The organism is Lysobacter sp. MMG2 (assembly GCF_016735495.2).
Taxonomy (GTDB): domain Bacteria; phylum Pseudomonadota; class Gammaproteobacteria; order Xanthomonadales; family Xanthomonadaceae; genus Lysobacter_J.
Window position 1 is genome coordinate 1 of the sequence record NZ_JAERQY020000005.1, and the last position, 57,671, is coordinate 57,671.

Here is a 57,671-nt window from a genome sequence, read left to right on the forward strand (position 1 = left end):
CCGGCTTCAACCTCTTTCAGGATCCGGACGATCTGTTCCTCGGTGAATTTCGACTTCTTCATGCAGAGCTCCTTCTGGGGAAACTCTACTTCCAACTGGATCGAATTTTCGAGGACGCTACACTCCGAGTTGCGTCGGGTGAAGGAGCTGGAAGCGGAGAACGCCCGGCTCAAGCGGATGTATGCCGAGCTGGCGCTGGACAACGCCGCGATGAAGGATCTGATCGCAAAAAAACTGTAGGGCCGGCGCGCAAGCGCGAGGCGGTGCGGTACCTGGTGGAGGTGCATGCACGGCCGGTGCGTCGGTCCTGTGTCCACGTGGGCCTGTCGGAGACGGCTTGGTACCGGCCACCGTTGGAGTGGACTGTGCGCGACGCCGAGCTGATTGCGGCACTGGCTCGGCTGGTCGACGAGCGGCCCAGTCGTGGCTTCTGGAAGTGCCGCGCCTTCCTGCGGCGCAGCCATCCGCAGTGGAACCACAAGCGGATCTACCGTGTGTACAGGGCGATGCGATTGAACCTGAGGCGAGCCGCGCGCAAGCGCCTGCCCAAGCGCGAACGGGCGGCACTGTACGTGCCAAGGTTGCCCGACACCGTCTGGTCGATGGACTTCATGAGCGATGCGCTGGCCTGTGGCCGGCGTTTCAGGACATTCAACGTGGTCGACGACTTCAACCGCGAGGCGCTGCACATCGAGGTGGACACATCGATCAACTCTGGCCGACTGGTGCGCGTGTTCGAGCAACTCAAGCGCGACCACGGTCTGCCGCAGGTGCTGCGCTCGGACAACGGGCCTGAGTTCCTGGGCGAGTCGTTCACCGCCTGGGCAAAGACCAATGGCGTGGCCCTCCAGTACATCCAGCCCGGAAAACCCAACCAGAATGCCTATATCGAGCGCTTCAACCGCACCTTCCGCGAGGAAGTGCTGGATCAGCACCTGTTCGCCCGCCTGGACGACATTCGCGAGGCGGCGTACTGGTGGATGATCGAATACAACGAACTACGACCGCACGATTCGTTGGGCGATCAAACGCCCAGTGAGGTGCGCAAACAATCCGCCAGAAGTTCTACTTCTGAACTGTGTGCTTGACGGGGGAGCTTACGGAGTCGCCTCGCCCGCCGACTGGGCGGAGTTCTCGCAACTCTGGATTGCGTTCAATGCGATTACAGCGGAGAGCATGATGCTCGGGAACGCTCACGAGTAATGTCGTGCATTCGACGCAATTTCTCCGAGAGTGCCGCACTCCGCGTCCTTCGGTCGATTCGCGGATCGACGGATCGAATCCTGGAGGTTCCGCCAGGGAACATGCAGTTGGACCGAGATGCCCCGAGTTTCCGGGCCGCTACTCAGCGCTGCGCTGCCCTCTACCGCAACCGAGGAGAGACATCTAGGAACCGCCTCGCAGCAGTGGGCGGCGTCATCTACCAGGTGAGGTGCAACCTCATCCATGGTGACAAGGATCCGGATGACGCGCGAGACCGGATGCTAGTCAGCGAGAGCGTGGCAGTGCTGCGCTCGCTTGTGCCCGCCCTGGAAGGGCAGCTCGCATGAGCGCGGACTCGACCGATACCGTGGAACGGGAACGCGTCGACCTCATGCGCCGTGGCATTTCTTGTACTTCTTACCCGAGCCGCATGGGCAAGGATCGTAGCGGCCGATTTTCATCGCCCGCTTGCCGGCCACCGCAGCATCTTCAGGCGGAACGAATTGCGTCAAATGTATGTTGAACTGCTGCATCTGATCAGTACCAAAGAACTGCCAAGGTCCATTCAGTTCCTCGTAGTGCGAGCGCAGCTGCTCCGTCCAAGTGCCACATTCCATCAGGCTGAAGTCCTCTCCATCCCTACCGTTCGAGTGCTTCGGGGCATCTATAGCGATCCCGACGACCTTCATCAGTTCCGGGAACTTGTTCTTTGCCGCTCCGCACGCGATTTCAAGCAATGCCTGCCGCTTCTCGCGGTAGTCGGCCTGAGCCTTGAATTCGTCCGGTGCATGGAGCTGCAACAGGACATACCCCACGTTGGGCTGGGATGACGGAACGTACGTAACCTGTCGGGCGAACCGGCCTGCATCATCGGGAAAGCGTTCGACTGCTGTCAGCATCTTGTCCGCAAGACCACGACGCACGAAGCGCGGTTCCTTCACCATCTCGTAGATCGCGCTCTTGCCGCGGAGCAAGTCCGCGTTGCCCCCAACCGTGCCATCTAACGTGTTCTGGCAAGTTCGCTGAATTAGGTCGTCCCAGAAGTAGGAAATCCGGTCCTCGCTCTTGGTGTTCTTGTAGAGATCGGTCTGGACGAAGTCGTGCCATTCGCCTTCTCCGATCATCACCCCGTTGAAGCCGCCACCTCCCTCCTTCAGGCCAATTGCGTGCCTTTTCTCCTTTTCGTTGTAGTTCAGGAGATAGTGCCCGAGCAAGTCCTCCTCACCGCAGTAGCTCAAATAGTCGAGTTTGGCGACTGCGCTACACTTCACTTCAAGATACGCCGAGAGGTCCGTTACCGTATCGAGTTCGGACAGCACGATCGACAGGTTGTGGCTGTCAAGAACATGGACAGGATTGTTCTTGTCGATCTGGATATGGAAGGGATGCTCGAAGTCGGCGTGCGAATCCAGTTCGCTGTACGTGATCGCCAAGCTTCCGTAGATATTCTGCTCCGACGCGTTCTTGCAGGCCTCCTTCGCGCCATGCGCCACAATGATCTTGTGAATCACCGTATTCGCCGGGTCGATGGCAAGCGGAAATGGGATGGAATTCTTGCTATCCAGGAAGATTGCTCGTCCACTGCGGATGTACCGTTCGGCGCCATGAGCCGTCTTCACTTGGCGATCAATCACGTTGCGCTTCCAGCGCCCCCAAAGTACTTCGGGATCTTTGTCGGATGTCTCAGGCATCGCATTCTCGCGATCGAAGAAGACAAAGACCTGGTCTCCAAAGACGGCCAACAGATCGCAGAGCTCATCGCCGTCATCCTTGTATGGATTGGCATAGGCCCACAACCTCAGAAACGTACGATCGCAGAACTCCGCGAGCAGCCGTTCGGTATCGGTGACGCCACTTGATTTTATGATCTTCGTACTATCCAAACAGCCCCCTGGCTGGACACCGTTGGCCCTTTGCTCCCGGCGTATCGGAATCGATTAGCGCTTCACAGGAGTTAAGCCGCGCGGCTTCAAGAAGATTGTCTCGGGGTCGCTAGGGCCCACGTCGGCGGCCAATTTCACGCTGAGCGTCCGCTTTAGCACGGGCAAGTCCTTGAGGAGCAGTGGCTGGGTCTGTCCCTCCGGCAACACCATCGCCATCAGCAGGTACGCACCGAAGCGTTGGTAATCGGCCAAGAATCGACTCAGGTTCATGTCATCGGCCGGCTCCATCGACAGCGACCGGGACACGACCATGGAAAGATCTGTCTGCGTGTCGAGATCAGTTTCGGGAAGGCGAGACGTCACGATCATGCCGTAGTGCGCCTTATGAGCGCTTGAGTACTCGCGAATGATGCCGATATAGATCTCTTCGGCCTCGTCATGCTCGCCAAAGCGCTCGCGCCATCGTTCGAAGATGCGCGTGGCAGCATCCGCATTCTTGAACATCAGCGCTATGAAAGGAGGTGCCGACGGGCCGAAGCTCCCGTACGCCGTTCCGGTCCAGCCGGCCTGGTCCCAGTGGTGCACGTCGATCACCGAGCGCACCTGGACAGCGAGATGGTCCGTTACTTTCCACGGATCCGACACTTCGTCTCGCTCCCGCGCTGGCGACGCAGCTGACCGCGTGGGCGCTTGCGGAGCCACCGTCGGTCGATCGGCTCGCAGTTCGTGCACCCGAGGCAAATGCTTGTCCCATTTGGAGAGCCGGGCCACGCCACCGAAGATGCGCAGCCGGCTCAAGCACAGCGATCCGACCATGGCCAAGCGCTCGGCCGCCGCGTCGCCTTTCAGAATGCGTGACGCCGCCTCTCCATGGCTGCTCGTATGGCACGTGGCCCAGAACACGGTCGTCGCGACTTCGAACAGCATCCGCTGGAATTCTGGGTAGACCGCCGGCGAACCGGGAAACACTCCCGCGGGGCATCGCACCGTCACCCGCATGCGATCCAGGTCCGCTTTAACCTGGAAGTTGTCGACCGAGTCCTCGAGCACCTGGACGCTGAAACGTTCGACATGTCCAAAAGCGCCCAGTTCGAACGCCGTGACGAAGAATGCCTCCACGGCGCCGGCGACGGCCTCGGCCACGATGATCGCCGTGTCGGTGGGCTCGTGCACGATATCCACGCGTACGCCTAGTACCGTCGTCGCGCACACCTGCGTCTGGCCGGCGTTGAGAACGGCTGGCCGCCAGCGCGCCACGCCGGTGGGTTGCCCTGCCATCTTGGCAAACAGGGCCGCGACGTCGTCGCGCGATTCGCCATGCGGAATCCAGCCTTCCGTCCGCAGGTGGTCTTCGTATCCTAGGCGGTACATCAACGCCGACCAGCTGTGGTGCAGCCCCATCCCACGCAATACATCGGGAATTGACTTGAGCTGCGCGAGTTCGAGCTCGGTCAGGTTGACCAGCTGGCAAGCCAGCACCATGTCGAACGACTCGAGCTGCTTGTTCGCGCGCTCGGCAGATTCGTCGTCAAACGGCAATACCGTCAGGCAGCCACGCGCGACTTGGATGGCATCGAGTACGTCTGGTAGATACTTCAGGGACAACGCCATCCAAGCAACGTTCATCAGTATCGGGAAGGCGCTTGCGGGCAACTCGCTGCCGTCGTTGGCGTCGATGAACATAGTCGCTGCGGCGGACATCGCGCTCGCGCGTGCGGCCCAGCCCAAGCCGGCGCTTTTGTAGGCCACGGCCAATTCGGCCAGCGCGCTCACCTGCTCCTGCGCGTGTTCCTTCTTCGTGAGCAGCCGCGCCGCGCGTCCGAGCAGGCGGATCATCTCCATGTTTTGTTCGAGCGAGATCTGCCTGGCGCGCCGCAGCAGAATCAAGGCGCCCTGGCTCTCCCCGGTGCGCTTGGCCGTGAAGTCGGCCAGCTGGTCCAGGAGGTCGCGATAACCGCGGTCGTCCCCGGCCACCTCACCGAACCGCTCGATCAGCTGTGACAGGCGCGAGGCATCAAACTCACCGAGTCCCTCGGCCTGCGTGAGTACGTCGGCGAAGTTCGGCCAGAGCGCGGCCAGTGACTCGGGGGCCTGCGCCAACACCGCGCGATTGACCTCGATGGTCAGCCATGACGTCCGGGCCTCCAGCGCGTTGTTGGGCCGCTCGGTATCCTCCGACAAGGCCGCCAACCGCGCGGTCAGACGTCCGATCCGAGGCTCCAATTGCACGTGCTCGGGCGAGTGCTGGCCGGAGATGACGGCATTGAAGAGCAGTTGTCCCAGATTGCACAGCATCTCCAGATTCGACGCTTGCGAGTCCTCGAGCACCTGGGCCTCGAAGCTGTCGTATCCCGCCAGCACGGCGCGCAGGTCGTCGAACCACCAGAACGCGGTCCACAGCGTCTCGTAGCGTGCTTCCAACTGCTGCCGATACGTGCCGCCGTCGTCCGCGAGCCGAATCGCGCGCAGGAACCGCCCCTCGACCTCGACCCGAGGCAGTTCCAAGCTCCGCGCCAACTTGGCGGCGACCAGAGCTTCGGTCGCGCGGTGCATTTCCATCGCGCCAAACGCAGACGGATCCGCCAGCTCACGTTCGACTTCGGCCAGTTGCCTGGTGCGTGAGTAGTCTCCAGGACCCACATCACGGTCGCGGGATTCCTCCCCGATGCCCAAGTAATTGAACGCCAGGTCGTGTCGATCCTTTTCTATGACTTCGTCGACGATCCAGCTGCGGTCGAGAATCGTCACCGGAACGCCCGCCTCGGCGGTGAGTTCGTCCTCCAGCCGCGCCCGGTCCTTGGCGCGGGCAGCGCGGGACGTCACGAAGAAGATGCGCTGGTAACCGCGCTTGGTCGCTACGATGCCGGCCACGTCGGACCTGGCCTTGCCAGCCCAAGTTCGCTTTGCACTGAACGCAAAGGCCCACCGCTCGCTGCCGTGGTTGGCGACGCCGACGTAGGTGAGCTTGCTGATTTCGTCAGCGGCCGGTGTTGTCTCGGTATCGGCCTTGCTGTCGCCCCCCCCTTCCGGACCGGTCGCCGGTCGCAAGTTGGGGCAAATCGTCCGCTCGCACAGCTTCCGGCAGAACAGCTCGAAGTCGTGGGTCTGGTTCCGCTCGGTAAGAGTGTCTAGGTAATGCGAGAGGATCTCTGAGCCGAGCCGGTACTTAGCTCGGGACGTGGAATCCGAGTAGAGCTCGGGCCGCAATTGGCGCATGAACTGCGATGGCGAAGGGCGGCTGGCGGGGTGCTTCGGATCCATCATGGGTGTCCTGCAACATTGGCAACGACACGTCTAGCCTGCCGTCGTGGGCGCCCGGACCGGCTAACCGTCCGACGATGATAGCCCGCCGCCCATCGTCGGATAATCCCGCCTCGCCAGCGTCCTCATCCCCGTGGCCTCATCGGCAGCGCGGTTGCGGCACCGACGCAAGCGCGCAAGATGTCTGCGTGCAGCGCGTCGAGCGGCGCCGATCCTACTCCAACCGTGCCGACGCGTCAGCCCGTTTCGCTTGGACAGCCACCGACCCGCGAAGCGGGTTCGGCTTGAATGAATTATTAGGCCCTGATCGAGCCCAACTGCTTCTTCAACGCCTTGATTGCAGAGGCCCTACCCGGGCTCTCAGGCATGGCTTCGAGTCGCCTAATTTCCTGCTCTAGATCGTGACGGTGCCGCACAGACTCTTTCTCAAGACTCAGTGCGCGCTCACGCTGAAGTCGAAAATAACTTTCCTTGAGCAGTTCCCAATCTTTGACCTTGGACTTGGGAGGAACTGGAGTCTGCCAGCCGATGCATTCGCAGGGCCGAGCGCAACTTGGGCACCGCACGTCCTTCGACGTGCCATGCCGACGTACTGTGGCGCGACATTGAAAGCAGACCCATGCGTAATTGCTCATGGAAGGGCCTAACGTCTGAATTAGGCCGCGCCGCGAAGCGGCGTCGGCTTGAATGAGTTGTTAGGTGGCACCGCCGGAGCAGCAGGGCTACTCATCGATGTCGCTCCAGCGCTGGGTTGATGCCTTGTGCGAAAGACAACGATGCTGCGACTACTGGCTTCCGCGTGTTCTTCGCTCGGTCAGCAGGCCGCGCGCGTCATAGTCGAGATCCGTGATTACGCCATTGGCGTCTTTGATCGACAGGGCGCGACCTGCGCCGTCATACCGAAGCGTCTCGGTCACCTGCCCCGACGCATTGGTCACCTTCCACAAGTCGCCCTTACGCCAGGCGCACGTCGTGGGCGCCGTTGCGCAGTCCGGATGGTCCGAGCCGTAGTAGGCATACGTGGTGAGGTCGCCAACATCAGTTCGTGGCCCATCGGTTGTCAGGACGAGGCCCACCAACGGGCACGTCCCAGTATCGACTCCTGTCTGCTCGCAATAGGTGGTCGTCGCCGTTCGCGCTGCTCCCGACACGGTGTCGTGCTGACTGCTCGTCAGCTCCTGTCCGCGATCGTTGTACGTCCACGTGGTCCGCTGCACAACAGTCCCGCTCGCGTCCAGCACCTTGCGTTCAAGCGGGACCGGAAACACCGCATCCCACGACGTCTGTTCCGTACGCTTGGTTGCTGCCTGATTTGCAGCCTCGATCTTCTGAACAAGCAACCCTCGACCGTTGTAGTCGAAGTCTGTCACCGTCCCGTCGCTGCTGGTTTCCGTATTGACATACGAGTTCTTGTCGTACTTGTACGTAGTGCGGAAGGAGCTGCAGCCGGGGCAATAGCTTGAGTACACATAGTCGGGCATCGCGGCCCCTTGCTTCAGCCGGACCGGACCGGACCGCGTGCCACCGCCGGGCTCCTTGACCTCGAAGAAGGTCGGCACCGCAGTCGTGCCGCTGTACTTGAAGTCATATCGGTCAACTCCGCTACCGAGCCAGGTGCTGGCAGCTCGCCCGTATGTGTCGTATTTTGTCGACGAGTATCGCTGACCGTCATGGATGACCGCCGTCAATAGGCCGGAGTTTGCCGCTGCTTCCGAGAATCCGCTTTCGTCATAGCGATACTCCGTTCTTGAGCCTCCCGGATAGACAACCTCGACCAGGTCCCCTGTTGGAGAGTAGGAGAAGGCAGTGATCCCGCCGTCAGGCTGGTGCAGCCGAGAGACCCGACCATCTTGATACTCGAATACGAGCGCTCGCCCGTAGCGATCAACCACGCGCTCAAGCCGACCTTCCAGATCGTATGACAGGGTTTGCTCCTCCCCTTGCGGGCTGCGAAGGCTGAGGAGTCGGCCGTCGAGACCGTAGAACTCAGATCCACCCTTGCCGTCGTCGAACCGATACTTCGACGACCCGTCCGGCATCGTGACCATGGCGAGCGCGCCCGGATCATCACCATTGGACGACCAGCCTGCGTCTCCGCCCTTGTAGAAGCGGATTGTGTTGCCGTCGGGGCGTGCTACGAGCGATACGATGAGCCCGCTCTCCGTGCCATTCAGTACGCGTCGGCCATAAAAGTGGGACCTGTTCCTTCCGAAAATCAGATCCTCAGCCGTGAGCGCGGCAGACGTGCCGCTGGCGTTGTATGTCCACTCTGCCCGGAGTGGAAACGACCCGGCGCCAACGAACTCCGTGTGGGTCTCAAACTTGTTTCCGGTCAACGCGTTGACCGGATCCCCGAAGCACCCCTTCTCGCAAGGTGGATTTCCGCGATTTCGTTCGACGTCGGGCGTATTGCTTGCGTAGTCGTAGTAGTACCGAACCCAGCCGACCCAGCCCGCCCGAATATCCGTGTTAATGCAAGCATCGAAATGACCAAGCGGCACGCTATCGTTTCCGACATGCTCGGTGGCCGGACAGGTGTAGTGACCCCATGTCGTCCCGCAGGCGTGAGTCGTCTCGCGCTTCGCCTGGCACAATTGCAGTGCCTTTGCTCTGGGACACAGATCTTCGTATCGGTCGCACTCCTCGGCCAATACAGGCATCGCTAAGCCGAGTAGCACGATACAAGCCACCAGCTTGCACACGGACAGCCCCGCATGAGCGACTCGCTCTGCGCTTCCTTGCAGCATAAAAAGATCCCCTTGGTTCAGTGCTGAGCGAATATGTGCGCGTCGCTCCGCCACTTGCGGAGGCGCTTGCCGTGCGTTTGCGTGCGTTCGCTGAGTACGCTTCTCGAAACGCGCGCTGTTAGCGCCTATCCGGAACCGCTCGCGTTAGAAGTGCATTCCGGCACAACATAGGTACGTCCCCAATCTACACGCTGACTGCGAATCCTGTTAAGCAATTCGGGGTCACGCTTCTTGAGCATTCCGACGAAGACGCCATCCGGATAATCTCGCACATGCTCTGCAAGGAGCATCATGTTTAACTCTATTTGTTCGGCTACTAGCCTCGTCGCGCTGAGACTGCACCCCTTCTCCAGATAGTCTTGAACCTCACGAAACGTCGCAATGCTCTGAACTGCTCGATCGGCCTGAACGAACTGAACTTGCTCGCCCAAACGACTGGATTTGCCGGGAGGCGCGGCGACGAAGCCGAGCGCGAATGCTCCGATCATGAGAACGACAACTCCGAGGAACTTCGCGAATGTCTTCATGGCTTGTCGAAAGTCAGCCCAGGGCAGTTTGGATTTCCTTCTGCACACCACAACTCGCATTTGCAGTTGCCGTCTGAGTTCGGGTCGTATCCAGGACCAGAATTATAGGGATAGCCACGACCAATGTAATAGCGCTCTGGCTTCTTGCAGCGATCCTCTCTGAGGCAGGACCAAACCACACACACCAAACTCCAGCACTCCGGTCGATTGGGGTACCAGTCGCACCTTTTGCTTTCGAGGAGATCTTTAACGGCGTCGATCGCCCCACTTCTCCCGCCGTTTTGCGACACTTCTTTGGGGACTCGTGCGCGATTCGTGGTTGAGCGATGACCAGTGTTAGGGTGTCGCGTGAAGCCGCTAAGCCCGTCGGGATCAAGAGCAACCAATGGCATCGATGCAACGTAAGAGTAAGTCGACACCCCCCCGCTCAGCCCGACGGGATCGCTCTGGGAATACCTGCCCGTCGTAGAGTCGTATTCTCGAAAGTGGTTTTGACTTAAGCCGCTAGCGTTATCAAAGCGCTGACCAGGGAACCGCATGTTGAACACAAACGGGAACCCATCGCCATCACTGTCCTGATTGGGAATGCTATTGCCGAAGGCCTCGCCTGCCAAATCCCACGTCCAGACTGCTGAATCATTCGTGGCATCGAGTACTGCTCTAGGCGTGCCCAAGTGGTCCGCCTCTACATAGATGACGCGCCCTCCTGAGATACCCCCTACGGGCAAGTCATCCAGCCAGAACACTTGCTGGGCAGGGGCGTCACTCGCAGTGTAACTGCCCAACCAGCGCCCTGATTCGTCGTACTGATCGTGCACGCGCGTCGCGCCCAGAGTACGGCACACCTGCTGCCCCCGCCCGTTATACGAGTATTCCATCACCAACGCATTGTTGCGTTCGACCCGGCTCATCCTGCCGGCGGCGTTATAGGCGAACTCACGCTCGACACCGCCGATCGACGTGGTGTTGCCGATTGCATCGTAGGTACGCGGTAGCCCGTTGACCGCATCGAGGCGGTGACTGTTCGCCGGATAGTCGTAGGCCTGCGTGCCGCCGGCATTGCTGAAGCTGGTGCGGTTGCCGGTCGCGTCGTAGGTATAGCCTTCGATCGTCGCGCCGGTCGGACCGTCCTTGAACGCGGTCAGCCGGTTCAACGCGTCATAGCCAAAGGTGATGCGTGGTGGCTGTTCCAGGCCACTCGTATGCAGGCTGCTCAGGTTGCCCACGGCGTCCCAGCCGAAGCCCAGGTTCAGGCCGCCCGGGCCGGTGCCCGTGCTCAGGATCGTCTTGGGCCGGTAGTCCAGGTCCAGCGTCCGGCTCATCGTGCGGCCGTTGCCGAACGTCCAACCGGCCACCGGGCCAAGGGGGTGGTAGGTCGCGCCGGTCAGGAGGATCTGGCGCGGCTCACCGGGTTGGGTCACCCCGACCTCTGTGGCGCGGCCGAGGCCGTCGCGCACGTAGTCCACCTGAAGGCCGTTCGGGTACTGGATGGCGGAGATCGCGCCCGCCTTGGTGTAGGCATAGCGCAGGATGAAGGCTTGCCCGTCCGTCACCTGTACCCTGCGCGTCAGGTTGCCGAAGCGATCAAAGCAGTACCGCGTCTCGCCGCTGCCGTCGGTCATCCGGGTGAGACGCCCGACCCCGAAGGACTCAAAAGGCTCGCAGTCGGGCTGCACCGCGTCGTAGGTGTACGTGACGCTGAGGGTCGTGTCGCTGTAGGCAATGCCGGTGAGCCGGTTCAGGACATCGTAGGTGTAGGTGCTCGGCTCGCCACGGGCATCCAGCGCGCTGGTGCGATTGCCCGCGCTGTCATAGCCATAGGTGGTCACCCCCGTGTCCGGGCTCTCCAGTCGCACTAGGTCGCCGAAGGCGTTGTACTGGTACTTCGTACTCAGGCCCTTCGGGTCGATCACCTCGGTGAGGTTGTCCTGGGCGTCGTACTTGAACTGGGTGGTTGCGGCGATGCCGCCCACGTTCTGGATCGTCTTGACCAGACGCCCCAGCGCATCGTAATCCTCGTCGGTGCGGCGATTGAGCGGATCGGTCGTGACGTCGCGATTTCCCACGACGTCATACGTAAATGCCGTCGCCCGGTTCGCAGAGTCCTTCTGGGCCGTGAGCTGCCCCAGCTCGTTGTACACACGGGACAGCGTCCGCCGCAGTGCCCCGTCCTCGCCCTTGACCTCTTCCTTGGTCCGGTTGCCGGCATTGTCCAGGGTGTAATGGATCGAGTTGCCTTCGGCGTCGACGATGTCCGTCAGCCGCTGGGCGGCGTCATAGATGTAGGACGTGAAGCTGCCGTCGGGCAAGGTCGTGCTGCTGACCAGTCCGTTGGGGTAGTACTCGATCCGCGTGACCTGATCGTCAGCGGACTGCGCGAAAGCGGTAACCGGCGCCACCGTCGCCGCGATCGCCAGTGCGAGTGTCGAAAGGATGACGGCCCCGTTGCCCCTTGCGTCCCTGATCACATTCCTTCCCCCGTTACATGTCCGTGTCATGCCGAGCTCCCAGGCTCAATTCGTTGCGCGCGTCGTACGGCCCGTGAGCCGTCCCCGCGCGTCGTAGCCGAGATCAGTGATGACCCCGTTGGCATCCTTGATCGAAAGGGCGCGCCCCGCGCCGTCGTACCGGAGCGTCTCGGTCACCTGCCCCGAAGCATTGGTCACTTTCCACAGATCACCTTTGCGCCAGGCACACGTCGTAGGCGACGTTGCGCAGTCCACGTGATCTGCAGCGTAGTAGGCATACGTGGTGACGTCGCTGACGTCGGTCCGAGGGCCATCCACTGACAGAACGAGGCCCACCAACGGGCAAGTCCCCGCATCGACTCCGGCCTGGTCGCAATAGGTGGTCGTCGTCGTTCGCACAGCCCCCGACACGGTGTCGTGCTCACTGCTCGTCAGTTCCTGACCCCGATCGTTGTACGTCCACGTGGTCCGCTGCACGACAGCTCCGCTCGCGTCCAGCACCTTGCGTTCTGTCGGAAGCGGAAGAGTTGCATGCCACGTCGTCCGTTCCGATCGCCTCGTCGAAGGATCATTGGCAGCCTCGATAACTCCCGTCAGCCGGCCCTGCTGGTTGTAGTCGTAGTCCGTGGCAATGCCATTCCGGGTGACCACATCCACGTGACCGTTTGCGTCGTACGTAAAGCTGAGGTCTTCAACCGCACAGCCGGTGCACGATGTCGTCGACGTCGCCGGCACGGCGATACCGTTCACTGTCCTGAACTTCACCACGCGCCGCTCACCGTTCTCCAGGGAAATCGTCGACGTCATCGGTCGGTCGGCCCGCGAGTACGTGGCGGAGGTCACCGCCGCACCACCGCCTAGTGCTGTGCCCTTTGCACGACCATTTCCGTCGTACCACGTTGATGACGAACGGATACCTGCTTCGTCAATGACGCCCGTCAGAAGACTGGCCGGCAAGCTGTTGGCGTAGTTGCTCTCGTTGTAGAGGTAGCGGACCCGCGACTCGTCAGGATAGATCACCTCCGACAGGTCCCCAGCTGAAGCGTACAGAAACGAGATCCGCGTGCCTTCGGGCGTCATTACGCGGGCGACACCCGCGGCCGAGTACTCAAACGTCAGGATGCGCCCCTGGTCATCGGTCACGGACGTCAGCTGGCTTGCCGCGTTGTAGGCAAGGGTATGCGTTCTGCCACTCCGGTCCCGAAGCTGAGTCAGCAATCCGTCCCGGTCATACCATTCGACCAGCCCATCGTCGGCTTCAAGCACCCAGCCCGTGAGCGTCTCGCCTGCCCTCAGTTCGCTAATGCGCTCGCTGACACCGGACTCGCCAATCCAGGTTCCGTCCTGCGGGGTGTATCGCAGCGCACCACCATCGGGACGATAGGCCCAAAGATTGGTGATTGATGACACGCTCAAGACACGGAGGCTTCTGCCGTAGTAGTGAGTCCGCTTCGTGCCAAATATCTGGGTTCGCTTGTCGATGTAGCCACGATCGAGCATGGAGTTGTACGTCCACGTGACGGATAGCGGAAACGCGCTGGCCGTCTGGTACTCAGTGTGCCTCTCGAACTTGTTGCCTGTGCCCGCGTTGATCGGGTCGCCAAAGAGTTTCACCTTGCATGTGGCAGCGTCACAATTATCCACTGCCATGTTCTTGGACGGATTGATGCGAGAGTAACCGTAGTTCGCTCTCCAGTAATGCTGGGGAGTTACTTTCACGTCCTTCTGTTCCGTGAAGTAGCCCCCCCACGAATATCCGTAGACCGTGCCTTCTTCCCACAGCTCCGACCAGCCACAACGTTCGGCCTCATGACCGTGCGCCGTCGCGATGGCACCACACCCCGCAAGGGCTGCTGCGCGGCTGGGGCATTCTGCCTCGTACAGATAGCTCAACCCACTACCTTGGTCGATCACTTCCACCGAGCATCCAAACGCTTCGATCGGAACCGACGACACGGCCAATCCCACCGCAAGAAGCAGCACGCTCTTCATCATTGAAGCGAATTCCCTCTTCGTTCTGCGCTTGTGCTGCGCGTAGGCACAGCGTAGCCATGATCACGGCTACGCGGTTCACCATCCACAATATCGGGCTCTGTACCAGGACGACCCCGCACAAAGGGCGCCCTATTTCGCGCCGCCTCTGGTGTGACTGATAAGACATCCGGGTACGCAGTAGCGGACATCCGCCGAGATGATTTCGGCATCTCGAATCATGGCGATCAGAACCAGACCCTGGGCGAGCACCGGCAACCACTCGGTACGCCGCACGCGATGTATACCCTTCGCTGCGTTGTCCAGCGAGAAAAAGACTTTCGCGCATGCTAAACCCAGAACTCCGTATGTCACGGCCACGTCCGGGTCATGCCTGGGTTCGGGTGCTCGCTCCTGCGACACACAGACCCCTGATGACCTTCCATAGCCACAGCCCCGCATCAGACTCCATTGCGGAGCACTGGCAAGTCAAGTCGGTGTAAGCCCGACAACACGGATTGCAATCGCCGTCACAGCTGCGCAGCCCACCGCCCCCGTGGCGGCGGCATCGGACTGCCGAGGCAGCGCCGCTTGGCCAGTATGATGGCCGGGTGCTTGGTGGCTGCAATCCCCTCGCCGGTGATGAGGATCGCGGTGTCCGACAGCCTCAGGTCGATCCCGATCCCGATCCCGATCGCGGCTCGCGTGGCCATCCCATGACCGGCACCGCCACGCCATCGGCGGTGAACGTGGCAAACCGGCGCCCGGCCGCGTCGCGGCACACCGTCAGCGAACGCAGGGGGCCGTGAAGCTGACCCGAGAACGGAGCTTACCGATGCCGTCGCGATGCGTTCCGCACTGATCGGTAGGGTCGTGAGCCTCCTGCCTCCTTCACCGCATTCCCGCCCGACACGGTGCGTGCGACCTGGGCCCCATTGGATCGTACCCCGATGGCCGCGCCGATCGCGGTTACTCGTGTACTTGGCGACATGACCGCCAGAACCGGGTCAAACCCGCGATGGATGGGCGACCTACCCTTGATAACCTGGCCTAATCGCCAGAAAGGCGTGTCTCGCTAGCGGCAGGGAACGCTGGCCTGTAGGCACCGCTTACGCGCGTTCTATGACCAGGCCTGGACCATGCCGCTCACGCCAACGGCGCGAGGGTTGGTAGTAGTTGTAGGTCCCAAACCTATGGAAGCCAGAACTGCGCAGGAACTGGGCCAGTCGCGGGTTATGCACCGCTTCAACCAGGGTGGCGTCCCACGGGTTGGTAGCGTCAACCAGCCCCAGCAGGCACTGGAACCAGCCGCGCCCCCGAAGGGCTGGGGTCAAGAAGACATTGGCCAGATCGAGGGTGATGGCGGCCTCGCCCATTCCCGGCAGCGACCAGGTCGAGCGGCGTACGTACAGGCGGAAGCCGCCCCGTCGCAACGTCAGGCAGCGGCTGACCAGGTGCGTCTCCACCAGTTGCATCCATGCCAGCAACTGCGCTTCGACCGACGGCAGCCGCAGCAGCGCGGCGTCATTGCGCACCAGGCTGTCGGATAACTTGATCACGAACGCTCCCCACCCGTCACCGGAGCGGGCTCCGACGGTCATCGTTGCGAGCGCTGCGCCTCGACATCCTTGACCAGCTTGCGGCGCTCGCTAGCACTCATTTCACTCCACAGCAGGAGCAGCTTGGCCAGCTGATCGTCCTCGGCGTACAGGAACGCGGCGGGCACCCCGAGCGCTTTGGCCAGCTGACGGGCCGTCTCCAAAGGGGGCTCGTGGACGCCTCGCTCGTACTGGTTGATGCGCGGACTGGCCACGTGAGGCTCCAAACCGGCGAGCACGCCCAATTGTTTCTGCGACACGCCCATGCGCTGGCGCGCCTGCGCCAGGCGTTTGGCAAATACCGATAGCCGCGTCGCCGTTTCCGCCACTTCCGTCCCCATCCAGATGGCGGTAAGGATGTCGGAAGTGGCGCGTGCCGCATACTAAGCGATCCTTAGTATCGCGGCAACCACAGTGACCGACCTGCACCCATGCGGCGCCGTGGGAGACATCCCACCGCGCACCTGCCTGCTGTTGCAGGCCCTTCTGGCCAGTCGAGACGGGCCACTCCCGCTCGCGCCCACCCTGGCGCTGACGATCGCGCTATTGGATGAACTGGAGGGCGACGGTGTGATCGCCGTTGACTGGCGCGTCCGGCCCCAGACGCGAGAGGGACCATGGGCGCTGCGCTGGCGATTGTCCCCTGACGTGGCGGCGATCGACGCCCTGCCCGACTGGTTGGGCGCGCGCCTACATAGCGCCCCCCTGATGCCGATGCTGCCGGCGTTGTGCCTGCCACTGTGGCAGGCGCTGATAGTGGCCGAGGCCACGGCCTTTCACGCCCGCCGACTGCGCCGGTGCGGTTGGGACCCGGACGCGGCGGCGGACGTCGCTGACGTGGCGGACCGCCTGCCCACGCCGCTGGCAGTGATGCAATGGCGCCGGTGCAGCCGGGCGGCCCTTATGCAGGCCTCAGCGATCGGGCCAACGCGCTGGCCACACGAGGCACGGCGTGAGGTCGCCTATCAGGCCCTGCTGCGCCATGCCTCTGTCGTCATCGTGTCCCCGCCCCCTCGCCGGCGTCCGGCCGCGACGCCACCGCCAACCACGGCGCTGGCACGCCTGCTGGTCGCGCTGTTGGGACTTGAGGACCGCTATTTCCGGGCGCCGCCTACGCCCGAAGCGCTGGGCCCACCATTTCACCTGGACCGCGCTTTGCGGCGGTGCTCGACGCATAGCCGAACGTGACGTCCCTAATCCGGCGGAAGCGGAAGCGATGACCACCGCGCTTTCGCATACCGGCACTCGCGCTTGAACGGCTCGCCCAGATACCAGGGCTCCTCACGCGGCAACGCGATGGGATGTGGATGCAGAAACACCCAGTCATGGCCCATCGGTGTAAAGGGCAACGGGTCCCCGGGCAGATCGGTCGGCGGCGCCGGGTCTTCTTCGCGGCGAAGCCCCCGCCGTCCGGTGACCTCGCCCCGGCACAACGGGTCGTCCATCAGCCCCGCGCCGTCGATCACGTCGAGCCGCCAGCGGGTCGGCAGTCCCTCGGGGGTGACGGCGATCGACACGTCGGAAGGAACCGCACACGCCGGGTCCCAGGCGTCATCAAACAGTCCGCGCAACGACTGCAGCGAGATCGCGGCCGGCTGGCCCTCGCGGTGGCAACGCGTCGTGTGCCGGGCCACCGCCAGGCAGACGTGTAAATGGGAGCGCACGATGTTGGGCAGCCAACCGCGGTAATCCCGAGCCAGGTCGGTATGCTTCAGAAAGCCCGGCGCGCGCAACAGCGCGCTGTGCGCGGTCCCCCACCGCAACCGCCATAACCAGAAGCCGAGTGCGATCGGGCACGTGTCCAGCACGGCGGCGTCAGCGGCGGTCAGCCGTGGCCACATCCCGAGCAGCTGATAGGGTCGGTTCCAACAGCGTCGATGCTCCACGCCGTAGCAAACCAGGAACTCCTTGGCGCTGAGGCGCAACGCGCGACCCAGGCGCTGCAAACAGTGAAGAACCTCCCCCCGGTCCTCCAGCGCTGCGCGGCGCCGCGCCGCGCCGATGGGCGGCGCGCTGTCCGGGTCGGGAGGCGGGCGCACACGCAATGCCAGCCGCGCGGGCACGTCCACGCGATTTGCCCACGACGGCACCCGCGAGCACGTGCGAAGCATCGCTTCCAACGCCAATTGCGCACGGAAGGGAACGTAGTGGCAAACATTGAAACCGTATTCTTGAACGTTCAGCGGGTACCGTGCGTGTAACTCGTCCAACCAACGCTGGGCACCGTGCACCCGGCGCAGGGAACGCGCCTGCGCGGCGGCCGATGGAATGAGATTGCGCGGCTCCTCGGCAATGAGACTATGGTTGTTTAGACAGCACGCGAAGGGCGACCGGTCGTGGCGCAACCGAAGGCTGAGCGTGTTGCCACATCTGGGACACTCGTGCATCAGGCGCTGCCATGGGTGGATGGGACAGCATGCCAGGGCCGCATGCTGGTGCAGCCGCAGGTGAACGCCCTGAGCAATGCAGCGCGGGCACACGGTGAGCGATCGGCGGCGCCAAGGCGTCGGCACCTCGCGGCGCGCCTGCTCCGCTAGTTGCACCAGTAATGCCCCCACCACCTGCCCGTGCACACACGGCAAGCCCGGCGTTTCGATCAGCCGATCGATCCAGGATTCGGGTTCGTCGTAACGCCATCGGGTGCGGCCCCGGCTACCGCGCAGGAGCGAAACCGGTCTGCAGCATAAGAACCAGCTCACCTTGTTCAACAAGGCAAAGGATGACTCGACCTCAGAAAACGCGTCGTCGCGCCACGGGATGAAAGGGGCGTTGCTCATCGCGACACATCTGCACGCCACCGACGGCTGCGCCATCGGTGGCCCGTAGCTTCGATGACGCACACCACCCGTCGCACCGCAGACCAGCCAGGCATCTGAATCACCTTTGAAGCGGGCCAACGTTGCGCCGACGTAGTGCTTGGCCTCAAAGGGTCACGCACGGCAGCTTCGTTTCGTCGCATCGGGTCACGACCCTCATGCGCCCTCCAGCGAACGCTTTACGATAGGCGCGATGTCTTCGCTCGGCCACGCCAGCTCGGCGGCATCGTGCGCGCGCACGTGTTCCATCAGCGCTGCCAGGATCTTGGCGACCACCTTCATGGCGAGGCCGCGGAGCCGCTGCTTGCGTGGCAGCTGCTTGGCAATCTCGGTCCACAGGCCGTCGCACAAGGGCGTCAAGCGCAATCCGGCCGCGTAGGCCCGTGGGAACAACGTCTGCAGGTATGGGCAGCCGCTGCCGGCCGGGTACTCCGATTTGCGATCGACGGCATCGCAGATCACCCGCAGATCGTCTACCCCGCGGCAGCCCTTGTACTCATGCAACACGTCCATGAAACGGGAGACCAGATCGTCGCGCCCCGTATCCTCCAGGCGCTGGCGCAGCTTTTTGAGCTGGCTTTGCCCGAACAGCACCGTGCACACCTTGACGCGAATCCGAATCAAGCGGTTGATCACGGCCTTGAACCAGCCTAGTTCGGCTTCGCTGAATTCCTGCGCCTCGTCAATCAGGATAAACAGGTGGCGCCGAGGCCCGGCCAGCGCCAGCAGAGCGCGGTTGACCTGGTCGCGCTTGCCGGCCAATGTATGTTCGATGCGGTGCGCATAATTGATGCTGCGCAAGATTTCTTCCAGCAGGCGCCCTTCGGCCTGCTGCCGGTCTTCCACCGGCTCCAGCCACAGCGTCCCGCAGCCCGGAAAGCGTGCCAGCACGGTGTTCTGAATCAGTAGCAGACAGGAGGTCTTGCCCACATCCGGGTCGGCCCAGAATGCGATGGACCCACGCATCTTTCTGCCTTCGCCCAACACGCGCGCAGCCGCGTCCTGCGCCGGGCGCGTGGGCAGGATCGCGCACTGCATGTTCAGCGGATGGTCGTCCCACAAACTCTCGCGCTGGGCGATCAAGGTATGAAGACTGGTCACAGGTCACCCCCATTGAGGGCGGATAGGCCGTCCAGGCGCAGCAGCGGCTCCTCAATCGGCTCCTCGTCCGCTGTCTCGTCTTCCTGGGCTTGCGCCATCACGCCCTGCAAGAACTCGTGGGCCACGCGTGAGCTGGCGCGTTTCTGCTGGATCGCCTCCTCCACTGCGCGGTTGACGACGGACGCGGACTTCGTCGCTTTGGACCTGCGCGATTCGTCCAGCATTTCGTCCATCAGCCGGTGGACCGGGTCTTCGTCGTAGCCGACCTTGAGTTGCCCATCGCGAACCAGCTTGTTGATCAGCGTGCGCATCATCAAGGAGTGCGGGCTGTGCCGCCACCGACCCGCCACGCTAACGGTGCCAAGCGCCACTCCCTTGACCGTATACAAATGCAGTTTGCGGATGTCGAGCCGGTCGACATACGCGGTCAACCAGTCGCCGATGCTGACCTCGTCGCGATTGGCCAGCGCTTCACCGACATAGGTCTCATCGCCGTAATGCGTGTAGGCTCGCTTGCCTTGAGTCAGATCACCGCACACTCGCACGCGCACCAGGCTTGTATGCAATCCGGGTTCACCTGCAGACAGCGGCGGCAGTTGCGGAAAGATGGTGCCGAAGCCGTCGACGTCCTCGACCAGATTCTGCAAATGTGTGAGCGCGCTGATGCCAAAGCAGCGTTTGCGGATGGCGTTGTTGTGCGTTCGGACCACATCATCGATAAGCTCCAAGACCCGCTGCGCCGTCATTCGCGTCGCTTGGGCGGCTTTGTCGGGTTTCTGCCGCAACGGATCATTCGGATGGCTGCCGGTCGTACTGGGAACCCGTTGAAAGCCATTGCGCTCGAAGACGCCAAAGATCGACTCGGCCATCGGGCGGCGTTCGGGATGCCCGACCGGCCCGAAGTTCACATCACAGCCAATCAGATCGCGGGCACGCCCCAGCACCGGCGCCGCCAAGTGGATGAGGGCGTTGTCGACCAGCAGTTGATTGAAGGCGCACCATGTGAACGGCGCGCCGAGCTCACTGGGGAAGCCGGCGGTCTCTGCAGGCGCCATCGTCTCACCCCACAGATAACTGCGATCACCCCCACACATCGCATGCAGCACATCCAGCACGTCATCGGCGTCAGCTTCGACCCGAAAGATGGCCTTGTACGCGAGCACGGTGCCGTAAGCGCGGTCTGCGGCCATGATGATCGTGACGCGCTGAAGCGGCATCCATCGGATCCCCTCCGGAGATGCGATGCCAATCGTGCCAAGGAAGTGGCACTTGTGCTCATCCAGCTCCACCACGTCAAGCGTGCGCTCAGCGTTGATGCGGCTGAACTCCCCCGTGCCGGAGTGCCACTTGGCCGCCGCTTTGGCGCCGTACTGCGTGGCAATGATGTCGTCGTGACGGGCGCGCAGAAAGGCAATGATGTACTTCCGGATCGCCCCGCGCCCCAGCTTCTCGGTATTGAGCGGCCATTCGTTCTCGGGCACGCCCTCGGTTCGGCACAGGTCCACGAACTTCTGGTGCGCCGACTTCGGCCGGAGCCGACTCTCACCGCCAACCAAGCGTTTGGCATTGCGCATCAAATAGAGGTCGAACTCCCGTCGGATGTTGGGGTTAAGCCGCAGGCGGACTTGCAACGCCCCCGACAACCCGCCGCGTCCATTCCGGCCACACGGGATGAGCGGCTTCCGACGGGTGGCCCGCCGCACCCGCACATAGGGGAGCAGCCCGCGCCATCCCATCTGCCGACCGGTGGGATCCAAGGCCAGGCACCGATTGAAAGCGTGCAGGAAGGCGCTCCAGCTGATCCGGTTGTCTTCAAGGGAACCTGAGATCGCCTCGCCGTTGACGTACGCCCGAATCGCGACCTGCAAGACTTCGGCCTTTCGCCGGCGCGACCCCAGCGCTGCGGTGTCGATGTCACACCATTCGTCAAGACGGACCCGATCAGGGGGCATATTGGTCCGGGTGAACCACGCCACGGCGCTCATGCTGCCCCCCACACCAGCGTGTTCAAAGACCATGGCCGAGTGTCGCAGTCGCCTTCCAGCAGCCGCCTCCTAAGCAGGGCGGCGAGCGCGCCGTAGAAGAGCCCGGCGGGCGCCTCGACCAACCCCATCAGCTGGCGCACGCTGCGCTGTTTACCCGTACAGACAGCCAGGATCTGGCGCTCAATCCCATGAGTGTCGTGAAAATGCACGCGGCGGATGTGCGGAACGATGCGGCGCCAGTTCGCGATCCGAGTCGGGGCTGCGCTGAGCTCCCGCAAGGAAACCATCCAGCGCGTTGCGGTCGAGGTACTGGGACCGTCGCTCTCCAGCAGGGCGAGGAAGACCTCGATGCGTTCACCCTGAGCCATGCACGCGCTGGCGAAGTGGTACGGAACAACGCTTTGCGGCAGAGGATCTTCAAGACCAAGACGCAAAGGGGAGTAGTCTATTTGCGTGAAGCGCGCGTCGCCCTCCAGGAAGTAGAATAGTTCCATGGCAGGATCGGAGGACAGGATCAGATCCTCCTCTTCGAAGGGCGGCCGTACTAGCCAGATGTTGTACGGGCTTTCACCGCGTGACCTGATGACGTCGGCAAGCTTTGCGCGCTGCTGCTGCGCGGGTGACAGGTTGTACTTGGGCATGGCTTTCTCCTGGCAACGACCGCCCGTGTCAGCCCCGTAGGGACTTGACAAGGCATAGAGAAAGGAGGGAGCCTTGCGATGTGTCGTCGCTTAGAGCTCCGGGCCCCTGAAACCGCGCCAACGGTTCGGGGGCTTTTCCTTTCTGACGATTGATGAAAGCTATTCCAGCGACGGAAGACACCTCCTGGGATACGCGGTTACGACCCGAACGTAGCACCCGCAAATCGGCTGAACAACTGGGGCTTACAAAGAATCCCTTAGGTGCGCGCGGAAGCAGCGCCCGTCAATTTCATATAGCAACGCAAGTCGCTACCAATCGAATTGGTATATGCCAATGAAAGTTATTGGCATTGTGTCGAGCGGCCTTTTTTCCGGGCTTTTGCGGGCGATCGCCATTCGCGCCGACAGGCCTGGTCGTCTGATAGACCGCATTCCACTACGAGGTTAGCCATGAAGGCCCATGTATGACGATGGGAGGCCTATTAGTGGGCGGGCGGATCGAAAGAGCGCCATCGTTCAGCGCCGCCACCAATCGACGCCACCAATCGATACCTTGACGAAAAGTGGGGTCTCTCAACTTCAGTCGCCAAAAGTGGATTCTTACGAAAACACCGACCGAAGCCATTCGCTGAATTTGGTAGGTCTAAGGCCGCGAGACGTTCAGGAGCGGATTAGGCCCGCGCTCTAACGTTTAGAGATTAGTGATCCCGGCAGCCGTTTGCGCTGCGGCCCGCCTGCTGCACACGGCTCTTTCCCGCTGTCCTGCGTAGAAAATTGCGTCATGCCTAGGTAGAAGCTCAGCGTTCTTGAGGCAGAAAATTTGAGCTTCCGAACTAGAAGGTTCCTGGCCCAGTTCAACACGGCCTCGTGAGGAATCGTTCGTCCGCTGGCGACGTCTTCCAGCCCTTCGACAATTGCCTGATGTTTCTCCAACTCCTCCATCGATATCTCCGCTCGTAACTTGCTCTACTGGCCGTTACAGAGCCCGGTGGATCGGCTCCACATCACGGTGATCGCACTGTAGAGCAAAATCTGAGCGCCCCGCAGGCGCATGTCCAGCCGACACGGACGCCTTGCCGACCGTTACCTGGTCCCCGGGCGCGAGACGCAGCAGCTCGGCAGCCGTGCGGATCGGCGCCAGCGGATTTCGCAGTTCGTGCGCGAGCATTGCAAGAAACTCGTCCTTGCGTCGATCCGACTGCTCCAGCTCCTGCATCATCTGGCGCCGCTCGGTGATGTCGATGGAAGCGCCGATCACGCCGATCACGTTGCCCGCGTCGTCAAACCAGGGCGCTTTGGTGGACAGCCACGTCGCAGGTGCACCATCCGCCAGCCGGACCTCTTCCTCGATCTGTTCGGGGAGACCGCGAGCCATAATCCGGCGATCGTTGGCCATGACGGCTTCGGCCTGCGATCTGTCGGCCAGTAATTCGATGTCGGTACGACCCAGGAATTGCGATTCCGGTACGCCGAGCAGGTCGGCGACACCGCGATTGCCAACGACCAGCCGCCCCTCGCGATCCTTCGCGTACACCACGCCGGGCACGGTCTCGGTGAATGTTTTAAGGAGCGTCAGTGCGCGGTCGCGCTCGGCCTCGACTCGATGACGCTCATCATGGCCGAGCAGCACGCCCGGGAAGCGCACCGGCCTGCCTCTTTCGTCCGTCTCTACACGTCCGTTCGCTTCTACCCACGTCCACGTACCGTCCCGAGTCAGTACGCGGTACTCGCAGCGGTATGCCCCGCCCCGCGCCAGCACCTCGTCTATCGCCGCAGACACGCGCTCACGATCGGCGGGGTGAATGGCATCGAACGCCGCCCCTAGCGGGATGCCTTCACGGCAGGCTGCCTCGTCAAGGCCAAAAAGATGCGCGAACCTCTCGTCGCCGCTTATACGGTCCTCCGGAATCGACCACACCCACGTTCCGAGAATTGCGCCGGCATCCAAGGCCAACTGAACACGCTCGGCCGCGAGCGAGGCTGCCTTCGCCTCTTCGCGCCGCTGCGTGATGTCGTGGAAGAACACCGCCAACCCTTCCTCGACAGGAAATGCACGGACGTCGAACCAGCAGTCCCGTCCATCGCCGAACGTGTAGCGATACTCGATACTTCAGGCCGACTGGTGGCTTGCGCTCGCACGTACATCTCGCCAATCGGCGATTCGAGTGTGCCGGGAAACAGATCCCAGTGCAGCCGCCCCACCAGTTCGTCGCGACTAAGCTGCGTCAGCCGCTCCGCTACCGGGTTGACCTCAACCACATGGAAGTCGCGATCAAGCAGCACGAATGCCTCGTCCATATTCGTGAGCACTTGCCGATGCCGGGCGTCACTTGTGGTCAGATCCCGCTCCAGCCGCATCTTCGCGGTGATGTCGCTGCAGACCCCGAACATGCCAGCGACGCTACCGGATGCATCTCGCACGGGCGCGAAAAAGAACGAGAAATAGGTTTCTTCTGGATAGCCATTTCGCTCAAGCATGAGTCGCATGCTCGGGACGTGCACCGGGTCACCGCTCGCCACGGCGTCAATCAAAGGTTCGAGTTCACTACGTATCTCGGGCCACACCTCTTCGAGGATGTCGCGCCCGATCGCCGCCGGATGCTTGGCGCCCAGAAAAGGCATGTAGTGATCGTTGTAGAGGAACGATCTTGCCTGTCCCCAAATGATGTACGTCGGCTGGTTGGAAGCGAGCATCAACTGAACCAACGTGCGCAGTGCCTCAGGCCACGTTTCGACGGGCCCGAGCGCCGTGTTGCTCCAGTCCATGTCGCGGAGGCGCTCGCCCATCTGACCGCCGCCGGCAAGAATGTCCTGTCCCGTATGGGTCATCTCTGCAACTCTCCTCGCGCCGGCGGCCGTCTTGTCCATGGTAAGAATCTGGGGGCGCCGCACGCGCGCTCAGGGGCGCCCGCGGCCATGGGCGCGGCAGCTTCGACACCGCGTCCACGTTGCTGTATCGCGCTGTAACGCGACGAATAGATCCTTCGACGGAGGTTGAAAATGGGCACAGGGAAACTAGTCACCTCGCTCTTATAGCCTGGAAACTTGCTGGGCGTTCATCCCATGATGCGCAACGGCACGGCGGCGAGGATCTCCCGCAACGCTTGAATCGTTGCAGGTTTGACCAGGTGATGGTCGAACCCTGCCTCCAGTGCGCGATTGCGATCCTCTTCCTGGCCGAATCCAGTCAAGGCGACAAGCAGTGGCCTGCGACTTGCGCCGGTGCGGAGACGACGCGCGACTTCGTAACCATCCATGCCGGGCATCGCGATGTCGATGAAAGCGATCTCTGGCCCGAAGGCATCGTACGCCTCCAACGCTGCCGCGCCGTCATACGCGATATGCAGGTGCTGTCCAAGCGATTCGAGCATCATCGCCAGAGTGTCGGCCGACGATGTCAAATCGTCGACGACCAAGACGCGATGCGACGGGAGCGGGAGTGCTCCTGCGAGCGGCTGCGCCACTTCGGCATGCGAGGTCGCGTCGGAAATCGCGGGCAGGCGCACCTCGAACTCGCTGCCGAAGCCCAGGCCTTCGCTGCGCGCCTTTATGCTGCCGCCGTGCAGTTCGACGAGGCTCTTGACCAGCGTCAGGCCGATGCCCAGCCCACCATGCGCACGCCCAAGCGACTGATCCACCTGCGCGAACATCTCGAATACTTCCGTGAGCATGTCCGTCGGAATGCCCAACCCGCTGTCGCGAATCGTCACGATCGCCGCATCGCGTTCCTGCCTTGCGACAATGTGGATCTCGCCGCCCGGCGCGGTGTACTTGGCCGCGTTGTGCAGCAGGTTTCCGAAGACCTGTACGAGCCGGCCAATGTCCGCCTCAACGTACACCGGCTCCACGGGCAGGTCGACAACGAGTCGGTGTGCGTTGGAATCGATGAACGGCTTGAGTGCCTCGACGGCCTCCTGGACCGCAAGCGACAAGTCAAGCCGCTCCCGCCGCAAGTCGATGCGGCCGCGCGTGATTCGCGATACATCAAGCAGGTCGTCGATGAGCCGCGCCATCTGCCGGACCTGTCGCTCCATCATCCCGCGTAGCCGGCCGGCTTCCTCGGCCTTGCCCTCGACGTGCGGCCAGACCTGCAGTGCGTTGGAGATCGGCGTCAGCGGATTGCGCAGTTCATGCGCGAGCGTCGCGAGGAATTGGTCCTTGCGACGGCTGGCTTCCTCGACAGCCTCTTCCGCGCGACGGCGCGCATCGATGTCGAACACCACGCCCACCATGCCCGCGTACTCACCGGTTTCCGAGTACCACGGTCGGCCCAGGTCCACCGCCCATCGGTAGGAGCCGTCGGCGGTGCGAAGGCGGTATTCGGTCTGGAACTGCTGGCGCTTTTGGTTTGCCTCGAGGAACGCGTTGCGCGCATGCTCCTGGTCGTCCGGATGCGTCGCTGTGGTCCACCCCAAGCCCAGCGCCTGGGCTTCCGTCTGGCCGGTCAGCTCGTACCACTGGCTGGACAGGAAGGTGCAATGGCCGTTTGGATCGGTCAGCCAGAGCGCGGCCGGCGATGCGTTCGCCATCAGGCGGAAGCGCGCTTCATCCTCGCGCAGAACTTCCTCGGCCATGCGTCGCTCGGTAATGTCGGCGACGGTACCTGCATAGCTCGTCAACACGCGGGACGCGCCGCTCCCCTCGAAGCTGGGAATGCCGCGTGCCTCCAGCCAGCGGGTGGCACCATCCGGACGACGGATGCGGTACTCGATCGCGTAAGGTTCCGGCTCGGACGACCTGATCGCGGCCTCGGCTGCGGCCCGCAGTCGAGGGGCGTCTTCCTCATACACGAGATGACGGATCTCATCGACGTGACGCGGCGACGATGCGTCCAGTCCATAGATCTGCCCATAACGCTCGTCGTGCGTGACGGCGCCGGTCGCGGTGTCGTACTGCCACCATCCCAGCTGGGCGGCGTCGAGCGCTAGCTGGCGCTGCTCGGCCAGGGACGCGAGCCGCTGCGTCTGCGCTTCGCGCGCGGCTTCCAGCAGCACACCGTGCGTGGTCTCGGTACACACGCAATACATGCCGGCGATTCGGCCGTCGTCGCCGGTGACCGGCGAGTAGGAGAACGTGAACCAGGTCTGCTCGTCGTAGCCCTTGCGGCTCATCAGCAACGGCATGTTCTCGACGTAGCTGGCCTCGCCCTGCAGCGCACGGTGCGCCAACGGCCCCACCTCGCTCCAGATCTCCGACCAGATCTCCTCGAACGGCCGCCCCAGTGAGGACGGATGCTTCGCGCCGAGGATCTCCGCGTAAGGATCGTTGTACACGAAGCCCAGCTGCGGTCCCCAGGCGACGAACATGGGGAACTTGGACCACAGCAGGAGGCTGACAACGCTGCGCAGCGATTGCGGCCACTGCGCCGGCGGGCCGAGAGGCGAGCCGCTCCAGTCGTGGCTGCGCATCATCGAAGCCACCTTGCCCGGCGCATCAAGGAACTCAAGGTTGGCGCTCGCTGGCATGATCGGGCACGGCTCGAGGGAAGGCGGCGAGTATCGCAGAAGGTCTGCAGGTATCGCGTCAGCGTCAGCTTCCTCGTCGCTCCCAACCCGCTGCGACGGCGCCGGCGCGAGGTAGATAGCGATCTCACGCGTTTGCGCCCCTAATCCTGGCGCGATTGGTGCCCGATGAGACGACGTAGTGAATGCCGCCGCGCCGGTCGAGGGAGTCCGCCCGGCACGGCAGCCGGCCCTCGCAGGGTGCGGGCCGGACACCAACTGGATGGCGCCGACAATACGATCGACCGCGACGAATGGCGGCGTCCAGCGAAGGACCAACAGGCCGGCCTGCGTAGTTCTACTGACGTCCGACCAGTGCTGCGACGCATGCGCGAGACGCGGGCGATGCGGTTCCATCGTTGCGTTCTCGAATGGAGCACGCCCATGCGATACCTCGCCCTGCTGAGCGCGCTGTCGATGCCGGCCATCGCGTTCCTCACGATGCGCGACGCGTTCGGGCCCGATACCGGCGCCGTTTCGGACCGCTACCCCACCCTCTTGTCCGCCGCTGGCTACGCCTTCGGGATCTGGGGGCTGATCTTCCTGCTCGACATCGCATACGCCGGCTGGCGGTTCTTCCGCCGCTCGCATCCGCAGCGCGACCGTGTGGTGCCAATGGCGACGGCCGGGTTCGTGCTCACGGCGGCGTGGATGCCAGTGTTCTCGATGGGCTGGTTCGTCGCGGCATGGGCCATCATCATCGCCGCGCTGGTGTGCCTGCTGTACTGCGCGACAACGCTCTCGCAACCGGCCCGCACATGGCCGGGAGAGACGGTCTTCGCGTGGCTGCCCCTCTCGCTTCATGCGGGCTGGCTTTCGCTGGCGGTGTTCCTCAACACAGCGCAGCTGATCGTCGCGCACCAATGGTTGTCCACCGCCGTGCAGCTCCCGTGGAGCATCGCGCTGCTGGGCGGCGCGGCGACCCTGCTGCTGCTCGCCAATCTGGCAATGCGCGGAAATATCCCCTACGTGGCGGCCGCGGTGTGGGGCCTGGTCGCGCTGTACGTGAAGCAGTCCGGCGCGTCAATAGATGGCGCTAGCACCACGGGGATCGCGGCACTCATCCTCGCGTTGGCGCTGGCCGTGCAAAGCGCGTGGCTCCACTGGAATCGCGACGCGCCGGAGATCGGCGAGGCGGCATGACGATGCGCTTGCGTGACCCGCTAACCCCAGGTGTCGTCGCGCTGGTTCGCCTGCGAAGCGACGCCCGCCACTCGCGCGATGACTCGCGTTCCACCGTGCAAGCCACTCACCAGCCGAAGCTCGCCGCCGATTTCGCGAGCACGCTCGCGCATGCTGAGCAGACCCAGTCCGCGCGGCGCATCGTGCCGATGATCTTCAAGCCCGACGCCGTCGTCGCCGATCTCAAGCTGGATGTCGGACCCCACACGTTGGAGACGCACGGTGACCTGACTGGCGTGGGCATGCTTCTCGACGTTGCGCAGCGACTCCTGCGCGATGCGGTACAGCGCGGTGGAGACTTCGAGCGGGAGGTCGGGCAACTCGTCCAGTTCTGCATGCACGCGCAGCTCGGCCGGTTGCGCTTCGCAGAGCGAACGCAGCGCCATCGTCAGGCCCGTGTACCGCAGCAGGCTGGGGTGCAGCTCGTGCGAAAGGCGGCGTACGTCTTCGGACACGTCGGTCACGGCCGCCTGCAGTTCGCCGAGCAACTCGCGTTCGGCCGCCCCCTGCGTGTTCTGGCGGGCGATGCTCAGTCGAATCGCGATGGAGGCGATGGACTGGTTGATGCCGTCGTGCAGGTCGCGCGCGATGCGGCTTCGCTCGTCCTCCTGGGCGCGCATCAGCTGCACCGTCATCGACTGCAGCCGCTGGTGCGCGTGCTGCAGCGCCTGCGTGCGCGTAGCGCGCTGCTCGACGACTACGGTCATGTAGAGCAGCGCTACGGTGAGCGAGGCGGTCCACAGCTGAACGGCGATCGTGGTCGTGGCCAGGTCGTCGCGGATGAAAGGCCCTACTCCGGCGACGCTGAAGTGCATGGCCAGCAGGCCCACGGCGAGCATCGCCAGCGAGGCGCCGACGGCGCGGAAGCTCACCATGGCCCAGATCAGGAATGGCACCGGTGCGACCACCAGCGCCGGCTGGAGACGTTGCATGGGCAAGTGCCACGTCCACAGCAGGCACAAGATCACCAGCAGCCCCGCGCCGACAGCGAGGCTGGTGCCATTGGCTTCCAGCGGCACCGCGTTGCGCCGACGCATCGCGGTCCACACGACGGCTGGTACGAGCATCAGGTTGCCAAGACTCTGCGCGAGCGTGACGTTGGGCCAATCCGACAGGTACGGTTCCAGTACGTTGCCGCGGATCGCGATGGCGATCCACGCAGCGCTGAGCATCGGGAGCGCGAGTCCGCCGAGCACCACGAAGGCGGTAAGCAGGCGGAAGTCCTCCAGCGGAGATTGCAGGCGGCTGCGCAGCGATTCCAGCGCCATCGCGACCGCCGGAGTGAGTACCAGCGAGCCCAGCATCGCGACCGTGACCGCCAGCGGTGGAACGCCCAGGACGCCGAATGCCGCTGCCTCGCCGACGGCCGTGCCGAGCAGGCAGGCCCACCAGCGCCGGCGTGGCTGCAGCAACAGCGCGCCCAGAAGGACCGCGCCCGGAAACCACACCATATGACTGCGCGGGTTCGGCATCCAGAGCAGCATCGACGCCCACTGCGAGCACGCCACCGACACCGCCACGATGCCGGCGACGGCGAAAGGATGGCCGGTCGCGCGGTGCATGCTCATGATGACCTCCTGCAACTTTCCAGCCCGTCAGTGGAGTACCCTCGCCACGGAGGCACCCTCCTCCGCCGCAGGTCACGATGATGCCCGAGATGCCCGCTGATCGACCACGCGTCGTGCTTGCCGACGACCACCGCCTGGTGGCCGAAGGGCTCCAGCGCCTGCTGGAAGACGAGTGCGAACTGGTGGCGTGCGTGTCCAGCGGCACCGCACTCCTGGACGCCGTTCATCTGTACGCGCCTGACCTGGTGGTAACCGACCTCAGCATGCCCGATCGCAACGGCCTCAGCGTCATGCGCGAACTGCGCGCGACCGGCGTGGAGGTGCCGTTCGTATTCTTGACCATGCACGCCGAGCCCACGCTCGCGGAGCAGGCCCTGCGCGCCGGTGCATCGGCCTACGTGTTGAAGAGTTCCGCCGGCGAGGAACTGCTCCGGGCGATCCACGCGGTGCGTGGGGGCCGCACCTACATCACCCCGACGCTGGGTGCGCACGTGATCGCCGCACCCGGTCGAGGCCAGAAACAGGAGCTCACCGACAAGCAGATGCAGGTGCTGCAACTGGTGTCGGCCGGCCTGCGGTCCAAGCAGATCGCCGCCGAACTCGGCGTGTCCGTGCGAACGGTCGAGTCGCACAAGTACGCGATCATGCAGGCGCTCGACGTGCACAGTACGCTGGAGCTGGTGCGCAAGGCCGATGAATACGGCCTCACGCCTGGGCTTCGCACGACGCGCCCCATCCCCTAGAAGTCCCACCGCACCGCCAGCGTCACCGGAACGGAAATGCGCCGGCCCGTGTCGTTGATGCGGGACAGGCCCAGCGGTCCGATCGCGCTGTCGTCTCCTTCCAGGTCGTCGACGTAGCGCACGCCAGTTTCGGCGATGAAACTGGCGTGTTCGGAAAGCGGAACGTTTACGCCGACATCCAGCCCCGCACTGAGGGCCCATTTCTTCTCGTAGAACGGCGCGTTGGGGATCAGAATATCGGCTGCGGGGATCTGGAAGGTCGCATCAATGTCGTCCGTCTCCGTGCCGCCCAGGCGCGCGGCCACGTACGGACGGGCAAAACCGGGATCCATGAAGAACCAGCGCACACCCACTTCCGCGCTCCACGCCTGGTAGGACGAGAACCGGCCATACACCGGTAGTGCGACATCGAGGGCGGGCACGTAGGCCTCGCCGACCTGCACGTTCCCCGCCGACGCGTGCGTCTCCCGCAGTTCGCCGAATACTTCCATGCGGTCGCTCATGCCCCATGCCATGCGCAGCCCGTACGTGGAGGCCATGTCGTAGACGCGTTCGTGCGTGCGCGAGCCGATGCGCAACTGCGCGTCGACGCCTGCCAGCGCCGGGTTGAGCGGCCCGAGATCGGGAACGTCGACCGTCGCACCGTCGTGCACGTCGCCGCTGACAGGGACATCGCCGCCGCCGAGCAGTGTGAGCGAGAACCGGCCGGGTTGGGGACCGGCGGCATGCGCCGATGTACAGGCCAGAAATGCGATCGCCGCAATCGTCATCGTTTTCATGAGCATCTCCGTAGAAGGATCGTCGTGGACACGATGCGGCCACCATGCATGCGTTGCCGCGTCAGCTCGACGTTAGCGCCGGCGCCGCCGCATGCCTTCGGTACAACTACGCAACTTCGCGCGGTCAGCGCCGGTACTTCCTGAAAAGGACCGCCGGTCTACGCAAATCTACGGATGTGGCCGACGGGCCCTGCGTGCCATAAAGCGTCCCGGATCCTTCGTGGCGACCCGATGCCTGCTCCGTCTCCCCTGCCCTGGCGCTTCCACGTGCTCGCCTCGGTTCGCCGATGGTTCGACGCCGGCGCGACGCACGTGCCCGACGAGATCGACGATTTCGACAGGCTCGACCTCGTGCGCGTCGTACCTTTCGTCGCGATGCACCTGGCCTGCCTCGGCGTGTTCTGGGTCGGCGTGTCGGCCACGGCGGTCGTCGTCGCGGCGGTGCTGTACGCGGTGCGGATGTTCGCAATCACCGCGTTCTACCACCGCTATTTCTCGCATCGCACTTTTCACGCGTCGCGCCCGGTGCAGTTCGCCTTCGCGTTGATAGGCGCCTCCTGCGTGCAGCGCGGCCCGCTCTGGTGGGCGGCTCATCATCGCCACCACCACGCGCATGCCGATTCGCCGCAGGACCTTCATTCCCCCCGCGTCCACGGGTTCTGGCGCAGCCACGTCGGCTGGTTCCTCACCCGACGCGCGTTCGCCACGGACCTCTCGCGCGTGCCGGATCTCGCTCGCTACGCGGAACTTCGGTGGCTGGACCGTTACGACATCGTCATTCCCGTAGCGCTTGCGTCGGCGCTCTACGGCCTGGGCGCGTTCCTGCAGCACGCCGCGCCGTCTCTCGAAACCAGCGGCATGCAACTGGTCGTCTGGGGATTCTTCGTTTCCACCATAGTGCTGTTCCATGTGGCGGTGACGATCAATTCGCTGGCGCACCGCTTCGGCAGCCGACGCTTCGAGACGCGCGACGACAGCCGCAACAACGCGTGGCTGGCGCTGCTCACCTTCGGCGAGGGTTGGCACAACAACCACCACTTCTTCCCGGGGACGGCGCGACAGGGCTTCCGCTGGTGGGAGATCGACCTGACCTGGTACGGCCTGAAGTTGCTGGCCTGGGTCGGTCTCGTGCGCGACCTCAAGCCCGTGCCGGCCTGGGTCTGGGCGCGGGCGAGGCACTGAGATGCGGATCGCGATCATCGGCTCGGGCATCTCGGGACTCGGCGCGGCGTGGCTGCTGTCGCGCGAGCACGAAGTCGTGCTGTTCGAAGCGAACGACTATCTCGGCGGACACACGCACACGCACGAGGTGGACGTGGACGGCGTAGCGCTGGCGGTGGATACCGGCTTCATCGTGCACAACCCCGTCCACTATCCCCTGCTCACACGGCTGTTCCGCGAACTGGACGTGCCCACGCAGGACACCACCATGAGCTTCTCGGTGCACAACGAACGCACCGGCCTGGTATACAACGCCAACTCGCTCGACGCACTGTTCTGCCAGCGGCGGAACCTGATGTCGCCGCGGTTCCTTCGCATGCTGGCCGACCTGTGGCGCTTCTACCGAATCGCGCCGCGACTGCTCGCCGGCACCGATCCCGGCCCCACGCTGGGCGATTACCTGCTCGCTCAGGGCTTCGGCGAGGCGTTCCGCGACGATCACCTGGTTCCCATGGCTTCCGCGCTGTGGTCGGCGCCCGCCGATCAGATCCTGCACTTTCCCGCTCGGCACCTGGTGCAGTTCATGGCGAACCACCAGATGCTGCAGGCCGTCGGGCGGTCGCAGTGGAAGGTCGTGCGCGGAGGCTCGCGGCGCTACGTGGACGCGCTTGCCAAACGGTGGTCGGCGTCCGTGCGACTCGCCGCTCCGGTGCAGGCCGTCCGAAGGCTGCAGAATGGCATCGCGCTGACGACCGCCGAGGGAGAGGAGACCTTCGACCAGGTGGTGCTGGCGTGCCACAGCGACCAGGCGCTTTCGCTCCTGTCCGACGCGGACGAACGTGAGCGCGAGGTGCTCGGCGCAATCGCCTACCAGACCAACGACGTCGTCCTCCACACCGACGAACGACTGCTCCCTCGCAACCGCAAGGCATGGGCAGCGTGGAACGCTCACGTCGGCGCCGACGTGGCGCAGGCGTGCACCGTGAGCTACTGCATGAACCTGCTGCAAGGTTTGCCGTTAACGACGCCAGTGGTGGTGACGCTCAATCGCAGCGATGCCATCGATCCGCGTCGCATCCTCAAGCGCGTGCGTTACCACCATCCGGTCTTCACGACCGAAGCGGTCGCCGCGCAGGCGCGCCGACACGAGATACAGGGCCGTCGCGGCACCTGGTTTGCAGGCGCGTACTGGGGATGGGGATTCCACGAGGACGGGCTTCGCAGCGCCGTCGAGGTCGCCCGCTCGCTCGGGGTCGCGTGGCCGGAGATCGCGCCGGAACCGCGCTCGATCGACAACGCGACGCCCGGCAATCTCGCGTGGGGCCGCGCATGAGCGACGGCGGCGAACGCATGCGGCCGCGCAGCAGCGCACTGTACGAAGGTACGGTGCGGCACCGCCGTTTCGCGCCGCGTCGGCATGCTTTCCAGTACCGGATGGCGCAGCTATTCCTCGATCTGGACGAAGTGGAAGCGATCCTGGATGCGCATCCGCTCTGGTCCACGCGCGGCCGCAACCTCGGCGAATTCCGCCGCAGCGATTACCTCGGCCCCGTCGAGGTGCCGCTCGCACAGGCGGTGCGCCAACGCATCGCGACAGTCACCGGTTCATCGTCCATCGGGCCGATCCGCTTGCTTACCCACGCCCGCTATTGCGGTCACGTGTTCAACCCGGTGAGCTTCTACTACTGCTACGGAGCCGACCACAGGACGCTGGAACATGTCGTGGCCGAGATCACGAATACACCATGGGGCGAACGGCACGCCTACGTGCTGCCGGTCGTGGCCGCGGAGCCACGCGGACGCGCATTCCACTGGCAGTTCGACAAGACCTTCCACGTCTCGCCGTTCATGCCGATGCGACGCCGCTACGCTTGGACGTTCACGCCGCCCGGCGACACCCTGAATGTGCACATGAACGTGTACGACGACCAGCGGCGCGAGTTCGACGCCACGCTGTCGCTGGAGCGCCGCCCGCTCGATGCGGCCGCGCTGTCGCGCGTACTGTGGCGATATCCCGCGATGACGCTGCAGATCGTCGGTGCCATCCACTGGCAGGCGCTGAAGCTCTGGCTCAAGCGCATTCCTTTCCACCCTCATCCCGGCGAGGGCACGGCACCATGAGCGACACCGCGCAGCAAACCCTTCCCCTGCCCGGCGTCGGCGCCATCGATCGGCTCCTGCGCGGTCGCGTCGTGTCGCAGCTCAACGCATTGCGTTCCGGCGCCGTCGTGCTGCACGACCCGTGGGGGTCGATCACGCTCGGCGAGAACGCCGGCCATGCGCGGTGGCCGACGCTGCGCGTGAGCGACACACGCTTCTATCGCGCTGTGGCGCTTGGCGGCAGCGTCGGCGCCGCCGAGGCGTACATGGACGGCGCGTGGACGTGCGACGACCTGGTCGGCCTGGTGCGACTGCTTGTACGTAATCGCGATCTGCTGGACAACGTGGAGCGCGGCCCCGCGCGCGCTGCCGGGTGGGCGCTCCGCCTGGCCCACGCGCTGCGAAGGAATACCGCGTCGGGCGCACGCCGCAACATCGCGGCCCACTACGACCTGGGCAATACCTTCTTCCGGCTGTTCCTGTCCGACGACCTGATGTACTCGTCGGCATTGTTCGAACGCGAAGACGAAACGCTGGAGGCGGCCTCCAAACGCAAGCTCGATACGATCTGCAGCAAGCTGCAACTGCGCCAAGGCGATCGCGTGCTGGAAATCGGCACCGGCTGGGGCGGGTTCGCAGTGCACGCCGCGCGCGAGTACGGATGCCACGTCACCACCACGACGCTTTCGCGCGAGCAGTACGAACTGGCGGGCCAGCGCGTCGCCGAGGCCGGACTGCAGGATCGCGTGGCCGTCCTGCTGCGCGATTTCCGCGAGCTGGACGGAACCTATGACAAGCTCGCGTCTGTCGAAATGGTGGAGGCCATCGGACCGGAGAACCTGCGCCGCTATTTCGCGTGCATCGGTGAGCGGCTCTCGGAAAAGGGGCTCGCACTGGTTCAGGCCATCACCATCGAAGACCACCGTTACGAGCAGGCAGTTCGGTCGGTCGACTTCATCAAGCGTTACGTGTTCCCTGGCTCGTTCATCCCGTCCATCGCCGCGATGATGTCAGCGAAGGCGGCGGCCAGCGATCTTTCACTGCTGCACCTGGAGGACATGGGACTTTCATACGCACGGACGTTGAAGGCCTGGCGGGGTCGCTTCCTGGACCGATTGCCACAAGTGCGCGCACTTGGTTTCGACGAACGTTTCATCCGCATGTGGGAGTTCTACCTGGCCTACTGCGAAGGCGGCTTTCGCGAGCGATCGATCGGTGTCGCGCAGATGCTCTTCGCGCGTCCAGGGTATCGGCCGCACGCGCAGGACGCGGCCCTTACGGAGGAATGATGCGTTCCATGGCGAACTTCGCCGGCTTCCAGATTGCATGGTGGGCCTGCGTGCTCGGCGCGGTCCATGGCGCGCCGTGGCCGGGTGTCGTCGCGTGCGTCACCTTCGTCGCACTGCAGTGGCTCGCGTCGTCGTGCCGCCGCGCGGACGCTTGGCTGGTTGCCTGCGCCGTCTTGACGGCTGTGGCGTTTGACGGGTCTCTCGCGCAGCTGGGCTGGATCGACTACCGCGGCAGCATCGCTCTCCCCGCGCCCGCGTGGATCGTCGCGTTGTGGGCCGCGTTCGCGATGACGATTAACCACTCGCTGGCATGGCTGCGTCCCGGAATGGCGATCGTACTCGGCGCCGTGGGCGGACCAATGGCGTATCTGGGTGCGGAGCGGCTGGGCGCCATCGAATTGATCGCCACGGTGCAAGCCACGATCGCGCTGGCGATCGGCTGGGCGATCGCAACCTGGGCGCTCACGCTGGTCGCGCGACACGCGCGCGGCGGCGCCGTCTCCAGACCGTTCGCCGTGGGCAGCTCGCGATGAGCACCGGCGCTTCGCTGCTGCTCGTGTGGGCGCTCGCGGCGCTCGCGCAGACGCTCGCCTGGTGGTGGCAGCAGCGCCACCGCAACGCGGGACTGGTCGACGTCGTGTGGGCGGGCGGCGTCGCAGCGGCGGCCGTGCTGCTGGCGGCACTGGGGGATGGCGCTACGGCGCCGCGCCTGCTGCTCGCACTGCTCGGCGGACTCTGGGGCCTTCGCCTGGCGTGGCACCTCTGGCGGCGCGTGCACGGCGAACACGAGGACGGCCGCTACGGCGCGTTGCGTGATGGCTGGGGCGATGCACCGCTGCGATGGCTCGTGCTGTTCCAGGCGCAGGCGCTGCTGGTGGTGCTGTTCGCGCTGCCCTTTGCGGCAGTGGCGCGCAATCCGCTGGAATCCACCGGGTTCCTATGGGCGGCCGTGCTCGTATGGGTGGTCTCCCTCGTTGGCGAAACGGTCGCCGATGCGCAGCTCGCCCGCTTTCGCTCGCGCCCCGAAAACCGCGGCCGCACGATGCGCACCGGCCTGTGGCGCTACAGCCGGCACCCCAACTACTTCTTCGAGTGGCTGCACTGGTTCGCCTACGTGCTACTTGCCGTGGGATCGCCGATCGCGTGGCTGGCCTGGTCAGGCCCGCTGACGATGTATGCCTTCCTGCGCTGGCTCAGTGGCGTGCCGCACACCGAGCGCCAGGCGTTGCGCACGCGCGGCGACGACTACCGCCGTTACCAACGCTCCACCCCGATGCTGTTCCCCTGGTTTCCGAAGGAAGACCGATGAGCACCGTGCTGCATGCGATTCCCGACCTGCCCGCCCCTGGCCTGCTGGGGATGGCCGAACGCGCGCTCCTGCCCGATGCCGTGGTCCGATTCGGCATCCGTCGCCTGTGCGCGCAACGCTTGCGCGAGGAGCATGCCGGCGGCACCCAGGGGCAGTCGCAACGCATGACGCAACGATTGTCGATGTTGCGCCACAGCCCGCTCGCCCTTCATACCGATGCTGCCAACCGCCAGCATTACGAACTGCCGGCTGCGTTCTTCCAGGCCTGTCTCGGCGCGCGGCTAAAGTACTCGTGTTGCTACTACCCCACCGGCCGCGAAACGCTCGACGAAGCCGAGGACGCCATGCTCGAGCTTTACGCCGAGCGCGCGCGCCTGGCCGATGGACTCGACATCCTCGAGCTTGGCTGCGGCTGGGGGTCCCTCACGTTATGGATGGCGCAACGATACCGTCATTCGCGCATCACGGCCGTGTCGAACTCGCATGGGCAGCGCGAGCATATCCTGGCCCGATGCCACGAGCTGGGCCTCAACAACGTTCGCGTCATCACCTGCGACGTCAACCGCCTCGAACTCGACCGCACCTCGTTCGATCGCTGTGTGTCCGTGGAGATGTTCGAGCACATGCGCAACTACGACGTGCTGATGCGGCGCATCGCCCGATGGCTGCGCCCCGACGGCAGCCTCTTCGTGCACATCTTCTGCCACCGCACCCTGCTCTATCCGTTCGATGACGACGGCAAGGACGACTGGATGGGACGCCACTTCTTCACCGGCGGCCTTATGCCCGCCGCCGACACGCTGCTGCATTTCCAGCAGTCGTTGCAGCTGGACGAACGCTGGATAATGGACGGGGAGCACTATGCGCGCACCGCCAACCACTGGCTGGCCAACCACGACGCACGACGCGATGAAGTGATGCGCCATCTGCGCCAGGCCTACGGCGATGCCGCGGGCTTGTGGAACCAGCGCTGGCGCATGTTCTGGATGGCCTGCGCGGAGTTGTTCGGGTATCGCGACGGCGAGGAATGGCAGGTGGCCCACTACCGCTTCGTGCGGGAGGACTGACATGAGACTTCCATCCGCACTCATCGCCGGTGTGCTCGCACTGTGCGGTTGCGCCCATACCGCGCCCACTGTGCCCAGGGTCGCGACGGTGGACATCCCGCGCTTCATGGGCGACTGGTACGTGATCGCCCACATCCCGTCGTTCCCCGAGCGAGAGGCCTACAACGCCATCGAGTCGTACTCGATGCGCGACGACGGCCGCATACAGACGCATTTCCGCTACCGGCGTGGAAGCTTCGACGCGCCGGTGCGCATGATGGAGCCCATTGGCACCGTGCGGCCGGGCACGGGTAATGCGGTGTGGGGAATGCAGTTCATCTGGCCGATCCAGGCTGAATATGTCATCTCCCATCTCGACCCGGATTACACGCTCACCATCGTCGCCCGCAGCAAGCGCGACTACGCTTGGATCATGGCGCGCACGCCCACGATTTCCGACGCGATGTACGCCGATGCCGTGCAGCGACTGCGCGACATGGGCTACCCCATGGACCAACTGCGCAAGGTGCCGCAACGCTGGCCGGAATCGCGCGGCACCGGTGACACCGAACGCTGATCCCTGCGTACAACTACCGAGCCCGATTGCGTGCTTGTCCGCTGGAGGCCCAGCGAATGCGGGGAGAAGCTGGGATCACCGCGCGTGCCTTGCGCGGTTCCCCTACGGATGAGGAAGATTCCATGCGCACTCCAGCTCTCATCGGCGGCGTCCTGCTGGTCTCGTCGCTCGCTCTCGCTACTCCGGCGCATGCCGCGCCCACTGTTTCGACAATCGGCGGCGACACGCGCGTCGAACTCAGCCCGACGTTCACCGGCGCACTGGGCAGCCTGGGCGTCCGCGCCACGGCGAGCCATCCTGCGCGCCTGCGCGGCGGGACCGCATCCTTCCCGATCCCGGCCGGTGAAGTCGACCTGGGCACGATCAAGGGCGAGATCGTGCATACCGGCGGGCTCGATCTCGCCGCCGGCGCCTTGATGGTGAACCTGGGCAGCTTCGTGATCGACACCACCGGCGCCACGCCGGTCCTTACCGGGCTGGTGAAGGTGAACGACTCCGTGGTCGGCCGACTTCCGTTGTTCGATCTCGGGCTGTCTACCGCGCCCACCGTGAAACGCAACGCGCGCGTCGGTCAGCTCCGTGTTGGCGACGTCGCTGTCACGCTGACGGCCGATGCGGCCTCCGCGCTCAATACGGTGTTCGGCGTGTCCGCCTTCACCGCAGGCATCCCGATTGGCACGGCACACGTGAACACCTGGTTCTATGAGCCCGACAGGTAAGCACGAACATGTGATTTCTGGCACGCGCGTGCGACCGGCCGCGGATCGCATATCGCAGTCGGCCGCGACCGCGCGTGGCGCCCGCGCGCTCGCGATGTTGTTGTTCGCAAGTGGGGTGGCCGGCGGAGCCACCATCGAACATACGACGGGAAAAGCGACGGACCTGCGTACCGGCCGCCTGCTGTACGAGGAGCAGCATTGGATCCGCACCACCGGGAGCGAACGCACTCGTCTGGTCGTGTACAGATGTCCCGATGGACGGGCATTCGCGCGCAAGCGGGTGATCGACACCGCGTTGCCGGGCGCGCCCGTCTTCGAGTTCGACGATGCCCGCGACGGCTACCGCGAAGGCGTGGATGGCGCATCGGGTACGCGTCGGGCGTACTGGCGCGCGTCGGCGTTCTCGCCGCTGCGCGAGCGGACGGTGGTCGTCGGCTCCGACACGGTGATCGACGCGGGCTTCGACGACTGGGTGCGCGAACGATGGAACTCACTCGCAGACGGCTCACCGTCGCGCGCCCAGTTTGTCGTGCCCAGCCGCGGCTCACAGGTGCCCATACGCGTCCAGCGCGTGGATGCGCCAGGGGCCGGCCTCGTACGTTTCCGGCTCAGCCTCGATAGCTGGCTGGACTTCGTCGCGCCCAGCATGCAGATCACCTACGACGCCAGCACTCGACGCCTTCGTACATTCGAGGGCATCGGGACGATACGTGGACCCAACGGCACTCCGCTGAAGGTGCGCATAGATTTTCCGAGGGCCCCACAACGCGCTGATTCGTCCAGGAGCGCCTACGAAGCAGCGCTGAAGATGCCTTTGGTTGCGCGGTGCGAATGATGGCGCGTATCTCTGCGCGTGAGCGGACCTCGTGTCCTGCATCACTGCGAGCCAGTCGCACCGCCGCATTGCGTCGTCGGCTCGACGTCCGCCATGGCTAGCATTAAGGAGAGGACCTCCACGCCGCCGCGCCGCACTGTCCAACGTCCGCTATCGGCCACGAGCGGAGGCCGGGGTCCTTGCAGACGCTCAACGTCGAGGCTACGGAGAAAGGTATCGGAATTTGCCGTCCGGTCGGCTTAGGACATGGCGGGCATTGGGAGCCTCGACACGGCCTCAACATAGCAAAATCGAACTCAAACGCGCTCAGGGCGCTAATCTGAGAGTCTTGAAAATCGCCTGCTGGAATCCATTCTCGTCGGCGGACGGAGTGACCGTCCCTTGCCAGTTGGAGACCTAGCCATGAACGAGATGGTTCGTAATCCCCAGTGGCCCGCGCAGGGTTCGATGAAGGATCCGGTCAAGCAGATCTTTGACCGCCTGTTCGAGGGGAGTGTGTTCCAGAACACCACCGACGAGTCGTCGGTCGTCACAAGCCAATGGGTGCCGCGCGTGGACATCAAGGAAGAAGCTGATCGCTTCCTGCTGTACGCGGATATTCCTGGCGTCGATCCGCAGGCGATCGAGGTGCAGATGGACAAGGGCTTGCTGACGATCAAGGGCGAACGTCGCGAAGAGAAGGTGGACGAAACCGAACGGTACTCGCGCATTGAGCGTCGACACGGCGTCTTCCACCGGCGCTTCGCGCTGCCCGACAGTGCCGACCCGGACGGCATCACCGCGTCCGGGCACAACGGCGTGCTGACGATCAGCATTCCCAAGCGACCCGAATCCACGCCTCGGCGTATCCAGGTCGGGTCCGTCTTCAACTCCTAGCCCGACGGGAGGACACGCATGGATAGAAGCACTGAAGAAACCGTGTGCAGTCTGCAAGCGCAAGTACACGTGCAGGGCTTGGCGCTGCGTGCGCTGGCTGCCACGCATCCCGATCCAGCCGCACTACTCGCGGCGTGGCGGCAGGGTCTGGACGATGCCACATGCGGGCCGGTCGCGGTGCGCGAGCGCGACAGTACTTACCTGGGCGAACTCTGCCGGGTCCGTGCGGAGGACTGGACCGCCGAGCTGGTTGAGCTGACGCTGCCCAAGCTCGACGCCGACAAGATTGCTGTATCCAAAGGTGGCATCGTCTCGTTGCGACGCCCGGAGGAATGAATGGCGCGAAGCCGTCTGCGTGGGTGAAGTGCGTATCAGGGGCGGAGGGAGTTGAATCCCTCCGTTCCCTCTTCTCGATCTTCTGCTCGCATTGCAGCCGCTCATCCGAGCGGCAGGGCTATTGCTAGCTGTCCCTGCTCCCGCGTGCGGGCCTGCGGCGACTTGAGGCGGACGCGGGGCGGCGGACGCCGCAGGCGCTTGAGGGTACGTCGTCGAGGAAACAGCTCTCCGCCGCGACCATCTAGCGATCCTAATCTGCCGTCCGCTTTGGGTTTAGTACCGCCGGGTACGCCTTATACGGGGTTCGCCTTGGCCAAAAAAAAGCGGATACTCGCCAGCAGACTTGGCCGAACTGCCAGGCAGTACTCGCGAGAAGCCCACCCACTTCGGCTGAGTGCGGATTCAGGCCCTTGACCAACTCCAATTGGTATAGTTTCCCTTGCGACAATACGTCGCGTGTCCACACCTCCGAACGGCCATGGATCCTATCTCGCTCGAAGACCTCGCATTGCTGGAGGTGTTAACACGAATCTCCCAGCAGGCCGCGCTGACCGATGATGACTCCGTCGTTCGAGACCGAATGATCGAGAGCGGGTTGGTGACTGAGGGTGATGAAGGACTCGCACTGACCTCGGCCGGGATTGAGATGTGCAAGTCACTACAGCATCGGGCTGCCGCCGACACGCAGGTGGCCAAGATTCTCCAGCAGCGCGAGAACAGCGACGAAGCCCCAGCGGGCTAGGAAAGCGCTGTGGGTCTGAAGCGGACATTAGTACCGGTCCCGGCGCCTGGCAGCCCCGGTGTCCGCTAACAGCCAGAAGCGGACTTTTGCCACACTCACAACGCCAGATGGATCGGCTGCGAACAGGCCATTGAATCCTCACCGTCCATCTGAGCACGCTCGACAGATCTGTAGTGCACTCTCGAGGTCGTTCAACAGGTACGGCTTCCTCAAATGTGGTCCACCGCGCATCACAGCGAGAATCTCGTCGCCGTCATATGTACTTGCAACCACATACGGAATCCCGCGCTCAGTAAGCAGGATGGCGACGTTGGCACCCGTCTCGCCTCCGAGATCAACATCCAGCCGCGCCGCGGCAATTGATGGCTCCCGATGGATCAGTTCGATCGCTTCCTTTACCGATCTGGCATGAACGGCCCGTGTGGCCTAGGTTCCTCAACGCCATGACAACGCAGGCGGCGCAGTCCGGGTCGTCTTCCAACACCAAGATCAGCATCGTCGCCCCCGCGAGAATTCTCGGCGGAACTTGCCTGAGCAGGCGTGATGATCGCGGCAATAGACCGCTCACGAGTCGCTGGCTAGCAAAAGGCGAAGTAAGACAGCGCGTCGGACGGCTCTTCGATGTCCACTTAGGGTCGGAAGCGGACATTAGCAGCCCGGCCCAGCTCGTCCCGGCCGAACGTCCGCTATCGGCCAAAAGCGGACATCCAGCTTGTTCGCGCAAGCCATCAGGAAGGCCCGCTACAACGGGCCTCCCCGGGTTTTACTGCGCGCTTGCTACATGCGCTTTAGCGCCGGTGGCGCCCATGCACCCTCCATGACAGCGGCGCGGGGCGAATACAGGCGCAGCGTCGGCTGGATCGGGCCGGATACCGGTGACGGCAACCAATTGGACTCCTTGTCCGCGCCCGGCGATTGAGGCTGGATATAAATGTCCAGCGAACCGTCGGCGTTGAACTTGAGCTTGTCGCGGTCGCCGATGGCGAAGCGGTCGATGGGGTTCGGCACCTGGAAACCCTGCGCGTCGTACATGGTCAGCGACCAGAAGGCGTCGGCTGGCGGCAGTTGGCCCTTGTCAAAGTGCAGGACGTACTTGTTGGCGCCATCCAGCGGTTTGCCGTCGCTGTCTGCGAACACCGACGGATAGATCGCATCCTCAGGCAGGTTGGCGCCCAGGCCCGCCAGCGCCACGGTGGCGCGTCGCAGGTAGGACGTGCCGTAGGCGCCCATGCCCTCGGTCGTCAGATTCCAGCCGTTGACGTGGGTGGCGCCGCCGCCGCGCTTGATGTTGGCCGTGATGTCGGCCAGCGCCGCCTTCGCGCCATCGTTGATGAGTGCAGTGGTCTTATCGTCGAACTTGCCGGCGTCCCAGTCGTGCCCGGGCGACAGCCCCATCGCGCGCATGCGGAAGAGGATCGGGTAGTCGTTGGCGTGCGGCGGATATTTCTTCAGCAGTTGCGCGAAGCGGTTGAAGAAATCGACGCCGCTCATCTTGTCCAGCGTTACCAGTGGCGGTGTCTTGTCGTCCACGCTGGCGTCGACCGGCGACGTCGCCGGCGGCGCGTAGTCCTTGCCCCAACTCGCCAGGGGGGTCAGCTTCAGGCCGTCCTGGACCTTGTGCACGTTCTCGTAGTCGGAAGGCCCGTTCGTCTGCGTGCGTCCCATCATCCAGATCGTCGACGTCGGCGCCTGGATTCTCTCGACACCCTCCGGCAGCGTGCCGGTCCAGCCGGGAGGCACGTACGCAAAGTGGCCGGCCTTGGTGCCCGTCGTGCGCGCGCCCAAGGACGAGAATACGTCGGACCACATGTCCAGCGTCGGCACCAGGTAATAGCGGCCGTCGGTGTCCGGAACCGTGAGGATGACCGGCCCCTGGCTCAGGTCGAGCCAGGCAAACGAGTACAGCGTGTCGAAGTTGAACCGCACCACGTCCTTGGCGTCGGCCTTCGGGTAGCTGCGGAAGTGCGCGAACTGGTTGATCGGCGCTCGCATCGACACCGCGGTCGCGTTTGGCACGTTGGTCGCCTGCCGCTGCGTGACGTCCATCAGCACCAGCGGGTAGGCGTAGGTGTAGACATCTTTGACTAGCGCGGCGGCTTTTTCGGGCGTCAACGTATCGAGAGCGGGTGCGGGCGCCGGGCTGGTCGATGCGATCTGGGACGGTTCGGAGCCGCTTTGTGTGGCGGATGCCTGTTCGCGCGAGCAGGCGGCGATGGCCAACGATAACAGCGCGATGGCGATTGGAATGGTGACGGTCGAGCGCATGGCTTCCTCCCTGGATGGCCTCCAATGGTCATCGGGGGAAAGGTGAAGGCGCAGTGAGGGACGGACATCACCGATGACCGCTATGGGTCGGAAGCGGGCATTAGCGCCGTCGATGCCATCCCACCGAGCCGAACGTCCGCCAACGGCCAGAAGCGGACGTTTGGAACTGACGACCCGGGGAAAATTGTGTCGAACACCCGGTCCATGACCTTTGCGGCTCTATCCGTGTGCTTACATGAAGTGGTATGCCCAGTAGCGTCAAGATGATCCCCGCCACCATCGACACCATTCGGGCCGACGTAGTGCCACTCCCCCGCATCGCAACTGCATGACCATTCCGGCTCTGACGCCGCCATTGTCACCATCAAGGCGACGGCGAGTGTCGCCACGATTGCTCCCGGAATCAGGACCAGCCAAGTTCTATTCTCCACGATGCCCCGCAATGAATGAATCACCCCAATGACCGCTTTGGGTCGGAAGCGGACATTAGCACCACCGACGCGGCCAAGCTCGGCCGCATGTCCGCTATCGGCCAGAAGCGGACATTCGCCCTCACAAACTTCTAACCGTCCTGCGCTATACCAGCGCCGCTCAACCCCATGAGCCAGCGGCTGGCTGGTTTCCAGCCTAGGAGAGATGGTATGGCAGCGAATGGAGCGGAAACACCGAACATCCTGTTTATCATGGGCGACGACATCGGCTGGTACAACGTCAGCGCCTACAACTTGGGGGTTATGGGATACAAGACGCCCAACATCGATCGCATCGCGAAGGAAGGTGCGCTGTTTACAGATTGGTACGGGCAGCAGAGCTGCACTGCCGGGCGAGCGGCATTCCTCACCGGCCAGTCCCCGATACGTACCGGCCTCACGAAGGTCGGCCTGCCTGGCGCGGAGCTGGGCCTGGGGCCGGACGATCCCTGCATCGCGCAGGTGTTGAAGGCAAGAGGCTACGCCACCGGGCAGTTCGGCAAGAACCACCTCGGCGACCGCGACGAGCATCTCCCGACGATGCATGGCTTCGATGAGTTCTTCGGCAACCTTTACCACCTCAACGCCGAGGAGGAGCCGGAGAACGAGGACTACCCCAAGGATCCGCGCTTCAAGGAGAAATTTGGTCCGCGCGGCGTGTTGCGCTGCAAGTCCGACGGCAAGGGCGGACAGACCATCGAGAACACCGGCGCGTTGAACAAGAAGCGTATGGAGACGATCGACGAGGAATTCCTCTCCGACGCCAAGGATTTCATCAGGCGCAACAACGGCAAGTCTCCGTGGTTCTGCTACTTCAACTCCACGCGCATGCACATTTTCACGCACCTTAAGAAGGAGTCGCAGGGAAAGACGGGGCTCGGCATTTATCCCGACGGCATGGTCGAACACGACGGACACGTCGGCGAACTGCTTGCGCTCCTGGATGAACTGGGCGCGACAGACAACACCATCGTTGTTTACACCACCGACAACGGCGCCGAGTGCTTCACCTGGCCTGACGGCGGTACCACGCCTTTCCGGGGCGAGAAGGCGACGAACTGGGAAGGCGGCTTCCGCGTGCCTTGCGCCATCCGCTGGCCCGGCGTCATCGAACCCGGTCGAGTGATCAACGAGATCTGCTCGCACGAAGATTTCCTCGCGACGCTGGGCGCGGCGGCGGGCGACGGCGACGTCGTCGAGCGCATCCGCAAGGGTGGAAAGATCGGCGACAAGATCTTCAAGGTGCACCTGGACGGCAACAACCTGATCCCGCTGTTCAAGGGCGAGGCCGACAAATCGCCGCGTGAGTTCTTCCCGTACTGGAGCGACGACGGGGATCTTCTGGCGATCCGCGTGAGGCAATGGAAGATCACCTTCATGGAGCAGCACGCCGAAATCACGCCCAAGACGCCCCTTGGCGTATGGCAGGGGCAGTTCACCGTGCTGCGTGCGCCGAACATCTACAACCTGCGCTCCGACCCCTTCGAAGGCGGAACCGACGGCATCTACTACGGCGACTGGCAGGCGCATCGCGTCTTCCTGCTCGTCCCGGCGCAGGCGATCGTCGGCAAGATGCTTGAGAGCTTCAAGGAGTTCCCGCCGCGCGCGAAGGCCGCGAGCTTCACCGTCGGCGACGCGATGGAAAAGATCAGCACGGCGAGCCCAAGCCAGAACTGAGAAGGATACGGAGCGCGCACTATCGGCGCGCTCCGGTCCAATGTCCGTATATGGACTCCTCTCCTTCGATCCGCGGCGCAGCATGGCCCAGGCCATGCGTGCCGCCTTGTTGGCCATCGCCACACAGGCCACGTCCGGGTGCGATCCGGCCGACAGGCGGGTGACCCAGCGACTCAATGGATCGTCGTGGCGCGGCGCCGTTCGCAGCATCGCCCGGGCGCCGTGCACCAGCAGCAAACGCACGTAGGCGTCGCCACGCTTGCTGATGCCCAGCAAGCGCTCCTTGCCGCCGGAACTGTGCCGGCGCGGCGTCAGTCCCAGGGATGCCGCCATCTGCCGGCCATTGGCGAACTGGCGGGCATCGCCCACGCAGGCCAACAGCGCGGTCGCAACCAGCGGGCCGACGCCGCGAAGTTGCTGCAGCCGGCGCGCATCCGGGGCGGCCTTGGCCGCGTCGCTGATCTGGCGGTCCAATTCGGCTACACGCTCATCCAGCACACGCAAGTCGCGCCACAGTCCGTCGAGCCGGTGTCGAAAGTGCTCGCTCAATCCGTTGTCGACCGCTTCCAGCCAGCACGGAATCGCGCGGCGCAGCGATGACAACTCCTTCGGAGCGACCAAGCCACACTCGGCGACCAGGCCACGGATCTGATTGCCTTTCGCCGTCCCCTGCCCCACGAGCTCGCGCGCGTCCGCTGAAGATCCTGCTGGGCCACGCTCTTCACGCTGACGAAGCGCATGCACGGCCGGCTCATCGCCTCGCAGATCGCCTCTGCATGGTTGGCGTCGTTCTTGTTGCTCTTCAAGTATGGCTTCACGAACTGCGGCGCGATCAGCTTCACGCGATAACCCAAAGCCTGCAGTTGTCGCGCCCAATGATGCGCCCCGCCACACGCTTCCATGCCGATTTCACACCCCGGCGGCGCCGCCTCCGTGACGGCCTTGATCCACCGATCTCGCGACAAGCGGCGACGCCACGCCGGTTGCTCATGCCGATCGACCCTGTGGACCTGGAATACCTGCTTGGCCACGTCGACTCCAATGCGCGTAAGCTGCTTCATGGTGGACTCCTCCTCGTCGCGACTGGTTCTTTCGCTTCCAGTCTGGCACTCGATGCCGTAGACGGAGAGGAGTCCATCTCATTGCTCCCCGGCGCCCAGGTAGTGCAGCTCCATTTTTCCCACGCCTACAACCGGGTATGACACCTGGGCGCGTCGGCCCGCACACTAAGTATTTCTACGCGGAGACGAGCAGCATGATTACGGTGGACCCTTGCTGTGCTTGGAGGTACTACTTCCACCCATTGACATGCGCAACACTCGCAACCGCCCTGTTAGTCAATCGAAGCTCTGACGAATCGTTCAGGCAGATCACAACGCGGAGGAGTCGTCATGTATTGCGTTAGCTCTCGTGATGATCAGACGGGCGCTAGCTTCACAGCGCCCCTTCCTCCAGTACGTTCGCTTGCAGAGGCGAATCGCGCACAAAGCGTTGAGTGGGGCGAGGTTCGCAGCTGCGCGCGGGCAACATTCAGAACGATTCGCGTGGAGTGGCGAACAGTAGCGTTGCCGCGCTGGATGACGTCGCAGGCAGCAAAATCGGCGGCGGGAGACGGTCCACTTCGACCGACGCTCGAATCCGACCGAACCTTCGCAGTGTTCCAACCGGGCTCACCCAACGGGTCGATGCTCGCGTGCGCCTGGCATCGGATGGCAGCACTACGCGCGTGAGCTGTTAATCCTTTGGACAATGCCGCCACGGAGGGTGGCGACCCGCCGACATATCGCATTGGCTTCACTTCGTTTCCTGGCTGGTGAGTAGACGCTCGCCGCGTCTTGTCATCTGCCCCACATGCGCAGGTGGCCCCATGACGTCCTATCGTGCGAACCGTCGCGACTTCCTGAAGACGAGCGGCCTGGCGGCGCTCGGCGTCGCGCTTTCCAAGAACCTTTACGCGCAAGCGTCCGGCGCTGCGACATCCTCACCGTCGTCGTTCGACATCGATGCCGCGTTTGCGACGTTCATGCGCGATCTCGGTGGGACCGCGCAGGACGGAGGCGGCAGCGTGACGTTCACCGGCGCCGATCCCATCCTGCGCAGCCATTTCCGCATCGGCGCCAGCATGGCCATTCCGGCGATGGGCGCGGCGGTTGGCGCCGCGGCCATCTGGAAGGCTCGCACCGGAGAGGGGCAGGACCTCAGGGTCGACCTGCGCGACTCGGTATGGAACGTCAACCCGATGGTCGGACTGGTCGCGCAGCAACTGCAGAAGGCCGGCCAGATTCCGGCCAACGATCCGATTCCCGGCAATCTGACGTGGATGCCGACCGTCAACGGCTTGATGGTGCAGGCACCGCTCGGATTGGGCCATCCGATGTCGTTTCGTCCATTCGCCACGAAGGACGGACGCTTCATGAATTTCACCGGCGCCTATCCGCACCTCGGCGACCGCGTGCTCAACACGCTCAAGTGCCCGCCCAATCTTGCCGCGATCCAGGCCGCGTCGCGGGAATGGAACGCGCTCGAACTGGAGGAGGCCCTGGCCGAAGCGCGCGCAGCAGGCGCCATGCACCGCACCGCGGAGGAATGGGCGCGTCATCCCGAGGGTATCCACCTGGCGGGCAAGCCGCTGATCGAGATCGTCAAGCTCGGCGATTCGGCGCCGGTGCCCTTCACCGAAAATCCGACGCGCCCGCTATCGGGCATCAACGTGTTGTCGCTCACGCACGTGATCGCCGGCACCACCGCGTCGCGCACCCTGGCCGAATACGGCGCCAACGTGCTGCACGTCGCGCGCGACCAGGGTTTCGAACACGAAGCGCTCGTGATGGACGTCAATGTGGGCATGCGCTCGACGTTCGTGGACCTACGCGATCAGAAGCAGAACGCGCGGCTGGCCGAACTGGTGCCCCAAACCGACGTGTTCGCCGAGTCGTTTCGTGGCGGTGCGATCGAACGGCTCGGCTTCGGCCCCGCGGAAGTCGCACGTCGGCGGCCCGGCGTCGTGTACCTGTCGGTGCGCTGTTACAGCCACGACGGCCCTTGGCGCGACCGCGCGGGCTTCGACATGGAAGGGCTCACCGTATCCGGATTCACGCTGGCCGAGGGCGATGGCACGCCGCGGTTTCCGCCAACGTTGGTGATGAACGATTACATCGCCGGCTATCTGGGTGCATGCGGCGTCCTCGCCGCGTTGCGGCGACGCGCCACGGAAGGCGGCAGCTACCACGTGCGCGTGTCCTTGACCCGTGCGGCCATGTGGTACAAGTCGCTCGGCCAATTCGCCACCACGGCGTTCGACGCGACGCGCCCCGAGCACCGCATCGGCGCGCCTCGCACGATCACGCGACAGACTCCCTACGGCGAAGTGGTGCGCCTCGCCCCTCAGGTGGAACTGTCGAAGACGCCGGGCCAATGGCGCGATCCGCTGGTCGCGGTGCGCGGAAGCGATCGCCCCCGGTGGCGCGCCTGAGTGAGACCGAAGCCATGAGCCGGATCATCTGGTTGTTCGCCTCGCTGCTCGCGTGCCCCTTCGCGGTCGTGGCGCAGACCATGGAGCCCGCGGCCGATGACACCCAAGAACTGCTGTATCCGCCACTCCAACAGGGCACGCTGTCGGCCGAAGGGGATCAAGAGCAGGCCGATGCGGAGGTCACGCGCAGCCCGTTCCCGCTCAATTCGCCGCTGGAGCCGTGGTTCGCCTACAAGCAGGGACTGCAGGAGCGATATGGGCTCACCATCGGCGGATCGTGGGGCCTGCTCTACCAGAACTACAGCAGCAGCCGCATCGACGAACACCATTCCACCGGGTCCAAGTTCACGTTCAACCTGGCGTACGACCTGTTCCGGCGAGGCACACCGGAAGCGCTGACATTCGCCATGGCGATCGAGGACCGCCGCCCCGTGTTCGGCAGCGACCTGCCACCGCTGTTCGCCGGGTTCGCAGCCGGCTCGGCAGTGCCCACCGCGGCGACGTGGGGCGAGTTCGACCTGGGGGTCACGCAGGCCTACATCCGCCAGAACCTGTTCGGGAACAAGTTCCAGTACACCATCGGCAAGGTGTTCGCGCCGAACTTCGTCAACGCCTATCCGTTCTTCGACGACAACCGCCAGTTCCTGAGCCAGCAGTTCTCGACCAGCCCCACCATACAAACGCCACTGCGCGGGTTCGGCATGGTGGCCGCTTACTACCCCACCGCCACCGGCCTGTACCTGCAGGCAGGCGTGTACACCGCGCGCAGCGACGACACCGGCAGCACCATCGACGATTTCTTCAACACCTCCGAGCGCTTCTATCACTTCGACATCGGCTTCACCGGACGGCCGCGGGCGGGCCTGCCCATCGAGGCGCGCGGTCCGACCGACAGCGACAATTTCCACATCACCAGCTGGTACCGCGACGCGCAGACCGATGGCACGCCGCGTTCCTACGGCATCGCGTTCAACGCCAACTGGATGGTCGCCGAGCAGGCGCTGGTGTTCTTCCGTGGCGGCTGGTCCGAAGACTGGGCTGCCGAGCGCAGCCTCTCGGCCGGTGTCGGCTGGCGACCCGGTGGCTCGCCGGCCAACCTCGTCGGCATCGGCGTCGGTTGGACCGAGCCGGCAGCGGAGGTGCTGCGCTCGCAGTACACGATCGAAGCGTTCTACCGGTTCCACCTGACGCGCAACTTCGCGATTACGCCCGACCTGCAGGCCATCATCGATCCTTCCACCAATCCCAACACCAGCGTGCTCTGGGTGGCCAGCCTGCGTGCGCGCGTGACCTTCTAGAACGCATCCATCGGGGAGCCTGTCATGCACCTAGCAGTGCCTTGTGTGGGCCTGGCAATGCTGGCGGCGCCGCTATCGGGTCTGGCCCAGGCGGCGGAAGCCGACCGGCTGGCCCAGCAGTTGGCCAACCCGATCTCCAGCCTGACCAGCGTGCCGCTGCAGTTCAACTACATCGACGGGCTAGGCGTGAACGATGAAGCATCGCGCACGTTCCTCAACGTGCAGCCCGTCGTCCCCGTGTCGATCGGCGAGAACTGGAATCTGATATCGCGCACCATCGTGCCAATCATCTATCAGGAGGGCGTGTTTCCGGGGGCAGGAAGCCAATTCGGCACGGGGGATGTGCTGCAGAGCCTGTTCTTTTCGCCCAAGGCGTTGACCGCATCAGGCTGGACGTGGGGCATCGGCCCCGTGCTCCTGCTGCCTACCGCCAGTGACGATCTGCTGGGAGGCGAGAAGTGGGGTGGCGGGCCCACAGCCGTCGTGCTCAAGCAGACCCCGCAAGGCTGGACGTACGGCGCGCTGGTCAATCACATCTGGTCGTTTGCCGGCGATGACGATCGTGCCGACGTCAGCTCCACCTTCCTGCAGCCCTTCGTCGCGCGCGGAGTGGGCCAGGGACGCACCGTGTCGGCTAGCCTGGAGTCCACGTTTGATTGGAAGGCTCGGCAGTGGACGATTCCTGTGAACTTCTTCTACTCGAAGGTGAGCCGGATTGGCTCGCAGATGGTGAGCTACCAGGGCGGCATCAACCTGTTCGTCGACTCGCCGGCCGGCGGTCCCGAATGGGGCGTGCGGTTCACGCTCACGTTCCTCTATCCGCGTCGCTGACGCAGCCGACACCACGCACGAGGCCCGCGTCATGCCGCTCGACAACCGCTCCGAGCAGCGCCACCTCCTCTTCTCGATCCTGGTGACCGTGGTGCTCGGCGGTGCCGGGGTGATCATCGGCCTGCTCGCGCGTTCCCGGGCGATCGTGTTCGACGGCATGTACAGCCTGGTCGACGTGGTCATCACGAGCGTCTCGCTGGTAATCGCGCGACTGATCGCCACCGAGGGAACACGCCGGTTCCAGTACGGGTTCTGGCACCTGGAGCCCTTGATCGAAGCTTTCGGTGGCGCCGCACTTGGTTTGTCGTGCCTCTACGCGACGCTGACGGCGATCGCCGACTTGCGGGCCGGCGGGTCGCGGGAAGTGCAGTACGGCGCGGGCATGATCTGGGCGGCGCTGACCGCGGCCCTGGGGTTTGCAATGGCATGGTTGATGCACCGCGCGTCCAGACGAACCGCGTCCGGGTTGCTCGCGATGGATGCGCGCGGGTGGCTGGTCTCCGGCGGCCTGAGCGTTGGTCTGCTGGTCGGATTCAGTGCGGCGCGCATCATGGCCGACGGCCCCCTCGCGGCATGGGTTCGCTACTGCGACGGTCTGGTGCTGCTGGTGGTGTCGCTGGCGCTGCTGCCGGTACCGTTTCGCTCCCTCTGGCACGCGGCGGCCGAGGTCGGCCAGATGGCGCCCGCGGCGTTAGACGCACGCGTAGCCGAAGTGCTCGCACAAGCGCTACAGCATTACGGATTCACCGACTTCACCAGCTATGTCACCCAATCTGGGCGGGCGCGATTCGTGGATATCCAGCTTCTGGCGCCGCCCGGTTACGAAGACGGCGCCGTTGACCGATTGGACGCGCTTCGGAACCACATCGCCGCGGCCATTAGCGATGACGATGCGCACCTATGGCTGACCGTCAGTGTTACGTGCGAAAGGCGTTGGATGTGACCCTCGCGCCTTTCGAGCGCACCACATCTGGGGGCGCCAAGCTCTCGTAACGGTTTGGATGAGGCGCAAGTGCTGCCCAATTGTGACGGTGCAGCGGATCCCGTTGCGGCAAGTCTGCCGCAACGAAGTCTGCAGTGGAGTCGTCCGCGCGCACCGATGGAATGACCGCTTCGGGTCGAAAGTGAAAATTCGCACCCCCAGCCGCGGCCGGCCGCGATCAATGTCCACTATCGCCCAGAAGCAGACGTTGGGCGTCAACCAAATTTAGCCCAGGAACGCTCCGGCCCGCTCGACCACCCAGAACATCGCGACACTACCGATCGCGTACGGCATCGCGACCTCGGCGGAACGCGGCAGCGCCCACCGGCGAAGTCGCGCGAACCTGAGCAACAACAGCACGGCGGTGACGAACATTAACTGCCCGATCTCCACGCCGACGTTGAACATCAGCAGCGCCACCGGTATCGCGTTCTGTGGTAGGCCCACTTCCGCCAGCGCACCGGCAAACCCCAGTCCGTGCAGCAACCCGAAGCCGAAGGCCACTAACCACGGCGCGCGAGCGGTCAAGCCGGGATTGCCGCGCAGCCCGTGCACGACTTCGGCCGCGACGAAGGCGATGCTCAGCGCGATGGTCGCCTCCAGCGGCGGGCCGGGCACGTGCACCCACCCCAGCGTGGCCGCGACCAGCGTGATGCTGTGCGCGACGGTGAACGCGGTGACCGTGGCAACGATGCGCAGGCCGCCCCGCACAATCAGCAGCAGCGCCAGCACGAACAGCAGGTGGTCGAAGCCGCCAAGAATGTGCTCAACGCCAAGCACGAGGTAGGTCTTCGCCACCGCGAGCGCGCCGGCCGGCGCTTCGACGACGAACGCGGGCGCGTCCGGCATCAGGCGTTCGACCTGGCTGCTGCCGTCCAGCCGTTCGACGCGCGCGAGCACGTCGGTGATGCTGCCCGACACGCCTTCGATGCGGATCGTTTGCCCGACCAATCCACCGGCGCGGTGGATCCGGCGTCGCTCGATCACCGCGCCGGGCACGGCATAGGTCTGCGCCGCACCCGCCTCCTCCGTGTCGGGCGGAAAAACTATGCGCGACGGCGCGCGCAGGGATTCGCCGAGTGCTGGAACTTTCCACAGCACGTCGTACGAGTTGTTGCCGGTTTCACGCAATTCCAGGTACGCCGGCCGGAAGACGTCCGCCATCAACGGCCATGCCAGCAACAGCAGTGCGAGCAGCGCCCAGCGCAAGCCGCGAAGCGGTATGCGCTTCATGGCGCGGTCGACGCGAGCGCGGCGGCGGACTGGGGCGATGGAGCCTCGACCTTCACTACATAACGGGCACGCAGGCGCTGATACAGGTCTTTCTGCGCTTGACGCGCGCGACTGGCAAGCACATCGCGCTGCACCTGATCATGCACGTCGGCAAGCGTGGGCATCGAGCCCGGCTCGCGCGTCGTTACGCGGACGAAGTGGAGGCCGTACGGCGATCGCACCGGTCCCGACCACGCGCCGAGCGGGCTGCTGTCGATCACCTTGGCGAAGCCTGTGCCGAACACGTTTTCTACATCACTTGCCGTGACCGTATCGAGGACGGCGGGGAGCATGGTGCCGTCGCCGACGCGTCGCCAATCGGTGCCGGGCTTGGCGAGGGCGCCCCTGACGTCAGCAACAGCACGCGCGGCATCACCGACGTGACGCGACGGATCCACGTACGCCTGCTGTAACGTGTACACCGTCGGCCGCCGGTACTGCATGGCATGCGTATCCAGCCATGCTTGCAGCTCGCGCTCGGTCGGCGGTTGCGGCGTCTTCTGCACCAGGAACGCGACCTTCTGTCCGACGCGTCGGCGCACCACGGCATCGTCGCGCTCCAGCCCCAGCGCCAGGCCTTCGCGGTACAGGACTTCCTCGCGGACAAACTGCTCGATCAGGCCCTCGCGCTCGTCTCGCGTGGGCGTTCGCTGCCACACCAGGCGGAACTGCTCGTCGAGCGAGGCGATGCGGTCGGCGCTGACGACGATCGCTTCGCCCTCCCCCGACGCACGGGGATTCACCCACGCGTACAGCGCGAACATTGCCGCGCCCGCGACGGCGAAATGCAAAAGCGGCTCGCGCAGCAGTCGATGCAAGGCCGGATTCATGGCGTGTACCAAATCGGCGACGTCCATGCGCGTTCCTGGATTGTCGCTTCCACGTCCTTTCGGGGCGCGATGCCTAGCTTGGCCGCATCGAAGGTGCTCCAGCGCGGCGTGGGGATCTCGAGCACGCGAACGTAGTAGAACGCCGGCTGCGTCGCGTCGAAGTCCGGGTCGCTCCACACCGCCGAGAGCTCGGCCGCGCCGATGTCGTTGCTGTAGGTCGCCGTCTTGATGTCGACCGTGTTGCCCACCGGCGGCGCCTTGCCCGTGGACGGGTCGACCTTGCGGTCGCCAGACAGCGCGACGTCGTAGATGCGGTCCTGCGCCTTGCCGTCCTTCACCCAACCCTTGATGATCTGGATGCGATCGAGGTTGGCGCCATCGGGATCCTTCGTCGCCGCCACCGCGAATGTCGGCGCCTGGCCGGACGGCGACTTGGGCAGGTTTCCGCCCATCGGCACACCGCCACTGTAGGCGGCCTTGATCCAGTCGGGCTGGCGCACGAGGTCGGCTGCGTAACCGTAACCGCCGAAGAAGCGCGGCCGCACGCGCACGCCGCTGGTGCCGAAGGTCTCGTTGCGCTTGATCGCCGCGAAGATCGACTCGCGCGTGTTCTGCTCGGCCCAGACTCCGGTGAGGCCACCGCTACCCACTGCGTACGAGTACGGCTCTTTGGGCTTGACGATGCGCGCCTCAGGCGAATCGTCGGCGTCGCCGTGCACGCCCTTGAAGTTGTTCTCCTCGGGTTGCGAACCGCCGGCGTGCGAATCGCTGCCTGCGACGATGCCGAACTTGAACGGGTTGGCGCCGATCTTACGCTGATACAGCAGACCGTTCTTGAAGGCCTCGCGTAGGTAACTGTGCTTCGGATCGAACTTCGCCTGCTTGGACAGATCGTCGAAGGTTCCCAGTTGGAAGGTGGAAGCTTCGAAACCGGCGAACTCATCGTTCGGCGCCACCAACGGGTGCGTCTCCGACGCCCCTTTGACCTGGATAATCTCGTGCGCGACCTCGTTGAGCGTGCGACGTTTGGCGTAGGCTGCATCGAGCGGCTTGCCGTAGGAGTCGGACTCCGCAAACATCAGCCCCCCTGAGATATTGCCGTTGTGCGAGATGGCCACCACGTCGCTGCCATCCTTGCGCGCCGTCTCAAGGTAGGTCCACAAGTCTTCCGGCTTCTGCGAATCCAGCGCCGAGAATGGCATGGCCGGCACCTTCTCGCTGCCGAAGATCACGTTGCGGTGCAGGTTGTTGTTGTCCGGCATTGACGTCCATTCGAAGGCGACGAATGTGGTGAACGTCCCGGGCTGGTAATGCTTCCTGGCTTCGTCAGAGTACTGCGTCCACACCGATTGGATGAGCTTGGGCTGGACCAACTCCGGCCGCGGCTTGTTGGTGGCGATGTCGCTGACGACGGACAGGTACGCCTTCATCCGCGTGTCGTAGTCGTCGCTGCGGAAGGCCTTGCCCAGCTCCGTGTCGTACAGCGGTCCGCCCTCGCGTCGCAACTCCTGCACCGCACCGGCGTACTCGGCGTGATCGGTCACCGCAAGGAAGTCGAGCGGCCGCTTAAGCTGGATGGTCTGGTTGCCAAAGCGCGCGATCGCTTCTCC

Annotated in this window: 43 protein-coding genes and 2 pseudogenes (1 of these 45 running past the window's edge); 22 read left to right on the forward strand and 23 right to left on the reverse strand. The window is 64.2% G+C overall.

The window, feature by feature from the left end:
- Positions 1-123 precede the first annotated feature (123 nt).
- Positions 124-1,088 (forward strand): annotated as a pseudogene (locus JI752_RS16480) (IS3 family transposase); the annotation flags it as partial.
- 504 nt (positions 1,089-1,592) lie between these two features.
- Here the strand turns inward: JI752_RS16480 and JI752_RS16485 are convergent.
- From JI752_RS16485 to JI752_RS16525, 9 genes are all read right to left on the reverse strand, one after another.
- A complete protein-coding gene (locus JI752_RS16485; protein ID WP_254201058.1) occupies positions 1,593-3,086 on the reverse strand; it encodes an SEC-C metal-binding domain-containing protein in 1,494 nt (497 codons plus the stop codon).
- A 54-nt stretch (positions 3,087-3,140) separates the two neighbouring features.
- Positions 3,141-6,347 carry a tetratricopeptide repeat protein gene (locus JI752_RS16490; RefSeq protein ID WP_216966167.1) on the reverse strand — a complete coding sequence of 1,069 codons (3,207 nt, stop codon included), beginning with the start codon at positions 6,345-6,347 and terminating at the stop codon, positions 3,141-3,143.
- Between the two features lie 785 nt (positions 6,348-7,132).
- Complete coding sequence (locus tag JI752_RS16495; protein ID WP_216966169.1) at positions 7,133-9,094, reverse strand: DUF6531 domain-containing protein; 1,962 nt, start codon at positions 9,092-9,094, stop codon at positions 7,133-7,135.
- 125 nt (positions 9,095-9,219) lie between these two features.
- A complete protein-coding gene (locus JI752_RS16500) occupies positions 9,220-9,621 on the reverse strand; it encodes a hypothetical protein (RefSeq protein ID WP_216966171.1) in 402 nt (133 codons plus the stop codon).
- On the reverse strand, positions 9,618-12,089 hold the full coding sequence (locus tag JI752_RS16505) for an RHS repeat domain-containing protein (RefSeq protein WP_216966172.1): 2,472 nt from the start codon (positions 12,087-12,089) through the stop codon (positions 9,618-9,620). Before JI752_RS16505 ends, JI752_RS16500 begins: the two co-directional genes overlap by 4 nt.
- Before the next feature lie 45 nt (positions 12,090-12,134).
- Positions 12,135-14,081, reverse strand: a complete 1,947-nt coding sequence (locus tag JI752_RS16510; protein ID WP_216966174.1) for a DUF6531 domain-containing protein — start codon at positions 14,079-14,081, stop codon at positions 12,135-12,137.
- Between the two features lie 509 nt (positions 14,082-14,590).
- Positions 14,591-14,773 carry a hypothetical protein gene (locus JI752_RS16515; protein WP_216966176.1) on the reverse strand — a complete coding sequence of 61 codons (183 nt, stop codon included), beginning with the start codon at positions 14,771-14,773 and terminating at the stop codon, positions 14,591-14,593.
- Positions 14,774-15,169: 396 nt separating this feature from the next.
- Complete coding sequence (locus tag JI752_RS16520) at positions 15,170-15,619, reverse strand: hypothetical protein (protein ID WP_216966178.1); 450 nt, start codon at positions 15,617-15,619, stop codon at positions 15,170-15,172.
- 38 nt (positions 15,620-15,657) lie between these two features.
- Positions 15,658-15,999 (reverse strand): helix-turn-helix transcriptional regulator, encoded by a 342-nt coding sequence (locus JI752_RS16525; protein WP_216966180.1) that lies wholly within the window; start codon positions 15,997-15,999, stop codon positions 15,658-15,660.
- A 73-nt stretch (positions 16,000-16,072) separates the two neighbouring features.
- Here JI752_RS16525 and JI752_RS16530 point away from each other — a divergent pair, with 73 nt between their 5' ends.
- Complete coding sequence (locus JI752_RS16530; RefSeq protein ID WP_216966182.1) at positions 16,073-16,846, forward strand: hypothetical protein; 774 nt, start codon at positions 16,073-16,075, stop codon at positions 16,844-16,846.
- A 5-nt stretch (positions 16,847-16,851) separates the two neighbouring features.
- Here JI752_RS16530 and JI752_RS16535 read toward each other — a convergent pair whose 3' ends face one another.
- The 7 genes from JI752_RS16535 to JI752_RS16570 form a co-directional block, all read right to left on the reverse strand.
- The gene (locus tag JI752_RS16535) at positions 16,852-18,435 is read right to left on the reverse strand and encodes a hypothetical protein (protein ID WP_216966184.1); all 1,584 of its coding nucleotides are present in this window, start codon (positions 18,433-18,435) and stop codon (positions 16,852-16,854) included.
- Positions 18,436-18,630: 195 nt separating this feature from the next.
- Positions 18,631-19,557: an ATP-binding protein gene (locus JI752_RS16540; RefSeq protein ID WP_216966186.1), complete on the reverse strand. Its 927-nt coding sequence runs from the start codon at positions 19,555-19,557 to the stop codon at positions 18,631-18,633.
- A 14-nt stretch (positions 19,558-19,571) separates the two neighbouring features.
- The gene (locus tag JI752_RS16545; RefSeq protein ID WP_216966188.1) at positions 19,572-21,560 is read right to left on the reverse strand and encodes a hypothetical protein; all 1,989 of its coding nucleotides are present in this window, start codon (positions 21,558-21,560) and stop codon (positions 19,572-19,574) included.
- Complete coding sequence (locus tag JI752_RS16550) at positions 21,557-22,201, reverse strand: hypothetical protein (protein WP_216966190.1); 645 nt, start codon at positions 22,199-22,201, stop codon at positions 21,557-21,559. The genes JI752_RS16545 and JI752_RS16550 overlap by 4 nt, the downstream gene beginning before the upstream one ends.
- Before the next feature lie 976 nt (positions 22,202-23,177).
- Complete coding sequence (locus JI752_RS19375; protein ID WP_345777371.1) at positions 23,178-24,119, reverse strand: PAS domain-containing protein; 942 nt, start codon at positions 24,117-24,119, stop codon at positions 23,178-23,180.
- On the reverse strand, positions 24,092-25,069 hold the full coding sequence (locus tag JI752_RS16565) for a PAS domain-containing protein (RefSeq protein ID WP_216966192.1): 978 nt from the start codon (positions 25,067-25,069) through the stop codon (positions 24,092-24,094). The genes JI752_RS19375 and JI752_RS16565 overlap by 28 nt, the downstream gene beginning before the upstream one ends.
- A 188-nt stretch (positions 25,070-25,257) precedes the next feature.
- Complete coding sequence (locus tag JI752_RS16570; protein ID WP_216966194.1) at positions 25,258-27,666, reverse strand: PAS domain S-box protein; 2,409 nt, start codon at positions 27,664-27,666, stop codon at positions 25,258-25,260.
- Between the two features lie 420 nt (positions 27,667-28,086).
- On the opposite strand from JI752_RS16570, the gene JI752_RS16575 reads away from it, so the two are divergent.
- Entirely contained in the window at positions 28,087-28,845 is a 759-nt protein-coding gene (locus tag JI752_RS16575; RefSeq protein WP_216966196.1) for a tryptophan-rich sensory protein, read from the forward strand.
- 20 nt (positions 28,846-28,865) lie between these two features.
- Here the strand turns inward: JI752_RS16575 and JI752_RS16580 are convergent, their stop codons facing one another.
- Complete coding sequence (locus tag JI752_RS16580) at positions 28,866-30,452, reverse strand: MASE1 domain-containing protein (protein ID WP_216966198.1); 1,587 nt, start codon at positions 30,450-30,452, stop codon at positions 28,866-28,868.
- A gap of 89 nt (positions 30,453-30,541) precedes the next feature.
- Between JI752_RS16580 and JI752_RS16585 the strand changes: the two genes are divergently transcribed.
- Positions 30,542-31,195: a response regulator transcription factor gene (locus tag JI752_RS16585; protein WP_254201064.1), complete on the forward strand. Its 654-nt coding sequence runs from the start codon at positions 30,542-30,544 to the stop codon at positions 31,193-31,195.
- Here the strand turns inward: JI752_RS16585 and JI752_RS16590 are convergent.
- Positions 31,192-31,974, reverse strand: a complete 783-nt coding sequence (locus JI752_RS16590) for a hypothetical protein (protein WP_216966202.1) — start codon at positions 31,972-31,974, stop codon at positions 31,192-31,194. The genes JI752_RS16585 and JI752_RS16590 overlap by 4 nt on opposite strands.
- Positions 31,975-32,205: 231 nt before the next feature.
- Here JI752_RS16590 and JI752_RS16595 point away from each other — a divergent pair, with 231 nt between their 5' ends.
- The 13 genes from JI752_RS16595 (at position 32,206) to JI752_RS16655 (ending at position 42,964) form a co-directional block, all read left to right on the forward strand.
- The gene (locus JI752_RS16595; RefSeq protein ID WP_216966204.1) at positions 32,206-33,156 is read left to right on the forward strand and encodes an acyl-CoA desaturase; all 951 of its coding nucleotides are present in this window, start codon (positions 32,206-32,208) and stop codon (positions 33,154-33,156) included.
- Position 33,157: 1 nt separating this feature from the next.
- Entirely contained in the window at positions 33,158-34,468 is a 1,311-nt protein-coding gene (locus tag JI752_RS16600) for an FAD-dependent oxidoreductase (RefSeq protein ID WP_216966207.1), read from the forward strand.
- Entirely contained in the window at positions 34,465-35,256 is a 792-nt protein-coding gene (locus tag JI752_RS16605; protein WP_254201067.1) for a DUF1365 domain-containing protein, read from the forward strand. The genes JI752_RS16600 and JI752_RS16605 overlap by 4 nt, the downstream gene beginning before the upstream one ends.
- On the forward strand, positions 35,253-36,524 hold the full coding sequence (locus JI752_RS16610; RefSeq protein WP_216966687.1) for a cyclopropane-fatty-acyl-phospholipid synthase family protein: 1,272 nt from the start codon (positions 35,253-35,255) through the stop codon (positions 36,522-36,524). Before JI752_RS16605 ends, JI752_RS16610 begins: the two co-directional genes overlap by 4 nt.
- 8 nt (positions 36,525-36,532) lie before the next feature.
- Entirely contained in the window at positions 36,533-37,057 is a 525-nt protein-coding gene (locus JI752_RS16615) for a DUF2878 domain-containing protein (protein ID WP_216966209.1), read from the forward strand.
- A complete protein-coding gene (locus tag JI752_RS16620; protein WP_216966211.1) occupies positions 37,054-37,833 on the forward strand; it encodes a DUF1295 domain-containing protein in 780 nt (259 codons plus the stop codon). Before JI752_RS16615 ends, JI752_RS16620 begins: the two co-directional genes overlap by 4 nt.
- Positions 37,830-38,900 (forward strand): cyclopropane-fatty-acyl-phospholipid synthase family protein, encoded by a 1,071-nt coding sequence (locus JI752_RS16625; protein ID WP_216966213.1) that lies wholly within the window; start codon positions 37,830-37,832, stop codon positions 38,898-38,900. The genes JI752_RS16620 and JI752_RS16625 overlap by 4 nt, the downstream gene beginning before the upstream one ends.
- Position 38,901: 1 nt before the next feature.
- Entirely contained in the window at positions 38,902-39,456 is a 555-nt protein-coding gene (locus tag JI752_RS16630) for a lipocalin family protein (RefSeq protein ID WP_216966214.1), read from the forward strand.
- 122 nt (positions 39,457-39,578) lie between these two features.
- Positions 39,579-40,175 (forward strand): hypothetical protein, encoded by a 597-nt coding sequence (locus JI752_RS16635; protein ID WP_216966216.1) that lies wholly within the window; start codon positions 39,579-39,581, stop codon positions 40,173-40,175.
- A complete protein-coding gene (locus tag JI752_RS16640) occupies positions 40,159-41,010 on the forward strand; it encodes a hypothetical protein (protein WP_216966218.1) in 852 nt (283 codons plus the stop codon). The genes JI752_RS16635 and JI752_RS16640 overlap by 17 nt, the downstream gene beginning before the upstream one ends.
- A 402-nt stretch (positions 41,011-41,412) precedes the next feature.
- Positions 41,413-41,886 carry an Hsp20/alpha crystallin family protein gene (locus JI752_RS16645; protein ID WP_216966220.1) on the forward strand — a complete coding sequence of 158 codons (474 nt, stop codon included), beginning with the start codon at positions 41,413-41,415 and terminating at the stop codon, positions 41,884-41,886.
- Positions 41,887-41,904: 18 nt separating this feature from the next.
- On the forward strand, positions 41,905-42,222 hold the full coding sequence (locus JI752_RS16650) for a hypothetical protein (protein WP_216966222.1): 318 nt from the start codon (positions 41,905-41,907) through the stop codon (positions 42,220-42,222).
- A 478-nt stretch (positions 42,223-42,700) separates the two neighbouring features.
- On the forward strand, positions 42,701-42,964 hold the full coding sequence (locus JI752_RS16655) for a hypothetical protein (RefSeq protein WP_216966223.1): 264 nt from the start codon (positions 42,701-42,703) through the stop codon (positions 42,962-42,964).
- A 777-nt stretch (positions 42,965-43,741) separates the two neighbouring features.
- On the opposite strand, the gene JI752_RS16660 is transcribed toward JI752_RS16655, so the two are convergent.
- Complete coding sequence (locus tag JI752_RS16660; RefSeq protein WP_216966226.1) at positions 43,742-45,229, reverse strand: DUF1254 domain-containing protein; 1,488 nt, start codon at positions 45,227-45,229, stop codon at positions 43,742-43,744.
- A 641-nt stretch (positions 45,230-45,870) separates the two neighbouring features.
- Here JI752_RS16660 and JI752_RS16665 point away from each other — a divergent pair.
- Positions 45,871-47,376, forward strand: a complete 1,506-nt coding sequence (locus JI752_RS16665) for an arylsulfatase (protein WP_216966227.1) — start codon at positions 45,871-45,873, stop codon at positions 47,374-47,376.
- Between the two features lie 72 nt (positions 47,377-47,448).
- Here JI752_RS16665 and JI752_RS16670 read toward each other — a convergent pair.
- Positions 47,449-48,437 (reverse strand): annotated as a pseudogene (locus tag JI752_RS16670) (IS110 family transposase); the annotation flags it as partial.
- 806 nt (positions 48,438-49,243) lie between these two features.
- On the opposite strand from JI752_RS16670, the gene JI752_RS16675 reads away from it, so the two are divergent.
- The 4 genes from JI752_RS16675 to JI752_RS16690 are packed head-to-tail and all read left to right on the forward strand — an operon-like array spanning position 49,244 to position 53,920.
- On the forward strand, positions 49,244-50,848 hold the full coding sequence (locus tag JI752_RS16675) for a CoA transferase (protein ID WP_216966229.1): 1,605 nt from the start codon (positions 49,244-49,246) through the stop codon (positions 50,846-50,848).
- A 14-nt stretch (positions 50,849-50,862) separates the two neighbouring features.
- Complete coding sequence (locus JI752_RS16680) at positions 50,863-52,146, forward strand: carbohydrate porin (protein WP_216966231.1); 1,284 nt, start codon at positions 50,863-50,865, stop codon at positions 52,144-52,146.
- 24 nt (positions 52,147-52,170) lie between these two features.
- A complete protein-coding gene (locus tag JI752_RS16685; protein ID WP_254201070.1) occupies positions 52,171-52,977 on the forward strand; it encodes a transporter in 807 nt (268 codons plus the stop codon).
- Between the two features lie 31 nt (positions 52,978-53,008).
- Entirely contained in the window at positions 53,009-53,920 is a 912-nt protein-coding gene (locus JI752_RS16690; protein WP_216966233.1) for a cation transporter, read from the forward strand.
- 264 nt (positions 53,921-54,184) lie between these two features.
- Here JI752_RS16690 and JI752_RS16695 read toward each other — a convergent pair whose 3' ends face one another.
- The 3 genes in view from JI752_RS16695 to JI752_RS16705 are tightly spaced (each overlapping or abutting the next) and all read right to left on the reverse strand, a layout consistent with a single transcriptional unit that may run on beyond the window.
- Entirely contained in the window at positions 54,185-55,192 is a 1,008-nt protein-coding gene (locus JI752_RS16695; RefSeq protein ID WP_216966235.1) for a HupE/UreJ family protein, read from the reverse strand.
- Positions 55,189-56,088 carry a peptidylprolyl isomerase gene (locus JI752_RS16700; RefSeq protein ID WP_216966237.1) on the reverse strand — a complete coding sequence of 300 codons (900 nt, stop codon included), beginning with the start codon at positions 56,086-56,088 and terminating at the stop codon, positions 55,189-55,191. Before JI752_RS16700 ends, JI752_RS16695 begins: the two co-directional genes overlap by 4 nt.
- Positions 56,058-57,671, reverse strand: partial view of a DUF3604 domain-containing protein gene (locus tag JI752_RS16705; protein ID WP_216966239.1) — the 3' portion only. Its footprint extends 135 nt past the window's final position; 1,614 of the gene's 1,749 nt are visible here — the last part of the coding sequence; its start codon lies beyond the right edge, outside the window; it ends in the stop codon at positions 56,058-56,060. Before JI752_RS16705 ends, JI752_RS16700 begins: the two co-directional genes overlap by 31 nt.

Excerpts from the sequence above, each read along its gene's own strand:
- JI752_RS16490 (WP_216966167.1), bottom strand. The coding sequence starts at position 6,347 with ATGGATCCGAAGCACCCCGCCAGCCGCCCTTCGCCATCGCAGTTCATG.
- JI752_RS16495 (WP_216966169.1), bottom strand. The coding sequence starts at position 9,094 with ATGCTGCAAGGAAGCGCAGAGCGAGTCGCTCATGCGGGGCTGTCCGTG.
- JI752_RS16500 (WP_216966171.1), bottom strand. The coding sequence starts at position 9,621 with ATGAAGACATTCGCGAAGTTCCTCGGAGTTGTCGTTCTCATGATCGGA.
- JI752_RS16510 (WP_216966174.1), bottom strand. The coding sequence starts at position 14,081 with ATGAAGAGCGTGCTGCTTCTTGCGGTGGGATTGGCCGTGTCGTCGGTT.
- JI752_RS16515 (WP_216966176.1), bottom strand. The coding sequence starts at position 14,773 with ATGGCCACGCGAGCCGCGATCGGGATCGGGATCGGGATCGACCTGAGG.
- JI752_RS16525 (WP_216966180.1), bottom strand. The coding sequence starts at position 15,999 with ATGGGGACGGAAGTGGCGGAAACGGCGACGCGGCTATCGGTATTTGCC.
- JI752_RS16535 (WP_216966184.1), bottom strand. The coding sequence starts at position 18,435 with ATGAGCAACGCCCCTTTCATCCCGTGGCGCGACGACGCGTTTTCTGAG.
- JI752_RS16545 (WP_216966188.1), bottom strand. The coding sequence starts at position 21,560 with ATGAGCGCCGTGGCGTGGTTCACCCGGACCAATATGCCCCCTGATCGG.
- JI752_RS16550 (WP_216966190.1), bottom strand. The coding sequence starts at position 22,201 with ATGCCCAAGTACAACCTGTCACCCGCGCAGCAGCAGCGCGCAAAGCTT.
- JI752_RS16565 (WP_216966192.1), bottom strand. The coding sequence starts at position 25,069 with ATGGACAAGACGGCCGCCGGCGCGAGGAGAGTTGCAGAGATGACCCAT.
- JI752_RS16570 (WP_216966194.1), bottom strand. The coding sequence starts at position 27,666 with ATGCCAGCGAGCGCCAACCTTGAGTTCCTTGATGCGCCGGGCAAGGTG.
- JI752_RS16575 (WP_216966196.1), top strand. The coding sequence starts at position 28,087 with ATGCGATACCTCGCCCTGCTGAGCGCGCTGTCGATGCCGGCCATCGCG.
- JI752_RS16580 (WP_216966198.1), bottom strand. The coding sequence starts at position 30,452 with ATGAGCATGCACCGCGCGACCGGCCATCCTTTCGCCGTCGCCGGCATC.
- JI752_RS16585 (WP_254201064.1), top strand. The coding sequence starts at position 30,542 with ATGCCCGCTGATCGACCACGCGTCGTGCTTGCCGACGACCACCGCCTG.
- JI752_RS16590 (WP_216966202.1), bottom strand. The coding sequence starts at position 31,974 with ATGAAAACGATGACGATTGCGGCGATCGCATTTCTGGCCTGTACATCG.
- JI752_RS16595 (WP_216966204.1), top strand. The coding sequence starts at position 32,206 with ATGCCTGCTCCGTCTCCCCTGCCCTGGCGCTTCCACGTGCTCGCCTCG.
- JI752_RS16600 (WP_216966207.1), top strand. The coding sequence starts at position 33,158 with ATGCGGATCGCGATCATCGGCTCGGGCATCTCGGGACTCGGCGCGGCG.
- JI752_RS16605 (WP_254201067.1), top strand. The coding sequence starts at position 34,465 with ATGAGCGACGGCGGCGAACGCATGCGGCCGCGCAGCAGCGCACTGTAC.
- JI752_RS16610 (WP_216966687.1), top strand. The coding sequence starts at position 35,253 with ATGAGCGACACCGCGCAGCAAACCCTTCCCCTGCCCGGCGTCGGCGCC.
- JI752_RS16615 (WP_216966209.1), top strand. The coding sequence starts at position 36,533 with ATGGCGAACTTCGCCGGCTTCCAGATTGCATGGTGGGCCTGCGTGCTC.
- JI752_RS16620 (WP_216966211.1), top strand. The coding sequence starts at position 37,054 with ATGAGCACCGGCGCTTCGCTGCTGCTCGTGTGGGCGCTCGCGGCGCTC.
- JI752_RS16625 (WP_216966213.1), top strand. The coding sequence starts at position 37,830 with ATGAGCACCGTGCTGCATGCGATTCCCGACCTGCCCGCCCCTGGCCTG.
- JI752_RS16630 (WP_216966214.1), top strand. The coding sequence starts at position 38,902 with ATGAGACTTCCATCCGCACTCATCGCCGGTGTGCTCGCACTGTGCGGT.
- JI752_RS16635 (WP_216966216.1), top strand. The coding sequence starts at position 39,579 with ATGCGCACTCCAGCTCTCATCGGCGGCGTCCTGCTGGTCTCGTCGCTC.
- JI752_RS16640 (WP_216966218.1), top strand. The coding sequence starts at position 40,159 with ATGAGCCCGACAGGTAAGCACGAACATGTGATTTCTGGCACGCGCGTG.
- JI752_RS16645 (WP_216966220.1), top strand. The coding sequence starts at position 41,413 with ATGAACGAGATGGTTCGTAATCCCCAGTGGCCCGCGCAGGGTTCGATG.
- JI752_RS16650 (WP_216966222.1), top strand. The coding sequence starts at position 41,905 with ATGGATAGAAGCACTGAAGAAACCGTGTGCAGTCTGCAAGCGCAAGTA.
- JI752_RS16655 (WP_216966223.1), top strand. The coding sequence starts at position 42,701 with ATGGATCCTATCTCGCTCGAAGACCTCGCATTGCTGGAGGTGTTAACA.
- JI752_RS16660 (WP_216966226.1), bottom strand. The coding sequence starts at position 45,229 with ATGCGCTCGACCGTCACCATTCCAATCGCCATCGCGCTGTTATCGTTG.
- JI752_RS16665 (WP_216966227.1), top strand. The coding sequence starts at position 45,871 with ATGGCAGCGAATGGAGCGGAAACACCGAACATCCTGTTTATCATGGGC.
- JI752_RS16675 (WP_216966229.1), top strand. The coding sequence starts at position 49,244 with ATGACGTCCTATCGTGCGAACCGTCGCGACTTCCTGAAGACGAGCGGC.
- JI752_RS16680 (WP_216966231.1), top strand. The coding sequence starts at position 50,863 with ATGAGCCGGATCATCTGGTTGTTCGCCTCGCTGCTCGCGTGCCCCTTC.
- JI752_RS16685 (WP_254201070.1), top strand. The coding sequence starts at position 52,171 with ATGCACCTAGCAGTGCCTTGTGTGGGCCTGGCAATGCTGGCGGCGCCG.
- JI752_RS16690 (WP_216966233.1), top strand. The coding sequence starts at position 53,009 with ATGCCGCTCGACAACCGCTCCGAGCAGCGCCACCTCCTCTTCTCGATC.
- JI752_RS16695 (WP_216966235.1), bottom strand. The coding sequence starts at position 55,192 with ATGAAGCGCATACCGCTTCGCGGCTTGCGCTGGGCGCTGCTCGCACTG.
- JI752_RS16700 (WP_216966237.1), bottom strand. The coding sequence starts at position 56,088 with ATGGACGTCGCCGATTTGGTACACGCCATGAATCCGGCCTTGCATCGA.